Raw genomic sequence first — 57,671 nt, forward strand, 5'->3', positions numbered from 1 at the left:
GGTCTTCATAAGTTTTACCAGCTCTCACTTCCCACATAGAGCGGGTATTTATCACAGAGCTTATTCACGCGCTCGCGCAAGGCGGCGATATCGTGCTGCGGCAACAGTACCGAAGCGATAATATCGGCGACCTCGGTAAAGCCTTCGGCATCGAAACCGCGGGTCGCCAGCGCCGAGGTACCGATGCGCAGCCCGGAAGTCACCATTGGCGGGCGAGGGTCGTTCGGCACCGCGTTGCGGTTAACGGTAATACCCGCGTCGTGCAGCAGATCTTCAGCCTCTTTACCGGTGAGCTCGTGGTGGCGCAGATCGACCAGTACCAGGTGAACGTCGGTACCGTCGGTGGCGATGGAAACGCCCGCATCGCGCATATCCTGGTGGGTCAGGCGCTCTGCTAGGATGCGCGCCCCCTCAATCGTGCGTTTCTGGCGGTCTTTGAACTCTTCGGTCGCGGCAACCTTGAACGCGGTCGCTTTCGCGGCAATCACATGCATGAGCGGTCCGCCCTGCTGCCCGGGGAATACCGCCGAGTCGATCTTTTTCTTGAGCTCTTCGGTGCACAGGATAAACCCGGAGCGGGGTCCACCTAAGGTCTTGTGCACGGTTGACGAAACCACGTGGGCGTGCGGCACCGGGTTGGGGTGCAGACCCGCCGCCACCAGACCGGCAAAATGGGCCATATCAACCCACAGGTAGGCACCAACTTCATCGGCAATCTCACGGAATTTCGCGAAATCCAGCTGACGGGGGTACGCCGACCATCCGGCAATAATAACCTTGGGACGCTCAGCGAGTGCGAGCTGCCGAACCTGTTCCATATCGATCCGACCGTCTTCGCCTACCTCGTAGGCAACAACCTCGTAGAGCTTACCCGAGACGTTCAGCTTCATACCGTGCGAAAGGTGCCCACCGTGAGCCAGTGAAAGACCCATGATCTTCTCACCGGGGGTCAGCAGGGCGTGCATGACGGCGTTATTCGCCTGAGCACCGGAGTGAGGCTGTACGTTGGCGTGTTCGGCGCCGAAGAGCTCCTTAACCCGTTTAATAGCCAGGTCTTCGACAATATCGACGAATTCGCAGCCACCATAATAGCGGCGACCCGGGTAGCCTTCCGCATATTTATTGGTCAGCACTGACCCCTGCCCCTGGAGTACGGCACGCGGCACGAAGTTTTCGGAAGCGATCATTTCCAGGGTGTTTTGCTGGCGCTTACGTTCCAGATCGAGTGCTTCGGCGACCTCGGGATCAAGCTCCGCGAGGGGAGCCTCAAGCACGGTTCGAGTCTGCTCAGTCATACCACTCCTCAAAGTGTGAATCTGCATAAAATGTGATGAGAGCTTATGATGTGACTCTCATCTTACCGTATAGGTTAGCGCCTGCACAGATATGACGCCCACCGTATGAGACGCCATAGCAAGGGCTCTTTGGCATATTCGCAGCAGTCCTTGCGAGCGAGTTTTCCATGCCGAACCGTGAGTATTGCCCCGAAAGATGCAGGCGCGCGCAGGCGGCGCATCTACACCGGGTTATTCCTGGGTCAAAATAGCGGCTGCATACGCAAAATAGGCTTCACGGTTTTCTTTTCCGAGAAGCTGAGTCTGCACCACATAACCGCTAAGCACCGAAAGCACCGCCGCACCCATGACATTAAGCCACTGCTCAAGCTCTTCAGCGGTTACATCGAGTTCGCGTTCGCCCCAGGCACGGTAACGTTCCATTGCCATGGCGCGCAGTTGATGCATTTGCTCCCCCACTACGGCGTTGATAGCGGGCATTGAGACGGCCTCGCCCCAGGTGGCGAGCAGAAAGCGACGGGTTTTCGCCGTGTCAAGAATCTTCAAGAACCCCAGAACATAATCCCACGGAGAATCCGCACGCACTTTCTCGAAGGGAGCCATGTCAAGGCGTGCGGCCTCTACCATGATCTCTTCTTTCGAGGAAAAGTGGTTGTAGATAGCTCCTGCAGAGAGCCCGGTGGCGGCAATAATCTCGTTCATCGAGGTCTTTTGATACCCGCCTTTAATAAAGCACTCACGGGCGACATCGACAATCTGTATACGCCTGTTCTTTTTGTATTCTTCACTGACTTTAGGCACGTCTTAATCCTATCGAATATTTACCCCGTATGCGTGCCAACCCAACCCGTGCACACCATAAGTTTTGCAGTCGGATTGGGTTGGCAATATTCACCGTGCATCAGCCTACCTGGCTGGCGCATTCGATTGTTGAGACAATGCCGGAATTTAGTGGAAGAAGTGGCGGGTTCCGGTCAGGTACATGGTGACGCCCGCATCCTTCGCGACCTGAATAACTTCGTCATCACGGATCGAGCCGCCGGGGTGCACGACCGCGCGGATACCGGCATCGAGAAGAACCTGCAGGCCGTCCGCGAAGGGGAAGAAAGCGTCGGATGCAGCAACCGCACCGCGGGCACGCTCCTGGCCTTCTCCGCCGAGTGTATTGGCGCGTTCAACCGAGAGTTTGCACGAATCTACACGGTTAACCTGCCCCATGCCGATCCCCACGGCGGCACCGTTATCGGCGAGCATAATCGCATTGGACTTGGGAGCGCGCAGGGCACGCCACGCGAATTCAAGGTCACGCAGAGTGGCTTCGTCGGCAGGTTCACCGGCGACCAGCTGCCAATTCTTCGGGTTATCACCCTCGGCGTTAAGACGGTCGGCTTCCTGGAAGAGCGCACCGCCGGAAATCGAACGGTACTCGATAGTCTCACGCCCGAATCCTTCGGGAAGCACCAGCAGGCGCAGGTTTTTCTTGGTTTCCAGAATTTCGAGGGCTTCCGGCTCGTATCCGGGTGCCACAATAACCTCAGTGAAAATATCTTTAACAGCCTGCGCCATACCCTTGGTAACCGGGCGGTTCGCGGCAATCACGCCACCATAGGCGGACAGCGGATCGCAAGCATGAGCCTTAGCGTACGCATCGGCAATCGGGTCTGCGGCGTCAGGACTTGCAATTGCAATACCGCAGGGGTTGTTGTGCTTGATGATGGCGACCGCAGGCTCATCAAAATCGTAGGCGGCACGCAGGGCGGCATCGGCATCCACATAGTTGTTGTAGCTCATCGCCTTGCCGTGAATCTGATCAGCCTGGGCGATACCGGGGACTGCTGCGGGGTCTACATACAGAGCCGCACGCTGATGCGGATTCTCGCCGTAGCGCAGGGTCTCGCTGCGTTCAAAGCCCAAACCGGCATACGGGGGCCAGAAGTTAGCGTCTTCGTCCTGCTGGAACTGCGCGGCGGTCCAGGTAGCGACGGCGGTATCGTAGGCGGCAGTATGGGCGAAGGCGCCGGCGGCCAGGCGGCGGCGTTCCTCCAGGGAAAACCCGCCATCCCGAGCGGCGTTTACGGTACGTTCGTAGTCTTTGGGGTCTACCACGACGGCAACCGCATCGTGATTCTTCGCGGCGGCACGCACCATGGAGGGGCCGCCGATATCGATTTTCTCGATAATAGCGTCTTGGTCGGCGCCGGATGCCACAGTCTCTGCGAAGGGGTACAGGTTCACGACCACCAGGTCAAAGGGCTCAACGTCGAGTTCGTTAAGGGTGTCGATATGCTCCTGCTTGCGGCGGTCGGCCAAAATACCGGCGTGGATGCGCGGGTGCAGGGTCTTCACACGCCCTTCTAGGCACTCGGGGAACTCGGTAACCTCGGTAACTTCGGTGACGGGCACACCGGCGGCGGCGATCGTGGATGCGGTCGAACCGGTAGACACCAGCTTCACGCCTGCCTCGTGCAGACCGCGGGCGAACTCCGCCAGATTAGTCTTGTCGTACACGGAAATGAGGGCGCGGCGCAGGGGCAGACGATCGAGCTTCTTCATAGACACTAATTACTCCGTTGCTTCTTGCTCGGTGAATGGGTGGTACCCCGTGGCGGGGTATTAATACTGCCCGCATGCACCGGGATGCGGCGCCGTGCGGGCAGGAAGTTCTAGGGGTTTTGAGTTTTGGGGAGGGCAGCAAATTCTTCGAGGGTCCGCACCAAGAGCTGACGTTCTTGCACCTTGATGCGCTCATGCAGGCTTTCTTCGGTGTCACCAGCTTCGACGGGCACCGCGGCCTGGGCGATAATCGTGCCGGTATCGACCCCGGAATCCACGAAATGAACCGTCAACCCGGTGATTTTAACGCCGTGGGCGAGCGCATCCCGCACACCGTGTGCCCCGGGGAATGAGGGCAGCAACGCGGGATGAGTGTTGATAATCCGGTTCTCGAAGCGGGCGACCAGCTGCGCATCCACAATGCGCATGAACCCGGCGAATACAACGTAATCGGGGGTGTAGGAAGCGATTTTCTCTTCGAGAGCACGGTTCCATTGCTCGCGGTCAGCATAGTCTGTCGGTTCGATCAGAAAGGTTTCAACCCCGGCTGCGGCAGCTCGGTCAAGGCCGGTGCAGGGCTTATCTGCGCCTACGGCGGCGATCTCTGCGTTTAGCTCGCCAGCCTTTACGGCGTCGAGAATAGCTTGCAGGTTAGTACCGGACCCGGAGACCATTATCACAATTCGCACAGCAATAGTTTAGCGCATCACATAGCGGCTGGGTAGCACCTATGCCACGGGCACCGCACCAGAAATTCTTGTAGTTAAGCCAATTCCGAAACGATAAGCTGGCGGCCCTCGCCCAGTCTAGATTTTCAGGGTTTCACGGTGATTCTCATGCCCGCAGACCGCCGCAGGGAGGTACCCTTAACCTATGTCAAATATGCCCCCGTCTTACCCCCAAGTGCCGCCGCAGCAGCCGATACCGCCTGCGCCGAAGCGTCCGCAGCTCACCCCTAAGGAGCGCCGCCGCAAGCTGATGCGCAGTTTATGGCTGTTGCTTGCAGGTTCTATGCTGACCCTATCGGGAACCCCCTTCTTGCTGAGCCCCTTCCCCCTGTTTCTTCTGCTTTTTGTCTTGGTATTTTTGGGGATCGGGCTGACCATTATGGCAATAGTGCGCAATGCCCAAGGGCGGGGGCCGTGGATTCTCTACGTTGCCGCGGGGCTGAGCCTTCTTTTTGCGGGATGGACGCTTCTTTCGGGGCTTGTCATGGCATTGAACCCGGATGCGCAAAACTATCGGCAATGCTACTCCCATGCCCTGACGGATACCGATATGAAGCAATGTCAAGAATCCTTCAACCATGCAGTGCGCGCCAATACTTCTGTTTCGATCGGTCAGCCTGCTCCATAAGCCCTTCTTGGGGGAGATTTTCAAATAATTGTGCCGAGTGAATCTTAAGGATTCACTCGGCACAATTGCTATATTCCGCTATACTTCTAGCCCTCTAGGTGTTCCCTATATATCGCCATATCGGGCGCGAAAGTTATTTTTTCCTCTTCTTCTGCGAGGATTTCTGACCCGTGGCGGGTTCTTCCTCCGAAGATTCATCCTCGGTCGACTCAGGGGTTCCGAAGATAACAGCCATCGCCTGAGTAGGCGTGAGCTGACGCTTCTCCTGAACGGTAGTCTCGTGCGACTGCTCCGAACCTTCCGTACTCTCCTGATCGGATGCGGATGATGCGGCAACCGGGCGCGGCACGGCAAAACGCTTATACCCGGGCTCGTGGAACTCCGCTGACGAGGAGGCCTTCTGCGACCCAGACTCCCCTGTACGAACGCTCTGCTCCCGTGTCTCCCGATCGCCCTTAGTATCACCGCCATTACCGGAGGTTTCGGGGCGCGGAACACGGTTAAAGACCGGCTTCCCAGGGGCTTTCTCACGCTTGCCGGGCTTGACCGTGCGCGGCGCGTCCTCGGTACCCCCACCGGATTTCTCAGAGGTATCAAGTTCCACGGTGGGTTCATCCGCTCCCGACAGCTCGATGGTTTGTTCGTCAGATGCCGCATCCTTCGAGTCCGCAGCTTCAGCGGAACCGTCTTCACGCAAGGATTCTTGCTCCGTTTTGATACCTAAACCATGCGCTCGCTGTGCTTCTTCCTGTTCGGCAAATTTATTGAGTTCTGCACGGCGGGCGTGCACCTGTTTGACGCGTTCGCGCCGCTGCTGAGCCCGCTCACGCGCCTGCTCTTCACGTTCTTGTGTCTCGCGTTCCTGCTCATCGTTCCTGAGCTGTTCACGCTCCGCCCGCGCCGCACGGCGCTGCTGCAGCATCTCGCTCATGCGACTGCCCAGGTTGGGACGTTCATCGGCAAAACGCGGCAGCTCACGACTGCTATCAGGCAGAAGCACATGGCACAGCAGGTTACCCAACGCGGTACCCGCGCCCAAGGTTATTGCGGTCGCCACGGCGAAAGCTGCGGGCGATGCGCCTACCTCGGTAAAACGCCCCACACCCAACGATCCGCTGGAAATCCAACCCAAAATATAAGCCCATACACCGCAGAGCACACCCACCAGCGAACCCAACACGAGCGAAGAAAGCGGCAGCGCAATCACCCGGTAACGTACCTTCATGGTGATCCACTCGTCCACGTGGTCTTCGCCTTCACGCAAGAACCACCAACCGGCAACGGCCCCGGCGCCCAGCGAAACCGCCAGACCCGCATACCCGATCCAGCCCAGGCTCTCAGGGATAGCACCCAGCACCGGGAAAAGTGGAAGATCGCCCATCGTCGTCTGCGACCAACCCACATGCGTATCCACGCCGAAGGAGAACCCGGCGCCGGTAGTCCACGACATCGCATAGATCACCAAGTTCGGGAGGTAACCCAGCTGCAGCAGGGTCACCGCGAGCGCGCCCACCGGCCCAGCGTGAAGTTCCTGGTAGATCGTTGCAATCTGCGACCAGCGCATCATCATGGCAACCACCAGCACCAGGGCACCGCCCATGATCAACGAAAAAATCGCCACCATGGAGGCACGCACGATCGACCACACATAGGAACTCGCCCACCGCGAGTACTGGCTCATCTGCGAAATCTGTTCAGCGGTGTTCACGCCCACCATACGGGCGAGCGAACGCGATTCATAGTAGCCGCCCCAGATCAACCCGACCAGTACCACGATCTGCGGAATCAACGCCGCACCAACAATACCCAGCAGGTGCCGTTCGGTGCTCGCCCAAGCAAAAGCGACGGCAGCAAAAATACCGTAGGCAGCGCACCCTAAGAGTACGGGTTTGAAGAATTCCCCCTCATAGGATGCGCGCGCCAGTTTTCGCCCAGACCTAAAGCATAAGAGCACCGGAATAATACTCAGCCCCATGGGCACCAGTGTGAGCATGCCGTGCGGCAGAATAATGCCGAAAGCATTCGGAATATTCAGCGGCACACCGTGCATGAGCAGCCACAGGTGGGAGGCAAGAGTTGCGAGTGCGGGAAAATCCATGCGGTTAAAACCGTTGGTAAACCACACCGCCATGAGCAGAACGAGCACAAGCCCGAAAGAAAGCGCGGCGGTAAAAACTAATTCAACGATGCCCTGCAGCCAGAGTGGCATAGGGGCAGAATACCGGGATGTAGAAGAGCTACTTTTCATCGTTCTTCCATCATGCCATGAAACCTGCCAGCGCGTGTGAGCCTGCTGGGCTTTCGGGGAAATAGTTCCGGTTAAATGGCGGCTAACCTTCGTTAACCGCTCACCGTGAACATAGGGGTTACACGAACGTTACTGATGCGCTCTCACCGCCGCGACAGCGCATACAGCTAACTGTGCCGAGCATTTCTCACGGCTTTCTCGAACACGCAGGTACTCCCCCGGCGCTTACGGTGAAAATACTGTGCGGAAGATTAGTCTTCAATCCACGGATTCACCGCGGGCACGCCCCAGGACCGGTACACCTCAGCCTTTGAAGAAACGATTTCGAGGTCGTGAGCTTGGGCGCTCGCCGCCATCAGACCTTCGAGGGCGGCGGTGGGCAGGGGCTCGGCATCTTTACGTCCGTGACTGTGGGTACCGCGCGGAGCGCTGCGTCCCGCCCATTCGAGGCTTACACGGGCATCCACGTTAATAATGTGGTCAGCGAATCTGTCGAGAAGTTCGGCAATCCAGCGGTCGGTTTCCGGGTAGGGGTAGAGTCCTTTGAGCTCGCCCACGCTCAGCACCGAAATGTAGAGGTGTTTATAGGCGCGGCGGCGCAGAAAGGCAACAACTTTGGGATCTGGTGTGGCTTTGCGGATCTCGGCGAGAACATCCGAGTCGAGAAGCAGTCCTGAGGCGCTCATACCCCTATGCTACGCGCAGACCGGCATATTCGACGGCGGGAATACCCTCGGGGTTGGGAAGAAGCAGAAAATTGAGGAATTCGTCGCGCTTAGAAGAAATACGTGCGTAGTCCTGAATGCTTACTGCCTGGTAACCGCCGCGTGCGGGCACGGATGCGGCACGCAGATTTTCCTGATAAGAGCGTGCAGGAGTAAGGGGGGATGCTGGAGATGAAGAGCTGTTGTACATTGACAACCATGCGCCGAATGCGCGTTCCTTTCGCGTTGCTCTTGCCTGTACCAAGTGCCACCTGAGGCGGCGAATACAAACCACTTCGTCATCCGAGCCACCCGTGAACATGGGGTTGGCGTTCGACCATAGTCGGAGCTTATCAGTCGAAACTCTTGAAGCTGAATCCAGATTACAACAGCTTTCAGGAATCTGTAAACGCCCGAACCTGTCAAATCCTTGTGATTTACATAACGCGATTATGAATGCATACCTGTATATAGCTGCCTCATGGCGGCGTAGTGTGAAGTTTTGGGCCTTCAGAGCAGGTCTACACATTCGAGAAAAATCACGGCACACTGGGTAATGTACAGAAATTTATCTTGCCTCTGATATATCACCATGTCACGCCCACTTTACGCTTCCGGAAAGAAAGAGTGATAACTGTGAAAAAGACTGTACAGATCATGGGGATAGTGGCCGCAATTTTTCTGATCATTGGGTTTGGCTTGTTCATCCTGGCCGGTTGGGGCTCACTCGTAGAGTATCATGCCCTCGAATGGAGGGGCGTGCAGCATAAAGGAGCAAGTCCCCTAACGCGAGCAACCGGCAACCTCAGCTACTGGTTCTTAGGCACCGGCTTTCTTACTGGCTTTATCGCCTTGATTCCGTTCTTCACCACGGCGATCAGGAACTCCCGCAAGACGCACAAAAAGTATCCTAAACAGGCTCAAGACCTCCTGAAAGATGGTCAGAACCAGATTAATTCATAGAGTCAGTATCTAAGGAGCGCCCATGAAAAAAGCTATCTACATAGTTGGAGCAACAACTGCGGTGGTCTTCTTTTGTGGCATAGTCCTGTTTATTTTAGGAGAATGGGGCGCTCTCGTGGAGTATCACGCCTCTGAATGGAGGGGTATTCAATTCGAGGGAGCTAGTCCGCTCACACGCGCAACTTTAAATATAAGTTTCCGACTCTTAGGTATCGGTTTCCTCACCGGCATTATCACCTTAATTCTGCTCTTCACAACGGCGACCAGGAATGCACGCAAGGCACAAAACAAGCATGCTGAGCAGAATAAAACACCCTTGGCAGAAGGTCAGAACCAGATCGATTTATAGAGCCAGTATCTAAGGAGCGCCCATGAAAAAAGCTATATACACCGTTGGAGCAGTAGCCGCAGTACTTCTGGTTATCGGGTTTGGATTGCTCATCCTAGCCGGCTGGGGCTCACTCGTGGAATACCACGCCTTCGAGTGGAGGGGCATCGATCCCGCAGGAGCAAGTCCCCTCGTCATGGCGACTAATAATCTGAGCCTATGGTTTCTAGGTATTGGCTTCCTCACCGGCATTATCACCTTAATTCTGCTCTTCACAACGGCGACCAGGAATACACGTAAAAAACGCTCAGCGCATCTTGGACAGACATCATAACGAATTACCGCGCGCTTTCTTTAACACCCTTGAGATAATGGAACGGTGAGCACGCCAAACCCTTTCCCTGATATCCCCGTCACCGTTGCGCAGATTATTCGGCAGGCGGGGCATAAGGCATACCAGCGCGGGCTTGCTTATGCCCGTCAGCGTGAAGTGGTGCGTTACACCTACGACGAAGACGAAAACACGCTGGAAGGCCTGGTGAATGGGAGCACCCCTATTCCTTATGAGGTAGATATTCGCTTCTTCCCGGGTTCTGACGCCGATTCCAATCTTTTCAACGCACGATGCACATGCCCGGTCACCGCCGACTGCAAGCACGCCGTCGCCCTCATGCTCACCGCACTCGACCGCGCCAAGACCGCGCGGAAAGCCCTCGACAATGCGCCCGGTGGTCGCATCCGCCAGTCTATGAACCCGGAGAACCCAGAGGATACCGTGCGACAGGTGGCGGAGGCAGCCGACGATCCCCTGGCGGCGTTACGCGCATCCGGGGCGATTCGTTCAGCAAGCTCGCTCACCACCGATCCCAAACCTCTCTCCCTGAACGACCACGAGAATATGCATTCTTCGCCCTCGAAAATTTCGGTGTGGCGGCGCGATATGGCACAGGTTCTCGCTGCCCGGGGCGAAGCATCCGGTATTGATTCTGCACGGGTTCCGGGGGCGCTCGACCTTTCCTTCAGCATTTCGGGTTCGTATGCGCGCGGGCGCAATATTCCCGGTGCAACCCCGCCTATCAATTTGCTGGCGCGACCGCTCATGCAGTCCAAAACCGGGCGCTGGATCAAGGGCGGGCTCAGCTGGGAGACCTTCGCGTCCAGCGTTGGTGGGCCGGTCGGTCGTCACGAAGTGTACCCTGAGCACGAACGGTTCTTCGCTGAAATATACGCTATCGCGCGCCCGTGGCAGAATATGTATTCTTCGCATCGGGACTGGATTTCGCTCACCGCCACGAACTCCACGCTACTGTGGGATGTTCTGGCTCGTGCAGAGCAGATCGGCCTGCCGATTCTTCTCGAAGGGTTTGAGGTAACCACGGCAGTTCTACCACCCGCCCAGGTGAGGGTACATGCCGGAGCTGTTGAGGCCGAGTCCCGACAGAACGCAGAGGCTGCCGTGAGCGAAGATTCCACCCCCGACTTGGCTCTTCATGCCGCCTTGGGGTGGGAAACCCGCGAAGATAACCGGGTGCGGCAGCTCTGGTTTGATGCCGCACACTGCCACCCCATCGGCTCGCCACGCTCAGGATTTTTCGCGCTCGGCGGTCTTGTGCAGCGTATTTACGAGGAGCAGGCGCAGCGGATGCATTGGAAAAGCACGCGCAAGGGCGCCTTAGACGCGCCGCATCGCGATGTTTTTCAGGCTCAATCTTCGCAGCAGGCGGAGGAGAGCTCGGACGAGAGCGAAAATTCTGAAACGCAGACGGTCGGGCTCATTCCCGAGCTATCGCCCGAAAATGCTGCGACGCCTACTATTCCGGACCTGCCGGAGGGTCTTAACCTGGCGTTTATTCCGCTTGCCGAGCCCTTGGGCGCAACCGCAGAATCCTTGGTATCTCGCGGCGAAATGCGTATTCCGGCAGACGAGCGCGAGGCTTTTCACCGCGAGTTCTTGCCCACCCTCACGCGGGCCGTCCCGTTCCTTACCCCAGATCCGGCTTTGGCTCTGCCGAAAGTTCGTTCACCCTATTTGGTGTTTGAGGCGCATTTTGATGATGAGATTTCGCACGATGCGCTCCTGAATTGGTATTGGGAGTACCCGAAGAACCCACTCGATGAAGAAGGCACAGACTCAGGGGTTCGCCGCCTACCGGCGCTGGGTTTGGGCACAGAACGCGACGAACGTTTTGAGGCGCGGGTGCTGCGCGCAGTACGGTCGGCGACCGCATCTAACCCGGTGTTGGCAGGCGGGTTTGGGGAACGCCGCTCTCAAGGGTGGGAAACCCGCGATATTCTCGCTCATGTGCTACCCGCCCTGCGACGTATTCCCGGGGTTCGCGTGCGGCTGCTCGGTTCCGTACCCGAGTTTACAGAGGCGACCGACGCCATGATTGAGGTCAAGGTGACCGAGGGTAATTCGCGTGACTGGTTCGGGCTGGGTATCGCTATTAAGGTCAATAACTGGACTGTGCCTTTCGCCCAGGTTTTTGAGGCGCTCGATCGAAATCAAGACCGTATTCTGCTGGGTAACGGCACCTATTTTTCACTCAATCGCCCGGAGTTTTCGGCGTTGAGAACCCTCATTGAGGAGGCCCGCACGCTCAACGAGACCGGCGGTGAGCTGCGTATTAACCGGCATCAGGCGGGATTATTCTCTGAGCTGGAATCGCTCGCTTCGAGTGTGGAAACCGTGGCTTCTTGGGATGCCCAGGTTAAGAGTCTGCTTGCCCTCGTGGAGGCCGCCGACCGTGCGGGTGAGGCTACCGGTTCCGAAGAAGTTTTAGAGAACGAACATTCCGATTCTTTACCTGTTTCTTCCGGCGTATTTTCAGCGAATCACCTGCCCTCTCCCCCGGGTCTTACCGCAGTTCTGCGACCTTATCAGCTTGAGGGTTTCCGCTGGCTCGCGTTCTTGAGGCAGCACCGGCTGGGCGGGATTCTTGCCGACGATATGGGCTTGGGCAAAACCGTGCAGGTGCTCGCTCTGCTTGCCCAGGCGATCGCCGAGCATGAGCAACGCGCCGATCACACCGAGTTTGAGCCTTTCCTCGTGGTTGCACCAACATCCGTGGTGGGTAACTGGGCGCAAGAGGCCGCGCGATTCGTACCGGGTGCGAAGGTGGTGATTATCACCGAGTCTACGAGCAAAAGCGGCAAGAGCATCGCCGAGCTAGTGCAGGGCGCGCATCTGGTGCTCACGAGCTATGCGCTGTTCCGCCTCGACGAGGACGGATACACAGAATTCGGTAACTATGTTCCCGAAAACACAGAGAACGGTGCTTCCCCGCGCGCAGGGTGGGGTGCGTTGATTTTAGACGAAGCGCAGTTCGTGAAGAACACGAAGACTCGCGCGTGGAAGGTGGCGCGTGCCCTGAATGCGCAGGTGAAACTCGCCATCACGGGAACCCCAATGGAGAACAACCTCATGGAGCTTTGGGCGCTCTTGGCGATTGTGGCGGATGGCTTGTTCCCCTCGGCGCGCATGTTCCGCGACCTATATGCGCGCCCTGCCGAGTCCGGTGAAGACCCGCAGGTTATTGAGAAGCTACGCCGCCGGGTTCGTCCTCTGATGCTGCGCCGCACGAAGGATGTGGTCGCCGCCGATCTCCCCGAAAAGAACGATGTGCGGGTAAATGTGCCGCTCACGACGGCGCATCGGCATATTTACGATATGCATCTGCAGCGTGAGCGGCAGAAGGTGCTCGGGCTTTTAGAAGATATGGATAAGAATCGGTTCACGATTTTTCAGTCGCTCACGCTTCTGAGGCGGCTGGCGCTTGACGCCACGCTTATCGACCCGGACGAATACGCCGGGGTGGCTTCCGCCAAGCTCGAATATTTGGTGGAGCATCTGCCCTCGCTCTTAGGCGACGGGCACCGGGTGCTGGTGTTCAGCCAGTTCACGGGGTATCTGCGCACGATTGCCGAGCGGCTGCAGACTGAAGGCATCGACTACCTGTACTTGGACGGCACAACCCGCAACCGCCCACAGGTTTTGAAAGATTTCGCCGAGGGTACGGCGCCAGTGTTCCTGATTTCGCTCAAGGCGGGCGGGTTCGGGCTGAACCTGACGGAGGCAGATCACTGTTTCATCATGGATCCGTGGTGGAACCCGGCGGCTGAACAGCAGGCGGTGGACCGCATCCACAGGCTGGGGCAGGAACGCGATGTGCACGTGTACCGACTGGTGGCTGAGGGCACCATTGAAGAGAAGGTCATGGATTTGAAGGCATCGAAAGCGGCGCTGTTTGATGCGGTCGTCAACGACGGCTCCTTCGCCTCGTCCCGGGTGGATGCGGAACAGATTCGTGAGCTTTTCACCCCGACTGATTCCTAACTCCCCTGCTAAGAAGGCTCTTTATACGCCCATCGCCGCCTTATACGTCAGGTCAAATCCAGCCGTTAGTACGCGCCGTATGAGCAGCCTCTACACGTGAAGTACAGTGAAGAAGTTGAATGGCTTCAGATAGGTAATTCTTCACAGTACCGTGAGAAAGGTATAGTTCCCGTGCAATTTGATTGACGGTTTTTCCTTCCATAGTCAGTTTCAGAACATCCTGATGTCTGGGTTTGAGTGGATTAGCTGGCAGCGTAGCACCACTAAGAAGCAGTGCAGAATCAACCACTACCTTCCCAGAATGTATATCCCGAATAATGTTTGATACTTCTTCAGCATCTTGATCTTTTGTTATAAAAGCACAAGCACCGCTTTCAAGAGCACGACGAACGTAACCAGGAGATTGAAAAGTCGTCAGAATAGCTATTTTCGTGTTTATGCCTTGCTTCTGAACCTCATCAAGAACATCTAGACCGTTAAGTTTTGGCATTTCAATATCAAGAAGCGCTACATTTGGAATATATGTGACAATACTATCCAGAGCTTCCTGTCCATCTCGACAAACACACACAATTTCCAAATCTTCTTCTTCATCAATGAGACTGGCGAGCGCGCTACCAAACATCGTCTGATCATCAGCTATAAGAACAGTAATCATAGTTTTATGCCCCTCCAGTAATGATGTTAGAAGCTGGGATCCTAGCTTTGACTTGGGTTCCGCCCTCAGGTGCGGCACCAAGAGTTGTCTCTCCGCCTATATGTTGAATGCGGGTATTCATATCTGCTAAACCGGCACCGGTATTCCGCGTAGAACTTTCTTTCAGCCCTATGCCATCATCCGCGATAATAAGCATATAGTCGCCCGAAGAATGTTGTTTTAAACTCACCCAGCAATTTTTTGCGCCGCTATGTTTAAGAACATTGGTGATAGCTTCAAGAAGTACCCAATACAGTGCTGTGAGGGTACTTGGGTTAAGGACCTTGAGAACATTCTGCTGAATATCCATGTGGGCTTGAATACCACGATATGACAGTAATGACGGTACAGCATTGAGTTGATGCGAGAAATCAACTGTGTTAAAGCCTTCTACAACGTCGCGTAAATGGGCTATAGAAGAACGTGTCATTTTCTGTATCTCACGTGCTTCATGTGCCACATCTGAATCAAGAGGTTTTAAGGTACGTACCAACTGTTGCAAACGAATATTAATAACTGTTAAATCATGCCCAATAAGATCATGAAGGTTCGCCGCAATCTGGGTCCTAAACTCTGCCTGTAGGTTCTGTTCACGTAACTCTTGGTTCTGTTCAGCAATATAAAGTTCTTCTTGAAGCCGCCGGTGTGATACTCGGCTAATCCGAAGATTCATGAAGAGAAACCCCACGATGGCAACAATAGCTGGATCATGGGAACTGGTATTGATCTCCCCGCTAGGTTCTAAAGTCTGCAAATAGTTAAGAGCCACAACAACTGCCAGGGTTGTAATAGCCGCTATTTTTGTATTCCTTACTCCGGTAACTGCTATAGCACAACATAAAATCCCCACTGGGAGCATAGATTGCTTAATGCCTAGAATACCTACTAAGGAAAAGATAATAATAATGATAGAAACAATACTATAGATCTTCCCTACGGTAGGACGCTGGATTCTGAGGTACCCAATCCAGATCACAGCAAGCACAAGAGCACACCAAGCCAGAGCGGTCCATATACCGTAAGTATCAAACATGGGTGTAAAACCTTACCGTAGAAGCTAGGAACTCACGAGAATCTCGCCCACAGGAACCAGTCTATCGGATGAAATGCCTGTGAGCGTTTCAAACGCGCGGGCATCGCCACCGCCTAAAGGGCATACGTTGAGTGGTATTTCTTCCGCAAGCAGGCAGGCCGTTTGCATCCATGCTCCTACGTGTTTGAGGGTAAGAGAATATGCGACTCCTTCATACGTTGAAGTCACAAGGTCAAAATCAGCAGCTAATAAAACAAGCCCCTGTACATCTTCAGTCTTTAGCCTTGCCGAACTTGCATAGGTACGCAATAGACGCATGTACGCGCTCTGAGTTTTCTCCTCAACAGCCGCAACCTGTTCATACTGACGAGTATGCAGGTTTGCATACCATAGCCCTTGTTCCAGCCCTTCGATATTCTGAGCAATGATGAAGGGGTAAAGCTCGTGAAGAGCGCCACCGCTGGGAAAAGGCAGCCGTGTTATATTTTCACTCTTATGGGAAGTTTCACGCAGGCTTTCTTCCAACAGTGTTGTCAGAGATTCAAGACTTAACGAAGGTTTTTGCGGTATGCGCCGGGATGTTCGTTGTAGAAGCGCCTGATCCAGAAGAAGTTGGTGGCGGCGAGAATCAACTTTGGGGAAGGGAAATTGTCGAAGAGAAGCCAAGCCTTTGAGCAAGGTTGTGTTGTGCTCACGTGTTCGAGTAGCGCCATACCCTCCGGTTGCCGTATCAAACCTGGAACGTCGGTACATAAAATAGTCATGAGGTTCCCAACAGTCCCAAGGACCATATTTATGATGCTGTTCTTCAGGCGCAAAAATCCCTATAAATTCCAGAATTTGGTGGGTTACGCCACCCGTCATAGCATCTAACCAGGCTTGGGCATTGAGAGTTACTCGTAAAGGCCGATGCGCTATTTCAAAGCGAGTATTTCCATTCATCCCGTAAATAACAACGCCCGGCGTAAGAGTGCAGTCAGTATGACCAAGCGGATAATTTGCCTCGTCAAGAACAGGTTCCAGCGCGTCTTCAGTCAGCAGGAGCTCAAAGCCAGAAATCTCTATGCTTGCTCCGGTTTCAGGGTTGATAAGACGTTGTATAAGGTTTCTTGACGAGCTCTGTCGAGTCAATATCAGAGCGACCTGCTGTGCAGATACGTCTAAGTTCTGAGCCCAGTCTTCTAAAGTTCCGAACTTTTCATTGTTTTGAGGATGCATCTGTTTCAGCTGATATTCACAATGAATCAAAGGTATTTTGTGTGGATTCAGGTGGGTCTTTGTCACGGGGTAACTCCCTCTAGAAGAACATGGAGATCGGATTGAGGTCAGTTTCTTGGGTGGGCTGGGTAAGCCATCCGCATTGAACCGGAACATCGTAGAGTCGTCCCGCCGCTAAGCGCCTCCACCACGGACGCAGCCCCGGGACTAGAGCACGTACTACAGGAAGCCCAATATACGGACGTGTAAGCTCTTGAAGGTACACAGGTAAACCGACATCTTCCAGACGCGCAATAATACGTTGGGGGTCGGCTTGCTTCCACGGTACATGCTCTACGTTAAGTGCCTGTGGATCAGGTACAAGATGAGGATTATCGGCTAGTTTAGCGTTTTGAAGCCAATGACTAGCAGCATCATCTACCGAAATTTTAAGGAGGTCTAGATCCATACCTTCTGCGGTCCTAAATTGCGTTGGCAGGGCGCACATAAACTGCAGAGCCTCTGTTACTGCACGGGTTGCGGCAATTTCAGGGTTAGGATGCGCGCCGAACCCCAGAATGATCTGATCGGACACACCCCCAGGTTTAGGGGCTACAGCGGCAGCTACAGGAATACCTATGTCTGTTGTGATATCTAGAATCTCTAGGTTACGGCCGATACTTTGCAGCCATTCTCGGGTACGCTGAATAAAAGGGGTATCCGTAAACTCGGGTGCCATTATCTGGCGGGGAATTTTGTTGTACCACCAAATAGCAACGGCATCGCGCTCAATAAGTTCAAGCAGAGCCTGCGCGGCGGCATCGCCTGGGGTAGAACCGCTTGCGAGACCGTTTGAATCTGAGCGCATCATTTTCTGTCCAAGCGGGCATTTTGCACCTGGCAGCATCGCTCCGTGATCAAACATGAATAACGAGTACGCTGCAGGAATCCAGGCAGTTTCATCACATGCGGGTCGCCAAACAGGCATCCAATCAATCTCTGCTGTGGGATCGAATTTTTCTGGAACCCAGTGATATGGATCCTTCACTTGGTTGAGAACATCCCGTTGCTCGTATTGATCCTGAGAGAACTGTGTCAGGGTTCGAGGGTCTAGAGCGCGCTCCCTCAAGTCTTTATAGCTGGTGTGTAAACGGGCTTCAGTGCCGTCAGAGATCGCACTATGACGTTCAATAGCTTCTGCCAAACCGGATACTCGGGCACCTAAATCGGTGGTTCCTTTACCCGAAGAACGACCGCGTAAGCTACGTGTGAATTCTTCAGAGCTACCGTGATTGAGTGCCCAGTTATGTCCCGCCCCATAAACGTGTACCAAGAGTTCTTCGTCCTCAGGTACCAAACGTTTAAGGCTTGACACGACTCCTGTTACATCAGATACAAGATGTCGATAGGTTTCCCAGGTCTCTCGGGTAGATTTTGCGCGTCCAGCGTCGTTGACGGGATTGAAGCTCAGGTCAATTTTTTTAGCCTGCGCGTCAAGGTTCAACGGTTGAGCTTTAGTAGTCTTGGCACCCGTCATGACGTAGTGCGCCCCTTCAAAGAGACCGTTTTTAAAACGTAAGACTGTATGCTCTGCGGGCTCTGATGTCTTCATTCGCTGAATTGCCAACCAGATAAGCGAGCGCACCACGGAACGCGGAGTCACTGAGGCCGCCCCCATAACATTGTCCAGAAGTTTACCGCCCGAAAGAGCATACTGTGCGTTAACTTGAAGACTATGCTTGAGCTGATCATAAGGTACGCTCGATGAAATCCCCAGCACTGGGCTTATGAGAGCATCCGCTCCCTGTAATTGCACTAGGCAGTACAGATGCCCCGCCGCCTCATACTTCCTAGACAGCTTTTCGACAGCGGGAGAAATCATATCTTCGCAGACAATCACCGTTGGCAAACCCGAATTCACGCTAGGAGCCGTGTGCCCATCAATAACCCGTATGCCGTCTTGAGGCGAGGCAGAGAAAGACTTAAGAACTCGGGCATGAGTAACGTCAATAATCTCAATATTTCCCTGCGTAGTATGGTCTGAAAGTTGAGTCTCAGTCATAATAAGCCCGCGATACTGCAGCTGAGCCGCAAGAGCAAACATGAGTGGAAGATCCGCTGCCCAGCGGGGTAAACGCATCATATCTTCCAAGGTTTTCCCGTCAACTTCAGCGATGAATTCAGCCTCAGGTCCTTCAAGCAGCACTGTTGTTTCGGGCGAAGAAGCAACAACTGTCGTGCGATTTTCCCGGGTCTGCTGAGTAAAGTGGAATTGTGGGTTCCTTACATATCGTTCAGTTCCTTGGGGATATAGCTCAGCGGTCTCAGATTGGTTATCTAACGATGCGGTTATCATAGTTCTCTCCTAGTGTTGTCGGGGATCCCACCGGAATTTAGTAATCGCAAAAATAAGTGAAACTGCACACCATAAACCGATAACAAGCATCCCTTGAGTACTGATGAACTGGGTTCCTGAAGGGATGGTTAATCCAGTGTCACTTACCTGCGCGTGTGCTACATCGAGCCCGAACCACGCGGAACGTAATGCATCCGTTAAGTGCACAAGGGGAAACCATCCTGCGAAGTCTCGTAGCCCAGCTGGGATAGTCCATACAGGTTGGAAGATACCTGAGAGGAACATCAAAACTAGAGCGGGCGGCAGCAGCATAATCTGAGTTGCTTCTGCACTGGGAATAAACGATGCGTACGCAGCACCGATGAGCGAGAGCACCACCGTAGTCAGCAGAATAACCAATACTGTCAATGGAATATTTTTAGGCATAGGCAGGTGATACACCGCCATACCAAAGACAATAAGGATTAAAGTACACGCTAGGGCAATGATGGATGCAGTCACAATGTAACCAGCGATTACTGCGGCGTCCGATGTGCTCCGAAGTCGCAGGCGTTTCAGGAGAGAGGTCGAGCGCTGCGCCGCCATATCACCTGCTACACGCACAAATGTACCCATCAAGAGCGTGTAGCAGCATAAGCCCACGATAGTCCAGCTTGCCATTGTTACGTTAATTCCCTGCTGAGCGGGAATATTAGCCTGTCCTGAAGATCCACTGGCGAAGAGCACGATCATCATAATGGGGAAGGCTAAGGTGAAAAAAACACTCCGCATATTGCGGATAAAGACGGTCAGCTGCATGGCTATTTGCGCATACAGACTTCGTGTGAAGTTTGAGATTGTGGCACTCACGTAAGTGGCCTTCCTAGTCTGTGCGGGTACTACCTATACCCTGCGGGGCATCCGTAGATCGCACAATGCTGCCGTACGCGTTTTCAAGTGAATAGTCGCTGAGCGCAAAATCAAGGACAGCATCACGATATGCGGATGTTGCAAATAAGTTTTGTAACCCTGTTGGGGACTCTACATCGAATGAAACCGTGGCATCATGAACACGTATATTCTTGTACCCGCTCTGCGAAGAAAGTTCTCCACCAAGGGCTTGGGCGTTCTGGTAGTCTGAGAGTTCTACCCAGCCTTGCCGTGTGTGACTGTATTCTTTAGCAATCTGCGCTGGGGTTCCGCTCGCAACAATCTGCCCGTTAAGGAGGATAGAAAGTTGCTGACAGAGAGCCGAAACTTCATCAAGATAGTGGGAAGTAAGCAATATGGTAGTACCTGTTTCGGCAAGGTTCTGTATAACCTCCCACACATCTCTACGTGCTAATGGATCAAGTCCAGTTGTGGGTTCGTCAAGAATAAGCAGAGAAGGGTTGCCCATCATAGCCAGATACAGGTCAAGTTTGCGCCTTTCGCCACCGGAAAGCTCATGGATTCTGCGATCCGCTAGTTTCTCAAGATCGAAAAACTCAGGCACTGTGTATTCTGTTGCAGACATATAACGCTGCCAGCAGGTGACAGCATCTTTGACTTTGAGCCCAGTCGGGAATGCCGCTTCCTGCATCACAATACCCATATGTGAACGCACAAGGGCAGAGTTACGATGCGGATCAACGCCGAGGACCTGCATCGTACCGCTTGTAGGTTTAGAAGATCCGGTGCACAAATCTACAAAGGTGCTTTTCCCTGCGCCGTTAGGCCCGAGAATACCGTGAACTGCTCCCCTTTCGACCGCGAGGTTGACGCCTTTAAGCACCTTCACATCACTATAATTTTGGTGAATGTTCTCAGCGATAACACTGTATTGCTCATATCCCTGCATAAAGATTCTCCCCAGAGATTGAAGGTATAAGGTGTACTGGCATTTGGATCCACGTAGAGTTGATCATCTCCGGTAGTGGTTCGGGATTTTCACCAAGCCGTAAAGTACACGCAGATTCTGCGATTTTATGGGTAACTGCCCCCATGAGAGGACGGGCGATGGGGAATCCGAGGCATGCGTGAGGTCCCATCCCAAAGGTTACTTCTGACGCATGCGGCCTGCCGGGCGTAAACTCATCGTGGTTTGGGAACATTCTGGAATCGTGTTGTGCGGCATGAAGTAAACACACGATTAATTCCCCCGCATGAATAGACGTTCCACCTATTTTGGTATCGACAGTAGCGAGGCGTCCTAACGCTGCGGTAGGCGTGTATAGGCGCAGTGCCTCATCAACCATAGCGATAGAGTTCTCGTAATTTAATGTTTCCCAAAGGTTACGCTGTGTCAGTACGGTCAAAACGTTAGTCATAGCCCATTGCAGGCTCTCATGGGTGATTGAGGCGAGCATACTGACAATTTCGACTGCTGCATCGTGGGGCATACCGTCGTGACGATACTGATGGTAGAACCCTCCTGTACCCATAACGTCTTCGGCGAAGAGCTGATGCGCGTCTGGAGCAGAGAGTTTCCCCTCTCGTTTGCTCGGGACAGTACCCCGTTTTCGGCACCATCGAGAAAGCTCGATAATATCTCCTTCATACCCGATGAGAACACTAATCAGGGATACCGCGAGATCATCACACCACCCTGCAAGATCTAGCTTTTTCGACTGCGTGAGCATCGTGACGGACTGCTCGATAGCATCTCGACAACGTTCGACCGCTTTCTTAGAATTCGCAGCGGTAAAAGGAGTACGTAGCCTTTTGCGCATCTGGCGAAGAGGGGATCCATCCATATGCGCTAAGAACCTTTGCTGAGTTTGAGGAATCTGAAAATCTGCAGGTTCAGGTTTCGTGTAGTGTGCCTGGGACTGCATTTGACTCAAATATTTTTGTCCTACAGCAGAGAACCTTTGGTCATCATGCAAAACCGTTTTGACACTCTCAAACCGAGTGGCCAACAAAACGCCAGAAATATCTGATGCCCCAATACCCTCAGGAGCGTGGCTCTGCCAGGCTAGAGCACTCGAAATGGGAGATTCGTACCAAGCGGATGTAAAAAGATGCGGGGGTTCAGGCATCTGAACTAATCCGTTGTCATATGTAAAAGTCATAGGAACGGCCACCAATGATTGGCTGAAGCGTTAATAAGCAAAAATCCGACGAGTAACGCTCCACGAAAAACCCAACGACCTGTTGAACGCTTTTTCATGATTTTCCTTCACTGTGTATCCGGGGTGGGAACCAGGCTAGTACTCAAGCTTTAATAGCCTGGTTCCCGTCGTTGTTTATAGCCCTTCAGAACTTAGCAAGGGCAGCAGCAGCACCAGCAAATACCGTCTTCAGGGGATTCGGTGGTATCAAGATCTTCTTCGACTGCGGGAGCGATTGCGATGACGAGTTCTTCCCCGTCATTAACAACCTTGTGGTGCCCCAGAGTTAGGGTTTCATCTTCTACCAGGCGGACCTGAGTTCCTGCGGGAACAACGCCTGCTTCAGCCAAAACCTCGCTGGGATTTGCCACAAGTGCACGGCGGTGAGCGGGGCTACCCGCTGCCGTCCCGAAAGTACGTGCCGCTGCAAGAGCATTGACTTTAGTGGTGACTAGTGCAGTCATCATATTCTCCTTAGAACACCGATTGGATAGAAGCCTTTTCTATCCCGGCTATTCCAGTCTCTCGAAGAAGACTCTCTACAGGCAGTGCCGTAACGTCAGTAAGAATGTATGACTATAGTCATGTGACTTGCTGCTCGACAGGAATCAAATCCTGTTTATCTCTACAGCTCATACTTTTTGTACTTTCTGAATCTAAAAAGGCTCTTGATAGCGAATAAATCGGGATTTTTCACGCTTTATATAAATTACGGGCTCTTTTTCCGCGCCTGGGAGGGGCTTACCGGTTTCGCGCTGGGCTGGATGCGCCCGTCACCCTAGCGTGCGAGCGCATCCAGGGGTACCGTTGAAAACGTCAGTCCCCATCAAATTTCAGGAGAAGTAATGGTCAAAAACATCACGTTCAACGACGGCAACAGCATCCCTCAGCTCGGGTATGGCGTGTGGCAGATTGAGGATAATGGTGCCGCCGATGCTGTCGGTACGGCTCTCGAAACGGGATACCGCCACATCGATACCGCATCTATCTATGGGAACGAGGTTGGGGTAGGTCGCGGTATTGCCGCCAGCTCCGTGCCGCGCGAGGATATTTTTCTCACCACCAAGCTGTGGAACTCGGATCAGGGTTTTGAGAAGGCTATTGCCGCGCTTGATGCGTCGCTAGAGCGGCTCGGCACCGATTACGTGGATTTGTATCTGATTCACTGGGCTATGCCGCAGCAGGGCACCTATCTCGATTCGTGGCGGGCGCTCATCGAACTGAAAAAGCAGGGTAAGGTGCGTTCGATTGGTGTCTCTAACTTTCCGCAGGCTCAGCTGCGCGAAATTATCGCCGATACCAGCGTGACCCCGGCGATTCACCAGATTGAGCTTCACCCGTATTTCTCGCAGGAAGATATGCGCGCGGTGCATAGTGAGTTTGGTATTGTGACCGAGGCTTGGTCGCCGCTCGGTCAGGGTGGCGAGATTCTGAAGGACCCGGTGATCGTTGAGATTGCGGGTAAGCACGGTATCTCTCCGGCGCAGGTTGTGCTCGCCTGGCATCTGGCGAAGGGGATTGTGGCGATTCCGAAGTCGGTTACTCCTGCGCGCATTGCCGAGAACTTTGCGGCCGCTAATGTCACCCTGGATACGGCAGATATTGCGGCGATTGATGGGCTTACGCGGAAGGATGGTCGCATAGGCCCCGACCCTGAGAATCCTAAATTCTAGGCGCAACGTACCGCGAAGCTTTGCCGTAAGTTGTTGCGGCTCGATGCCGGAAAATTTTTAACCATATTTCGTGCGGAGGCGGATATACGATAGCGGCGCAGTTCTGACAGCATGACTGGCAAGACCGCCCACGGTCGCAGACATAATGCTGTCAGTTGTTTGAGCACGCATCGTTGTATCCGCCTCCGCCCGGTGAAGCATGCTGCCACCCCTATCAAGAACGTTTATTCGTTTTCTTATGCCCCGCATCCGAGCGCTCCGAGCCACCCTCATCTACCAGTAGCGAGAGCGAAATACGGCGGCGAGACGCATCCACCTCAACAACTCTCACGGTCACGATATCGCCGCTTCGCACAATATCGTGCGGGTTCGCAACATACTCGCGGCTCATCTGCGAGATATGAATCAGCCCGTCTTGGTGCACCCCGATATCGACGAAGGCACCGAAGGCGGCCACATTCGAGACGGTTCCCTCAAGCACCATCCCAACGGTTACGTCCTCAAAGCGAGAAATATCCTCAGAGAAGTGTGCGGTACGAAATTCGGGGCGCGGGTCACGCCCGGGGCGGCGCAATTCCTCAAAAATATCGCGCACGGTGTATTCGCCGATGCTCCCGTTCACGTAGTCGGCGGGGTCGAGCGCGGTGAGCGGATCTTCCCCGTTACGACCGATAAGCCGCCCAGATTGCCAGAGTGCCCCATGTTTCCGCTGTGCATCGGCGATAATACGCCGCGCCACAGGGTACGATTCGGGGTGCACGGCAGAGGCATCCAGCGGTTCGGTACCGTGCAGGATCCGCACGAATCCCGCCGCCTGTTCATAGGCTTTAGCCCCTAACCGAGGCACGTTCAGAAGCTCTTCCCAGGTGGTGAAAGCCCCGTGTTCGCCCCGGTACGCCACGATATTTTCAGCAATCGTGCGGTTAAAACCAGCAACACGCGCAAGCAGTGCGGCGGATGCACTGTTCAGGTGAACCCCCACCGCGTTTACGCAGTCCTCAACCGTATTATCGAGGGCGCGTCTTAAAGCGGTCACGCTGACGTCATGCTGGTACTGCCCCACGCCTAAAGACTGGGGATCAATTTTGACGAGTTCGGCAAGCGGGTCTTGCAGCCGCCGGGCGATCGAGACCGCCCCGCGTACCGTTACGTCAAGATCGGGCAGCTCTTCGCTGGCGAGTTCGGAGGCTGAATATACGGATGCCCCCGCCTCTGAGACGGTAACCTTCTGCGCCGCCTTATACCCCTGAGAACGCAGCTTCGCCAGCAGTTCGGCGGCGAGTTTATCGGTCTCACGTGAGGCGGTGCCGTTGCCAATGGCGATAAGCTCCACGCCGTGGGTGAGCACCGCATCTTCAAGGGCAGCGAGCGCACCGGCACGGTCGTATCGAGGCGCGTGCGGGTACACCGTGAAAGTTTTCAGCACGTGCCCGGTGCCGTCAATAACCGCGCATTTCACGCCATTACGCAGCCCCGGATCAAGCCCGAGGGTGACTTTTTGCCCGGCGGGCGCGGCAAGCAGAAGGTCGCGCAGGTTCGAGGCGAAAACGGTGATGGCTTCGCGTTCTGCCATCTCGAAGAGGGCGTTGCGTATGCGGTCTGCCAGGCGGGGGTGCAGCCGTTTACGCCATGCGGTGCGCACGGTTGCGGCGAGCCAGCCGAGCACGCGGTCTTCACTGTCGACGGTGTTGAGAACCTGCACGGGTATGCGCAGCGCGGAGGCGACTTCACGCTCGTATCCCGAACGAACGTTCTCGTAGTTTTCGGCAAGGGCAAGCGCAGCAGCACGTGCCTCACCACGGAGTTTGCTCAGGGGCGGGGCTGGTGTGGCACCGTCAATACTGAGCCGCACGATTCCGGCTTCTTTGGCGCGAAGCAGGGCGAGAACCCGGTGCGGGCGAATACGCCTAATGCTATCGGAGAAGTCGAAATAGTCGGCAAATTTTGCCCCTTCGGCTTCCCGCCCAGCGATAACTCGACTAGAGATCGTTCCGGTGGCAACCATTCTTTCGTGAAGGCGTTCGGCGAGCGTTGGGTCGGTGAGTGCCCGGTCGATCAGGATAGCGCGGGCGCCGTCAAGGGCTTCTTCCACCGTTGTAATTCCGGCGTCTTCGGATTTTCCGGCATCGGCCGCCTGTTTATCGTCGGTTTCATTCGGTTCATCCACATAGGCTGCGGCAATATCGTAGACCTCGGCAAGGGGAACTTCGAGCAGGTCTTCAACGAGCGCCTCCAGGCCTGCCTCCCGGGCACGCTGCGCCTTGGTAATGCGCTCACTCCGGTAGGGTGTGTAGAGCGCTTCGAGGTCTTGTTTACTGGATGCCGCCCCCACCCCCGTGATGAGCTGTTCGTAGGTGAGCGGATCGATCAGCCCGTCTTCGCGGCGTTGGGCGAGCGAGCTGAGAATATTCTCGCGGCGAGTTTCGAGCGCGCGCAGGGCATCGAGCCGGGTGCTAATAGCACGCAGGTGGGTGTCGGTGAGCGCGCCCGTAGCTTCTTTGCGGTAGCGAGCGATAAACGGAACCGAAGCCCCGGAGTCGAGCAGGTTTACGGCGGCACGAACACGCGTGGGTTTGAGGTCTAGTTCCTTAGCGAGCATCGTTAGGATGCTGGTGTTCGTAGCTTCGGTGCGCTCGTGTTTTTCGCTCATTCTCTCAGTTTCGCATTCTCGGGTCTGCTGTGCCAGTCTTGCGGGGCGTGGGGCGCAGGGTATGTTGCGCATCGGAGCGTAATAAATTTTACAGCTATGGTCCCGCATCTAGAATAGGTAATAACATCACATCGCTATTTTTCAGATAGTCCGGCGATTGTGCAGAAGTTATGCGCCGGGGCATAGAAGATGACATGACGGTAGCCGGTTCACGGTGAACTGGCTGAAATAGCCGCCTGAAAGAAGGTTTCGCATGTATGGTCGTGCTGACGATCGCGCACAGGCGCCTTCACGTTCGTCTTTGCCGCCGGGGTACGCCGAATTTCATCAGCAATTTGGCACACTGATTACCGCCTTGGCTGCGCAGGGCTGGACTCCGAGCGAAACGCACCGGCGTATTCGTGTTCTTTTTCCGCAGGTTAACCGGGAACATCTTGATTTTGCTTTAGATTCTGGCATGTGGGAGTTTGGTTCGCATGGCGAGCAGACTCCCACCCATGTTTTGCTGGCGACCGCCGTCTGGTATGCGGTGGCAGAGGCTTACGGTCTGGCGCCGGATGGTTCCTACGCCGCAACAACTCTGGATGCAACGGTCATGGCGGATATGCTGCGCTTATTGGAGAGCGCACGGGTTTCACCGCAGAATATCGCCCTGATTCTAGGGAAGGTGGGCGCTGGGCTCAAGTACCTGGCGCTGCATCCGTATACGCAGCTTGATGAGCTTACCTACCGCGATGTGTGCCAGCATCTTCCGGCTGAGTCCCAAGACGTGGCACACGGTTCGTTTGTATGGCCGCCCTCCTGCGAGAGCATTCGTGATCAGCTGGGTGATGGCGGATGGTCAACCGCCATGCTGCGCACCGGTGTGTGCCCGCCCGATTATGCGGAGTACAACTGGCAGCTGAGCGGCACTTCGCTCACGGATATGGAGTTCCGCAACCAACTGGGCAGTTTCATGAGTTACTGTATTCGGTATGATCGGCAGCCGACGGTGCTTGCCTACGGAACCTGGTCTACTATGCGCAGTAATCTGGGCCGGGTGCCGTTTCTGGCGGCGGTGCGCGCGAAGTACGGGTCGTGGCATACCGCCTTGCAGGTGGGCCGCACAATGGTGACCGATGCCCTGCAGATGACGAAAAGTGAGGTCGCGCCGGTGCGGGTGCCGCCGCATCCGCCCAGTATTTCGCCCGAGCAGCTTGCGGTGCAGGGCATTGGGGTTGTGAAGTCTGAGCAGACGGTTTCTGCCCGCGACCGTTGGGACGAGGTGACGAACTCACTCGGTCAGCGTTTGGCGAGCCTGCCCTGGAGCAGGCATCTGCGCACCTACTATGTGCTCACGGGTGCCGCGCATGCTAACGCGATGCCGCTTGTGTGTATCTACCGCTCCCCCGCCGGGTTTCTGTGCGAAATTGCGATGGAGGCTGAGGTTCTGCCCAAGTTCAGCACCGACTACCTGCGTTCGCACGGGTGGGCGGCGCCGACCCCCATGCAGCCTATGTGGAACCGGAATGTTTTTGACCCTCATGAGGCCGCGCAGGATGTGGTGCAGGCAATGCGCTGGGGTATGGGCTGTTCCCGTTGGGACTACTACCGCACGGATGACCTGGTGTTGGATGCCGAGGATACCTCGGGTACCGAGGCCGGTTAATCCGGGGCGCGGATTCTTCCGTTTCTCCTCCCCTATCACGCTAAAAGGCTCTTGATGTGAAAAAGCGCTAGTAACGCCGCCCTATTCACATCAAGAGCCTTTTTATACCGGAAGTAATGCGGAACAGATATCCGCCGAAGTGTCCTTACTTGTTGTTCTTCGGTGCCTTCATATCCACCACCGGATGCGACTGCGTAATACTGGTCTCCGGGATTTCGGGGTTGATGCTGTTCTTCACAAACCACCCGATAGTCAGCAGGATAAACCAGATGGGCATGAGCATCAGACCGGTGAGAGTGTCTTTATCGGTAGCAAGAATCCCGATGATGAAAGCAAAGAACGCCAACACGATCCAGCATGCCACCACGCCGCCGGGCATGGGATAGGTGGTTTCCCGGTGCAGGTTGGGGCGCTTCGCGCGGTAGCACAGGTAGCTGACGAGGATCATCGACCATACGAAGATCACAAGTACCGCCGCCATCGTGGTGACCAGCGTGAACGCCTCAATAATCGAGTCGCCAGCATAGAGCAGGGCGATGCTGGAGAGTAGCAGAATCGAGGTGAGGAACAGCGCGTTGCGGGGCACGCCGCTCCCGGAAAGGTTACCGAGGAACTTCGGGGCGTAGCCTTCCTGCGAAAGACCGTACACCATGCGCGAAGTCGAGAAAATACCCGAGTTCGCCGATGATGTTGCCGAGGTCAGCACCACAATGTTCACGATATGCGCGGCAATAGCAATACCGGCGAGGGTAAACATGGTCACGAAGGGGCTCTTGGCCGGATCAATTTCACGCCAGGGGTTTACCATCAGAATAACGATCAGGGCGCCCACATAGAAGATGAGAATACGAACCGGCACGGAGTTGATAGCCTTCGGCAGGGTCACCGTAGGGTTCTGGGTTTCGGCGGCGGTAGTACCTACCAGCTCGGACCCCATAAAGGCGAAGACCGCGATCTGGAAGGCGCCTAAGAATCCGGTGGCACCGTTGGGGAAGAATCCGCCATCGTTCCACAGGTTGGCTACCTGAGCATGAGCACCGCTGGGCGTCGTGAAGCTCGTAGCAACCATAATGGCACCCACGATAATGAGGGCGCAGATGGCAACAATCTTAATCATGGCGAACCAGAACTCGATCTCACCGAAGTTCTTCACCGAGGGCAGGTTCAGCGCCAGCAGCGCAATAATCACGACGAGTGCTGGAACCGCTTTCGGTAAATCGGGCCACCACAGCTCGGTATAGCCCACGATCGCGATAATATCTGCGACCGCAGTGACCACCCACATAAACCAGTACGACCATCCGAGGAAAAACCCTGCGGGGCGCCCGATCAGGTCGGTAGCAAAGTCTGAGAATGACTTATATTTCAGGTTTGATAGAAGGATCTCACCCATCGCACGCAGCACCAAGAAGATTGCGGCGCCGATAACCATGTAGACCAAGAGGATAGATGGACCAGCTTTAGAAATTGCCTTACCGGAGCCCATGAAGAGCCCGGTACCAATAGCACCGCCGATAGCAATGAGCTGGATGTGTCGGTTGCTCAGCCCGCGGTGCAGTTCTTCAGCATTATCTGTCGTGTCTGCCGCCGATGCGGCATTATCGTGAGGTTGCTGCATGACAGTTCCTCTTTCGTGGTTGGGTCCCGCAGCCGAGCGGGACAGCCCCGGCTTTCGGGGCGGCAAGTGCAGCACTCAGCCCGTAAAATACGGTGAGCTATCACAACTTTTGAATATATATTCTACATAACAGGGGCGGTATTGTGTAATTATCTCCAGGAAGTGTGTCGCACATCTATAGCATGCATCACGAATAATAAATTCTTTATGTCGAAGTGCAAAAAAATTTCGGAAGAAATCTACGAAAAACCCTTGACAATAAGCCTTACTTTCAGAAAACACGGCACGCGTGAGGTACGTCCCTTTGCTGCCCAACTCGCCACATCCTCAAAAGAAAAATTCTCATCATATATGATTTCTATACAAATTTAAGAATATCTATACATATTAGGGCCTGTTCTGGTACATGCCGTATGTCATCGCCCCATAAGACACAGCGGGCGGGATGCCGCACGTTTTCTCTACGCGCCGCATCCCGCCCGCTCATGAGGAAGAAATAAACTCGCTACTCAGATTCCACCCGTGCCGACTCCGCAAGAAGGCGCTTACGCGCGTGACGGCGCACCATAATCTCGTACCCAAGCTCAACCCCGATAAACCAGATAGGGCTGAGCGCCAGAGCCAACCCGGTTTCTGGCTGCAAACTCAGGGCGTAGATCATCAAAGCGAAGAACACTAAACCAACCCAGCTCATCGTGCGACCGAACGGCATCTTATACTGCGAGGCTTCATGCCGTTTAGGGAACTTCTTGCGGTATACCAGGTACGACACCAGAATCATCGACCACGTGAAAATACCCATAATTGAGGCCACCGAAGTCACGACAGTAAACGCTTCCAGAAGCTCACGCCCAAACGCCAGCATCACCAGACTGAAAAGCAGAAGAACCGTCGTTAGGTACAGGGCGTTCGTGGGCACGCCGTTCTTCGAGAGCTTCTTCAGGAAGGAAGGCGCATTCCCATCCTCCGCCAGCCCATACACCATGCGCGAGGTCGAAAAAATACCTGAGTTCGCCGAAGACGTTGCCGAGGTCAGCACCACAAAGTTAATGAGCGAGGCGGCAATTGACACACCCGCCAGTGAGAACATCCCCACGAAAGGACTCATATTAAGGTCGAGTTTATCCCAGGGAGTCACCGCAAGAATCGCCGACAGCGGCAGCACATAGAACAGCACCATGCGCAGCGGCACGGCGTTAATTGCGCGCGGCAGGGTGCGTTCGGGGTTCTTTGTCTCTGCCACGGCGGTACCCACCAGCTCAGCGCCCACGAACGCGAACAACGCAATCTGGAACGAACCTAAGAACCCCGTCAGACCGTGAATAAACACCCCGTTGCCCGATGGTCCCGGACGATCCCACAGGTGCGTGATGGAGGCGACCGTTCCATCCGGGCTCGTAAACCCGAACACGACCATCACGGCACCCACGGCAATAAGCGCCAGAATCGACACGATCTTAACCATGGAGAACCAGAACTCGATCTCACCGAAGTTTTTCACCGACGGCAGGTTCAGTGCCAACAGCGCCCCGATTACGATAAGCGCGGGAATAAATGAGGGCAGCTCGGGGAACCAGTAATGCGTGTAATCCGTAATCGCCAGCACATCCGCAATACCCGTGGTCACCCAGAAGAACCAGTACGACCAACCGACGAAAAAGCCCGCGCGAGTACCCAAAATATCCGACACAAAATCGGTGAATGACTTGTACTTCGGGTTCGATAGCAGAATCTCGCCCATCGCACGCAGCACAAAATAGATAATGATGCCAATAATCGCATAGACAAATACGATGGAAGGTCCCGTGAGCGAAATAGTCTTCGCCGATCCTAAAAATAACCCCGTACCAATTGCACCGCCGATAGCGATGAGCTGGATATGCCTGTAACTTAATCCACGCTTCAGGCTCTCTTCACCCGTGGAACTCTCATTCTCGGTAACTGTATGCTTGGAAGGCCGCTGTGTCACTATTCCTCTTTTCTGTGTGTGCTCTGCCCTGCGGGCTACAACCTCAACAGGAAGCCCCGACCTTCGGGGCATCACGATGCAGTTCAGATTTTCGCACGAGCACGGCTCACGGAAAATCGCATCGTTACGCCATGACTACACAGAATTCTACCCGCAAAAGATGCATACCTCGCATGAACCTTGGCTAAGCCTATGCTATCTGGGGGTGGCGACACGCCGACGATGCTTCTCTCAGCCAGCACTCTCCCCCGCTAAAACGCTGAAAATAATGCTTACCGCAAAAATTATGTTAAAACTTTACGATTAAATAAACTTTCCTGAAGTTTGCCGCTACAATTGCAATGCCCGGTGCGGAAACACCGCATCACTCATCTCATCACAAAACATCAGGAGGACACTCACTCATGGGTAAACTATCAAATGCTGCACTGCGTCTCACCACGGGCGCACTCATTCTTGATGCAGGCGTCAAGAAACTCGGCGCCGACGAAGGTACCTACGCATATCTGCAGCAGATGGCGGCATCCGGCGTTCCCGCCGTCGCCAAGCTCGATCCCAAAACCTTCGGTAAGCTTATTTCCTACTCAGAAACCGCACTCGGCGCTACCCTGCTGACCCCCTTTATTCCTTCCCGCCTCGCGGGTGCTGGGCTGACCGCTTTCAGCGCAAACCTCATGACAATGTACTTCCGCAACCCTGATATGCATGATGGCGCATTCCGCCCCACCCAGGACGGGCAGCAGCTCGCCAACAACATCGTGATGCTCGGCGCGGGTCTGGCGTTGCTGTTCTCCGGCAAGAAGAAGTAGCCTGCACGGCGAATTTGCGGTCGCAAAGGCCAAACGGGGGCAGTTTCTTCATCCGTATGAAGAAACTGCCCCCGAAATTTTTAACAGTGCCTCCCTCCACGCGCCGCTACGTTATCCTGATAGGTATGTCATCTAACGAGCAGAACGCGCAGACCACCGCATCGGCCAACGCCGATGCACCCCAGACGCCCGAGAAGAAAACGGTACCGCCCGAGTTCTTCCGCCAGCCCTACTCCTTCGTGCGCCGCGGCGACCGCCTGACCTCGCGCCGCCAAAAAGCGTGGGACACCTACTCCCAAACCCACGTGCTCGACATACCTCGGCTGCGGGCAGATACCTCTGTAGCCCCTGAAGCCACCTTCGACCCGGTCACAATCTACGGGCGCGAAGCCTACCAGGTTGTCGAGATCGGTTCCGGGCTGGGCGAAGCAATCGTGCACCGCGCCTCCGAAATGCCCGAGGCGAACTTCCTTGCCGTTGAGGTCTATACCCCCGGCATTGCGGATCTGCTGCTCAAGATGGGGCAGGCCGGGGTTGAGAATGTACGCGTCGCTCAGGCTAACGCCCCCGAACTGCTCGATAACATGCTGGAAGAAAATTCGGTTGATGAACTCTGGGTTTTCTTCCCCGACCCTTGGCACAAGTCACGCCACCACAAACGCCGCCTGGTCTCCCCTGCTTTTGCCGACAAGGTTGCGCGCGTGCTCAAACCGGGCGGGATCTGGCGCCTTGCTACCGACTGGGAAGAATACGCTCACGTGATGCGCGATGTTATGGAGGCGCACCCGGATTTCGAGAATCTGCATGCCGGTGAAGGCGCTACCGAGGACGACCCCGTGGGCAGTTGGGCGCCGCGCTGGGAGGGGCGCATCCTGACTAGCTTTGAGAGGAAGGCTCGTGAGGCGGGCCGCCGTGCCCACGATCTGACGTACAGGCGTAAATAAGTTATCTGCTTGGGAAGGGGTAACGATACCACTTTGCCCTTGCTCAAACAGTCGGAGGCGCATTCGCTTCGCTGCGTTGCCTCCGACACTCGCATGTAGGCAAAGGATATCGTTGCTCCGAAAAGGCTTACACCGTAGTCAGGTCAGGCACGCCGCCCGCCTAACACTCGTAAAGGGTGAAGTAAGCACGTGGCTAAGCTGGCATGTCACGTTACGTTGTCGTTGATTGAGAACCACCCACGGCAAAAACTATTTCTGCCGGTACAGTACCACTGCCGAGGAGCGTTTGCGCGGTGCCGGGCGCTGACCCCGCTGGATGTTCACCACATCCCCGCGGGTGCTGGCTGCGAAAACTCGTTCCGCCAGCCCCAGCTTGGCGTGCGCATCCTCAAGCTGAGCCTGCAAGCGGGCAATATGATTCCGGTGTTCCTCAACCATCTCTTCAAGCTCAATAATCCGGCGGATTCCCTCAAGCGAAACGCCTTCCTGCGAGAGCTGCTGAATACGCTGAAGTAAATCCACATCGCGCTGCGAATAGCGCCTGGCCTTGCCCGGCGCACGCGAAGGCTGCACCAGCCCTAGGCGGTCGTATTGGCGGAGCGTCTGCGGGTGCATACCCGCCAGCTCCGCCGCCACCGAAATCACAAAAACCGGCCGGTCGGCGCTGTAGGCAGACGCCGATGACTGCTTATTATGGGCACTCATAAGCTACCTAACTTTCTTCAAAAGGTCCTCACGGAGGTTCTCCTGCGGCGCCAGGGCAATGAATTTCTCGAAGGCTTCCTTCGCTTCATCGCTCAGGTTCTGCGGCAGGTGCACCTCAGGGATCACCAGCAGGTCACCGGTGCCCGACTTGGTTTTGAACCCGCGTCCTTTCGCACGCAGTTTACGACCCACGCTGCCGGGAGTCAGCCGCAATTTGACGGTTTTACCGCCGGGTACAGGTACTTCCAGCACACCGCCGTTGACGGCTTCATCCAGGGTCACGGGGGCGCGCAGCACCAGGTTGTTTCCCTCGCGGCTGTAGTGAGGGTCATCCGAAACGCGCACGGTCACCATCAGATCGCCGCCGGTGCCGGGGCGACCCTTGCCACGCACACGCACCTTCTGCCCGTCCTTCACACCCGCCGGGATGCGAGCCTCAGTACTCGTGCCGTCCGGAAGGAACACGGTCGCCTTGGTGCCCGTGTACGACTGCGGCAGGGTGATGCGCGTGCTGGTGGAAAGGTTGTTGTCCTGCGGGGCATGCTGGCGCCCGCCGCCGAAGCCTTGAGCTCCCCCGAACCCGGTGGCATCGCCAAAATCGGCACTCGTGAACCCGGCGGTACGGCGTGAACCGCCCGCTCCTCCAGCACCGCCGCCGAAGAGTCCGCCGAGTAGGTCTTCAATGTTGATACCTTCGGCACCGCCGCTGGTTGTGAAGTGCACGTTTTGGCCGTTAAATCCGCCGAACCCACCGGCACCACCAAATCCGCCAGCGCCGCCTCCGAAACCGCCGTTGGCGAACCCTGCGGCACCGTATTTACGAATCTGGTCGTATTCTTCGCGCTGCTTCTTATCCGAGAGTACATCGTAGGCTTCGGAGACTTCCTTGAATTTCTTCTCCGCTGCCTCGTTCCCGGGGTTCAGGTCCGGGTGATATTTGCGTGAGAGCTTACGGTACGCCTTTTTAATATCAGATTCAGAGGCGTCTTCTTTCACGCCGAGCGTTTTGTAAAAGTCTTCTGACAGCCAGTTTTCGCTTGCCATGTAAGTTCTCCTTCCCCGTCGTACGGGATTCTTGTAACGCCCTACAGTGGGCACAACCTTAGTTTTTTATCCTATATAAAGTTTAGTCTACTAGACTCAATTTTGGAAGAGAAATCCCGCAGAAAACCGCGGAAATATACGGCAAACGGGCGGGTTCTCATTTTCTCAAGAACCCGCCCGTTGTGTGCTCTACGGAGCGTTTACTCGGCGACAGCCACCGCAACCTGGGCGGTGCGCACCACGCGATCATTCACGCGGTACCCGTATCGCAGAACCATCGAAATGTGGTCCGGCTCTACCTCGCTAGTTGGCTGCTGGAGCACCGCCTCGTGAATATTCGGATCGAAGGGCTCGCCCACCTCGCCGAAACGTTCCACGCCTTCCTTCTTGAGAGAATCCTCAAGTTTAGCGGCGATTGCAGCGAAGGGACCTTCCTGCAGGTCGCCGTGCTTGCGTGCGGCGTCAATATCGTCGAGTACCGGCAGAAGCAGCTTCACAATATCGCTCGTCACGAAGGACCGCAGCTGTTCCTTCTCGCGGGCGGCACGGTTCTTGAAGTTCGTGAACTCCGCCTGCAAGCGAAGCAGGCTGTCCAGGCGTTCTGCCGCGAGTTTCGCATCCTCTGAGGGTGCTTCCTCACTCGGCTCGGGGGTTTCCCCCGCCGCAGCCTGATCGGTTGCGGCAGGGGCTTCCTCGGCCTCGGGGTGACCTTCGGCGGCGGGGGCGTTGAATGCCTCCTCCAGCGGGTCGCCCGCAGTGTTCTCGTGTTCAGCCATGATTACTTCTTCTCGTCTTCGTCCTCGTCGATAACCTCGGCATCTACCACATCTTCGTCATCTTCCTTGGAGGAAGAAGCGGAGTCTGCGTTAGCCTCTGCCTGTGCGGAAGCGTACAGAGCCTCACCCAGTTTGGTCTGGGATGCCTGCAGCTTCTCAAGAGCGGACTTCACGGCATCGTCGTCATCGCCTTCAAGAGCCTTCTTGAGCTCATCGACATCGCCCTGAACCTCAGTCTTGACGTCTTCGGGCAGCTTCTCGCCGTTCTCCTTCAGCAGCTTATCAACGGAGTATGCCACAGACTCGGCAGCGTTGCGGGTGTCGGCTGCCTCGCGGCGTGCCTTATCCTGCTCTGCGTGAGCCTCAGCATCCTTGACCATGCGGTCAATGTCTTCCTTCGAGAGGGAGGTACCGCCGGTGATGGTCATGGATTGCTCAGCACCGGTGCCTTTGTCCTTTGCGGAGACGTGCACAATGCCGTTGGCGTCAATATCGAAGGTGACCTCAATCTGGGGTACGCCGCGCGGTGCGGGGGCGATACCGGTCAGCTCGAAGGTACCCAGGTTCTTGTTGTCGCGGGTGAATTCGCGCTCACCCTGGAACACCTGAATCGACACGGAAGGCTGGTTGTCTTCAGCGGTCGTGAAGGTCTCAGAACGCTTGGTCGGAATAGCGGTGTTGCGCTCGATCAGCTTGGTCATCACGCCACCCTTGGTTTCGATACCGAGGGACAGCGGGGTCACGTCGATCAGCAGAACGTCCTTGCGGTCACCCTTGAGCACGCCAGCTTGCAGGGCTGCACCCATTGCCACAACCTCATCGGGGTTAACACCCTTGTTGGGTTCACGGCCGGTGAGTTCCTTCACCAGGTTAGCCACGGCGGGCATACGGGTGGAACCACCCACGAGCACGACCTCGGAAATATCCGAAACCTTGATGCCTGCTTCCTTAATAACGTCTTGGAAGGGCTTCTTGGTGCGTTCGAGCAGGTCGCTGGTGAGGTCCTCAAACTTTGCGCGAGAGAGCTTCTCGTCCAGGTGAATCGGGCCTTCGGGGGTTACCGAGAGGTACTGCAGCGAAATGTTGGTGCTGGATGCGCTGGAGAGCTCCTTCTTAGCCTGCTCAGCTGCCTCCTGCAGACGCTGCAGAGCGATCTTGTCTTTGGAGAGGTCTGCGCCGGTCTTGGACTTGACCTGCTCAAGCAGCCAATTCACAATGCGCTGATCCCAGTCGTCGCCACCCAGGCGGTTGTCGCCGCTGGTTGCGCGCACCTGAATGGTGGAGAAGCCGTCTTCGTCCTTGCCAACTTCAAGCAGGGAGACGTCGAAGGTACCGCCACCAAGGTCGAAGACCAGAATCAGTTCGTCTTCTTTACCCTTGTCCAGACCGTATGCCAGTGCAGCTGCGGTCGGCTCGTTCACAATGCGCAGAACGTTCAGACCTGCGATCTCGCCGGCTTCCTTAGTAGCCTGGCGCTCGGCGTCGTTGAAGTATGCGGGAACGGTGATAACCGCATCGGTCACCTTGTCGTTCAGGTATGCTTCAGCATCGTTCTTGAGCTTCTGCAGAATACGTGCGGAAATTTCCTGCGGGGTGTATTTCTTGCCGTCAATTTCCGTCGTCCAGTCGGTGCCCATGTGGCGCTTGACGGACGAGATGGTGCGATCAACGTTAGTGACCGCCTGGCGCTTTGCTACGCTGCCCACCAGAACGTCGCCATCCTTGGAGAATGCGACCACGGAGGGGGTGGTGCGGGCGCCTTCAGCGTTAGGGATAACTTCCGGTTCGCCACCTTCAAGGGTGGATACGACCGAGTTAGTGGTGCCGAGGTCAATACCAACTGCACGTGCCATGTTTTGTACTCCTTAGTGTTATGCCCCGCTTCTTGGCGAGGCGGGTTCCTTGGTTAAATCTTCGGGGCGTAAGGGGTTTTTAGACCGAGCGCATGCACGGTGAAGATGTGCTGGGATGCTGCCCGGTGAGTGACCCCTTGAGCCTCATGTACTCAAGTTTTACACATGGCTGGACGAATGTCAACAGACTTGAGTGAAAAAGACTCAACTTTTTGAAGTCTATGCATATTAGGATTGAGGCATGGAGGACCAACGACCTAGTCAATCCACCTATTCACAGAGGACAAGCCCCTCTTCAAATACCGTTTTATGCAAGCCTTTGCTTCCGGTACCATTAGATGAATACAGGGTGTATTACTCTAATTCACCCATACAGTAGAGGAATTTTGAGGTTTCCAACCCGAGAACATCGGAAAATCTCAAGACACAGAGGGTACTGAAATATGATCAAGAATATTCGCGAACGGAACGAGTCGGTCAAGCCACACGATTTTGAGCTCAAGAAGCTACGAGCCGCGCTACCTGGGTATTTCGATAAAAACGGAAATTTTAAGTTTGATCGTCTTCAGGACACTCTACAAGGTAACGACGTAAACCCTACCAAAGAAGGCTACGAGCTCAAGTTTCTTGGAAAATCCTACGCGAAATATCTAACTTCCACAGAAACCGAAACAGTTATTGTTCCCGATCTCAAGCATAACGCTGAGCCCGAGAATAGGGACTCCGAAAACCTCTACATTGTGGGCGACAACCTTGACGCGCTCAAACATCTATTAGGATCCTACGCAGGCAAGGTAAAGTGTATCTATATTGATCCACCCTACAACACGGGGTCGGACGGCTTTGTTTACAATGACGATTTCGGCTTCACCCCTTCCCAACTCGTCAACAAGATCGGCATTTCCGAGGAGGAGGCACAACGAGTCCACGACTTACAAGGAAAATCTTCCCATTCTGCATGGCTAACCTTTATGTACCCTCGCCTATATCTGGCAAAAGAATTACTTAGTGACAACGGTGTTATTTTTATTAGCATTGATGATAATGAACAGTCAAACCTAAAAATGCTCTGTGATGAAATTTTTGGTGAACAAAACTTTTTAGCAAATATTGTATGGGAAAAACGATTTACCCGAAGCAATAATGCAAAACTATTTGCATCAGTGACTGAATATATCATAACAATTAGAAAAAGTGAATCTGTAAAGTTTCTCCGAGCTTCACGAACAGAAAAGTCAGATAGTTTATATTCAAACCCTGATAATGATCCCCGAGGACCTTGGACAAGCGTCTCATACGTCAATCCCGCTTCAAAGGAAGAACGCCCAAATCTTGCATACATAATAAATAACCCATTTACTAAAAAAGATATAGTGCATCCAACAAACGCATGGAAATATGAACTATCTACCTATCAAAAACATGTAAATGAAGATCGGCTATGGTGGGGAACAGATGGCAGGAACACATATCCGAGGCTTAAGAGGTTCCTTTCAGATGTTTCTGATGGCATGGTTCCTGTAAATCTACTACATTATAAAGATGTGGGTACAACTGATAAGGCTAGTTCTAATCTAAACACCTTAATGGAAGGCAAAGTATTTTCCTTTCCTAAGCCAGTAGATTTACTCCGAACGTTACTCAATATTGGTGCCCCCGAATCACAAGATATTGTCCTTGATTTTTTCTCTGGATCTGGAACGACTGCGGAGGCAGTTTTAAAACTCAATTCTGAAGATAATGGAAATCGTAAATATATTATGGTGCAAATTCCTGAAGAAATTGATTCTTCAAAACCTGCCTATAAGGCAGGGTATCGTACTATTGATGAAATTGGGTGCGAACGCATCAAACGCGCCGCTGAAAAAATCAAATCTGAGACCAACGCAGACATTGACTATGGGTTCCGCCTATTCCGACTTGAAGAACCATACGGCCAAGTTTTAGACGACCTTGAAGCTTTCAATCCAGAGCAGGGAGATGCGCTGTTCTCTGGTGACTATGTCTCGAAGTTCGATAATTTAGATCAGCAGGGAACACCAGGACGCGATACAATCCTTGCTACTTGGCTCGTCCAGGACGGTTACGGTTTGACAGCCGACACTCGCCAAGTAGAGTTGGCTGGATATTCTCTCGATGTTTGCGGGGATTCTGCCTATATTATCGAGCCGGGTCTAACAAGCGACGATGTCAAGTCAATGGTCACTATGATCGAAAATGGCAGCCTCAATATCTCCCGAGTAGTTGTTTTCGGTTACTCCATAGAATTCTCTGTGATGCACGAGTTGAAGAAAAATCTTTCAGTCCTCAAATCAGGAAAATCCATGACCGTAATTGAGAGGTTCTAGAGATTATGCAGATCAGGCTTCAAACTCTCGATCACCAACGGCGTGCGCTCGCGGCATTAACACACGTCTTTCACGGTGTAGATATAGACCGTAAGTCCATCTTAGAAGCGAACCCTGTTTTCGACCCTTCAGACCCGCAGATAATTCATAATATCCATGAACTGCAAAATGGCGCGGTTAAGGATCTAGCATCTATCCCTTCTTCCTGGAGGCAAAGGGCCACTGACAACACTCACATATTGGGTGTTGATACCAAAATGGAAACAGGTACCGGTAAAACCCTGGTCTATACCCAGTTTATGTATGAGTTAAATAGGCTCTACGGATTCACCAAATTCATTATCTTGGTACCTTCAACCCCTATCAAGGAAGGCACCCGATCCTTCATAACATCAGATTACGCCCGCCAGTACTTCGATGATATTTACGAGGGTCGTGTTAATCTTCGCCTAGACGTATTGGAATCCCAAAAACGTTCCAAGGGACGCAAAATGTTCCCCAGCGCAATCACTGATTTTGTGCAGACATCGCGCCTCACAGAAGGACATATCTCCGCACTCTTAATGACCGATAAAATGTTGCAATCCAAGGCGACAATGGGCGCAATATACGATCAGACCGTCTTGGGAATGTCTTGCAATCCCTATGAGGCACTACGCGAAACCCGTCCCATTGTTATTATTGATGAGCCGCACCGGTTCCGCCAGGAAAATAAAGCTTATCAGACAATCGTAAATGAGCTACAGCCTCAAGCGATCTTTCGTTTCGGGGCAACTTTTCCTGAGAAAGATCCTAAAGCCAAAAGCAAATCCACAGATTATAACAATCTTGTTTTTAACCTTGGCGCTGTCGAAGCTTTTAACGAACAACTCGTTAAGGGCGTTGCTGTTCAATATCCAGAGGATACGGGTCAAAAATCCACACGCTTACGTTTAACAAATATTTCCAAATCCAAGCCAAAAACCGCTAACTTCGAGAATATTGATACCAAGAAGACCCTAACCTTACATGTTGGTGATTCCCTCGCAGAAGCCAGTGGAGATTTTTCTGGAATCACTATAGAAGATATAGGCAAAACCGAAAATGCCGCCATCAAATCAGGCGTTACCCTGTCTAACGGACAGATATTAGCCGCGCGAGATACCATTACTGCGCAGGTTTACTCAGACACCTACCAGGGGGTGATGATGAAACGTGCAATAGATAATCACTTTGAAACCGAATGGGAAAATTTTCAGCGTCATGTCAAAGTCAAGACTCTCACTCTGTTTTTTATTGATTCCATTACTTCCTATCGAGGTGAAGGTGGACCCGGACACCTACGTCTACGGTTTGAAGAGCTACTCAAGGACAAACTCAAGCAAGAGATTGAGCGTCACAACCAAAAGTCTTCTGATTCAGCGGTAAGGCGGCAATATGTAGAGTACTTACAAGCTTCACTAACGAATCTACAAGCCACTAATGGCGGATATTTCTCAAATGATAATTCTTCACGTGATGAAGATATTAAAAATGAAGTAGATAAAATTCTTCGCGATAAACAATCCTTGTTATCATTTACCAACCCGGATGGAACTCCTAATACCATGCGTTTTATTTTCTCTAAGTGGACTCTGCGTGAAGGCTGGGATAATCCGAACGTTTTCCAGATCGTTAAACTGCGCTCCTCAGGCTCCGAGATCTCTAAACTCCAGGAAGTAGGGCGCGGTCTACGACTACCAATCGATGTTAATGGAACCCGTCTTTTCAATGAACAGTTCTATCTCACGTACCTAGTTGATTATACAGAGAAATCCTTTGCAGATTCACTTATTTCTGAAATTAATAATGACGTAGGTACTCCAAACCTATCCATCATAGAAAGCATTCCTGAAATCGCAAAGAACATAGGTATGACAGAAGATGAATTAGCTAAAAAAATACAAAACAGTGGATTTGTAGACTGGAAATTTAATTTACTTGAAGATAAAGAGAATGAGTTCTATAAAACGTTCCCAGAATTTGCTATCGGTAAGGTTAAGTCTGATAAAGTATTGTCTAAAGATGAAAAGGTCAAGGTAGGCATCCGCAAAGATCGTTATTATGAGCTAAAAGAGCTTTGGGAGACAGTAAATGCCAAGTGCTATCTAAGCTTGAAAAACCTCACAACAAAAGAAATTGACAAGTGTCTTGATGATATATTAATTAAAGATATTTACCGTGGCCAAAAAGGACGTATTACCCAAGAAAAGCTTACTACCGGTGAAAATGGAGCTATAACTGCATTATCTTCAACGAAAGGTATCTTCGATGTATATGATACCCTACCCTATAGTGAATGGCTCAAACAGGCACATAAACAGACGTACCTTCCTCTCGACCGGATTCATGCAGCTCTTGTACGATATAACGCCACAAAGAAACTACATGATTTTTTCTTCAATAAGAGCACTCTGAACGAGTTTGTCACACAGTTTAATGACTGGATGCAGAAGTATTTCATCAACAAATTCTCTTATACTAGTATTGGCGGACCTTTGGGGAAAACTGCTCTTACTGACGTGAATGGTAAACCGCTTGAACATATTGTCCAAGGTAACATTGGTATCTACCGTGATCAGAATGCTGAGGTACCTGAGAAGTTTCTCTATGATGCTTTTGTTTACGATTCGCACAAAGAGCAAGAAAATATTCGTGACTCCATCATGGATGAGATTGTAGTCTACGGGAAAATACCACGCCGTTCCATTAGGATACCGCTTTATTTTGGAGGAACGACTAGCCCCGATTTCATGTATGTCCTCAAAACTAAGGACGGCAAACTATCGCTAAACTTTATTATCGAAACTAAAGATTATAATTCCATGAAAGAAGTTAGCGATATAGAAGAATTACGATTTAAATCCGCTCAGGAGTTTTTTAATTCCATTAGAGAAGATAACCAAAATATTCAGATAACATTCTCTCCACAGCTCAAACGTGATGGTATTCAGGAGATGCTTGAAAATATACTTAGGACACCCCAGCAGAATAGTCAGAATAATTTAGACCAATGATGCAGCTTGGTGAGGATTACCTAGCCCTGGAGGGTGGGTGCTACACCCCAAGCTGCGTTATTCGCGGATGCCGATATTTTCCGCGCGTGGGCTCGCCGCTGGCATACACTTAAAACCATGTACCGCATCATGACTGTCTGCACCGGAAATATTTGCCGCTCCCCTGTGGGCGAGTACCTGATTCGTGAGCACGCGCGCCAGGCGGGGCTTGAGGTTGAGGTCGCGTCCTCCGCTATCACGGACTACGAGATCGGCAACCCCATCGACACCCGCGCCGGGCGCATACTCACCGCGCGCGGCATCGACCCCAGCGGGCACCGCGCATCCAGATTCGTTGCCGAAGACTTCGACCGCTACGACCTGATTCTGGCGATGGACACCCCGCACTACCTGCACCTCAAACAGCTTGCGCGCACCGAAGACGACAAAGCCAAAATCCGCATGATGCGCTCCTTCGACCCCGCAATGGCGGGCAAAAACCTGGACGAGCTGGGCATCTACGACCCCTGGTACGGGCAGATGCGCGACTTCGAGTACACGACCGAGCTTATCGACACTGCGGCGCGGGCGCTGATCGCCAAGCTGAGCGCGACCCCGCAGGAAAACTAGCGCATGGGTGTGTGGAGTATAGGTTTCGGCAACGGCTACGAGACCAACGACGTTGAAGAAATCTTGGAATTCTGCCTGAAAACATACCGCGGACTCGCCCTGCCGCCCACCGACGAAGACGGGATACCGCTCGATACCAACGCCCGCAACGACGCCGCATTACCGCTTATCATCGGTATCGACGGGCGCAGCGGAAGCGGCAAAACAAGGCTCTCTGAGCTCCTAGAGCAGTCCTTATCCGCCGAAGGAATCGGTGTGCGCGTGCTCAACCTCGATTCCATCTACCCCGGCTGGGACGGGCTGGCTGAAGGAACCAAAACCTGGCGAAAAATCTCGCGGAACCTGCGTGAAGGCAAGCCCGCCAACTACCGAGAATGGGATTGGCATGCGGATGCGCCCGGCTCCGAGCACACGATCAACCCCGTCCAGGAAACCGTCATCATCTGTGAGGGCGTGGGGGCGATCGCCGGTACCTGCAATGTGCGCATCGTGGTGAAGGCACCCGACGAGCTGCGGTACAGGCGGGCAATAGACCGCGACGGCGATATGTACCGCCCGCACTGGGAACGCTGGGCGGCGCAGGAAGAAGCCCTCCTCGCCGCATACTCCGCCACGTATACGCAGGCGGACCTCATCTACCGCACGGCGTAGCCCTCTGCCCTGCCGTTTGCTGTGCCCGTGCTTACCCTCCCCCGATATAAAGAACCTTGTTCGTGAATGAAGAGTTATAAATCCCGCTTTACGAACAAGGCTCTTTTTATGTGCCCGGCGGCGACGAAAAAGTTTAGCGCGCACGCCACTTACGCCGGATGCGCGCATCCGCTAGACTAGAAAAGTTGCGTTTCCAGCCGGGTATATTCGGCGCCGTTACGCGTTCATAAACCTAGAAAGCACTCTACCCGTGTCTTCGTCACAGACTACCTCTCAGCAGGGCCATGAGCACCCTGATCACGTTAAAGTTTCCTTCGGTATTCCTGCCCCCGTTATCGTCACCCTTGCCGCGCTGACCGCTATCGCTCCACTGGGTATCGACATGTACCTGGCTTCGCTGCCTACGGTTGCCCGCGACCTCAACACCACCGATGCCGCCGCATCTATGACCCTCAGCGCCTTCATGATAGGCATGGCGCTCGGGCAGCTTATGATCGGCCCGCTCTCCGATAAAACCGGCCGCCGCAAACCGCTTCTGATCGGTTCTGTAGTCTGCTTTATTGCGACCGCACTGTGCGGATTCTCGCCCAGCATTGAGGTCTTCATTGCGGCGCGTTTTCTGATGGGCTTCAGCGGTGCTATCGGCGCAGTACTCGCCCGCTCCATCGTTGCAGACACCACGAAGGGGCTGGCAACCGCCAAGCTCATGGGCGTCATGATGATGATTAACGGGTTTGCCCCCGTGCTGGCGCCACTCTTTGGCGGGTGGGTGCTGTCGTGGGGCACGTGGCGCAATATTTTCCATGTGCTCACTGTAGTGACTGCGCTGCTCATGCTCGCCGTGATTTTCATTCTGCGCGAGACTCTTCCCGTTGAAAAACGGTACAAAGGTACCGCGCTGAGTGTCTACTCCGAGATTCCGAAAGTGTTCAAAATCCGCCGTTACATGGGTTTTTCCCTCACCATGTGCTTTGCCTTCGGCGCAATGTTCTCGTATATTTCGGGTTCCACCTTCGTGCTCCAGAACATTTTGGGTCTCAATGCCGGGCAGTTTACCCTCGCCTTCGGGGTGAACTCCCTCGGCATTGTGGCAATGAGCTCGCTGGCAACCGCGCTGGTTGGCCGTATCGGTCAGCGCGTGATCGTCAATATCGGCGTGATTTCTCTCCTAACGGTCTCAACTCTGCTGACTATCTCATTCGCACTAGGTATTTCGCTGTGGCCCACCCTGATTCTGCTGTTCTGCCTCACCTGCTCAGTGGGCCTGATTTTCGGTAACTCCTCGGCACTGGCGCTAAACGAGGCACGCCATATGGCGGGCAGCGCATCCGCCGTCATGGGCACCATTCAGGCGCTTCTGGGCGGACTTGCCGCGCCCTTGGTTTCGCTGGGCGGCGAGGGTTCCTATATGCCGATGGCGTTCTCAATTCTGGGCTTCGCACTGATGACCGCGCTTGTGCTCTTCACAACCCCGCGTAAGGACGCCGACTATGCGGCAGACGGCGGCGAAGGTGGGCGCTAGAGCTTCGCATCGAGCGTATTAAGACATTGATACCCAAGAAGCGGGTTTTTGCCGAAAAGATGAAAAATATCATCACTTTCGAGCAAAAACCCGCTTCTCCTCGTAATCGCCCTAGCTGCTGGTATTCTGATAAATCCTAAGATTTTAAGGAGGCTGACCGTGAGCCCCAACGAAAACCTCACAAGTGCAGAGATCATCGAACGGTTCAACCACTTCTACGACTGCTGGCTGGATTCAATCACCGTAACCTATGCAAATGGAACAGCTGTTCGTCTGCGATTCTGCGCGGTGGACTGGAACCATGTAGACGGCGGCTGGGAGAAAGCCGCTAACGACGACGTCTGGCGGCATGTCACCGTAACCCTGAAAAATATTTCGGACTACCGGGTACAAGGCCCGTTCATCAGCATATGCAGCGGAGTTCATACTCTCGAACGGGACGGCAAAATCGGGCTCGACATCGAAGGATATAACGACAACCCCGAAACCTTCGAGGACATCGCCGAGGCAGACATATACTTTATCGCCGAAAGCGCCACCTGGGAGCTGGGCCCGCTCGGCGTGCACTGCTGTGAGGGCACGTGAGCCACTACACTGGAAACATGACTAATTCCGTGATGCTCCTAAATTCAGAGAACCCGCAAGGCGTTGCCGTAGACCCCACCCAACCGCTTATCGGCGTGGAAGACCAAGGATTTACCCGTGGCGACGGCGTTTTTGAGACCATGCTCGCCGTCGATCGGCGGGTGCGAAAACTTGATATGCACCTCGCCCGACTCGAATCTTCTGCGCGTATGCTCGACCTGCCCGAACCCGACCTGCACCAGCTTCGGGATGCGCTGGCAAACCTTCTCGCCCAGGCCGTATTCGGTGCCCACACGGAACTTGGCGAAGAGCATATCGTCAAAATCATTATCTCGCGCGGGCTGCCGAATGCCTCTGCGGGAATGCCCGCCGGACCATACACCCTGCTCATCGCATCCCCGGTACCCGAAACTACCGTGAACCAGCGGCAGAACGGTGTGAAGGCCATGCTGCTGCCGCGCGGGCACGACCCCGCCGACAACACCGCATACCCGTGGCTATTGGCGGGCGCGAAAACACTATCGTATGCGGTCAATATGGCGGTTTTGCGGTATGTGCACAGCCGGGGCGCGGATGATGCGATTTTTATGACCGACAACCGCCGCATTCTGGAGGGGGCAACCTCGTCGGTGCTGATGGCGCGTATCGAAAATGGTGTAAAGACGCTGTATACCCCCGAACCGAACCACGGAATCCTGCCCGGCACTACACAGGGCGCTATTTTTGAGGCGGCGCGGCGCGACGGCTGGGAACTGGGTTACGGTCCGCTGTACCCGCAGGATCTTTTCGAGTCAGATGGGGTATGGCTCGCCTCCTCGGTGCGTCTGCTCGCCCCGGTCACGCATCTGAACGGTACAGCGTTAGCGCACGATGCGCAGCTCACACACCGGTTCTTGGAATACCTGGCACAGGGCTAAGGTACAGGGAGCGGCGCAAGGCTGATACTTGCGCCGCGCCTTTACCCCGGTTTTCAGGCCCGGAGTACCTAGCGGCAACTTCAGTGCGGCTACTGCCACAAGAAACGCAAGGTTCCTAGTCCCAGCGAAACCCCGTAGGCGCACGCCACGATCACGGCGGCGGCAACCGCAACATACGCATCACGCCGGGAATAGGCGGGCACGCGGGCCCAGGAACGTTTGCCGGTACCGAAACCACGCGCCTCCATTGTGACCGCAAGGCGCGAACCGCGGCGAATTGCCTGTACCATGAGCGCGAAGGCCTGCCCTGCACCGGTTTTGATGCGCCCGAGCGGGCCCTGACCCGCACCCAGCCCGCGTGCACGCCGTGCCTGCCCCAGCGTATTCCACTCCCCAAATAGGATGCCGACAAGGCGTAACGCCGCCAACGCGGCAAGCACAAAACGGGCGGGCAGACGGAAAGTTTGGGCGAGCGAATCGCCCAGGTCGGTTGGGTCTGTTGAGAGCACAAACGCGAAGGTCGGCAGAATCATTGCCAGGGAACGAATCATCATCGAAAACGCCGCCGCGAGCGACCCTTCCGTGATGGTGTTCAGCCCAAAATCGAGTAGTACGGCACCGGTTTTATTGACCAGAATCGCCACACTCCAGCCGGTGGTCAGCACCGCGATCAGGATAGGCCAGCTGCGCGCCAGCAGATTCACAGGCCGAAACCCGACCGCAATGAACCCCAGCAACTCCAGTCCAAAGATGATAGCCGCGGTTACCTGGTCTTGAATGAGGATTGCCGCAAGAACCAGCACGCCCGCAACCACTAATTTGACACCCGCGTTAAGCCCGCCAAACCAGCTGTTGCGCTCGGCACTCGGCCCGAAAAAATCGGTATTCATGCGCTACTTCCCTTCCTGAAGACTCCGGTCTGCGGGCTCATGCGGCAAGCTTTCAAGCGTGATGCTCCGCCCGCCCAAAGCCGCCGTAAATTCGAGATCGTGAGTCACCGAGATCACCGCAACCCCCTCAGTAAGAAGCCCGCGAATCAAGCGCACCAGTTCGCCCCAGGTGCTCGCATCCTGACCGAAAGTCGGTTCGTCAAGAATCAGCACGCGCGGCGCCGTCGCCAAAGCGGATGCAACCGACAGCCGGCGTTTTTGCCCGCCCGAAAGCGTGAACGGGTTGGCATCTAAAAGCCCTTCTAAACGCAAGCGTTCGGCGAGGGATGCGGTGGCGGCGGCGAGCGCATCCTCATCAATTTTTTCGCGGCGCAGGGCGGCGAGGCGGCGTGGCCCGAGTTCGAGTTCTTCGCGCACGCTGCCGCGCACGAATTGGTATTCGGGTTCTTGGAAAACGTAGCCGATGCGCCCCAGCAACTGGGCGGGACTCCAGGAGGGAATATCCCAGCTGGCGGCTGTTTTCTCGCGGGTGAGGGAGCTTTCTGCCGTTGGGTTTTGGTCGAACTCGCGCAATGCTTCGTGGGCGTGCAGGGTTCCGTTGGGGGCGTAGAGAAGCCCGGCGAGAGTGAGTGCGAGGGTTGATTTTCCGGCGCCGTTGGGGCCGAGAATGCTCAGGTGCTCGCCTTCTCGAATGCTCAGGTTAATGCCCCCGCGCAGGGCGGGAATATCCAGGGGTACGGATGCGGGTTCCGGCATGGTTTTGAGCTGTCGTCGGCGTGCCCTTAACTGTTTCTTGCTCGGGAATTCCCGCGTAATCGCAAGGTTTTCGGCGCTTAGGAGTATTTGCCCGCTCGGTGCCGCAGCGGCGGCGGGTTCGGGAACATACCCGGGCACCCACACGCCGTTGGCGATGAGGGTTTCGCGGGCTTGGGCGAGCACGGTTTCGGGTGCACCGTCGTGGGTGATGCCTCCGTCGGCACCGAGCACGATAACGCGGTCCATATGCTGCGCCCACACGCCTACCCGGTGTTCGACGACGATCAGGGTGGCACCGGTTGCTGTGACCGCCTGCACCACGGCATCGCGCACCTGTTGAACGCCCTCGGGGTCGAGGTTCGCGGTGGGTTCGTCAAGCAGAATGGCGCGCGGGTGCATCGCCAGGATTCCGGCGAGCCCCAGGCGTTGTTTCTGCCCACCCGAAAGCGCATTCGTGGGATGCTCATGCGGCAGGTAGTCGAGCCCGACGGCGGCGAGCGCATCATCAACGCGCGCCCAGATTTCTTCGCGTGCGACCGCAAGATTTTCGGGGCCGAAGGCTACGTCATCGCCCACGCGGGCGAGCACGACCGATGATTCTGGGTCTTGCTGCATGAGCCCGATGAGTCCGCGTGCGTCTTCGGGGTCTACGCCGTCGATGCGCGCGCTACCGCTTTGGCTCTGCCCGTCGTGATCGTGCAGCACCCCGGCGATAGCGTGCAGGAGCGTTGATTTTCCTGCGCCGGAGGGCCCCAGCAGCAGTACTTTCTGCCCGGGTTCGATGCGCAGGTTCACGTTCGAGAACGCGGGTTTTTCGCGCCCGGGGTGGTGCCAACCGAAGTTGTGAAGGTCGATTGCGGCACCGCGGGCGGGCGCATCGGGGGCGGTACTGTGGGGTTCGGTCATGGTTGCACCCTGGGTTGCGGATGGTTCAGGATGTTCCGCATTGAGGGTTTGAGCGTTGAGATAGGCTGTGACATACGCCTGCCTGTCTATTATCCGCGTGCGGTACGTGCCTGCACGCCGGAGGCCAGTGAGGCGAGTACCCCGGTTTTAGCGAGTGCTTTCGTGAGTCCCCAGGAGAGTACCCCGGCGAGCACAATTCCTGAGACGACCGCACATACCACGTAGGTGACGGCTTTGAAGATTTCCATGTCTGGGTAGTAGATGATGATTTCGTTGACACCCATGAAGAGCCCGCTCAGTGCGCCCGCGAAGGCTGCCGAGCTGAGGTTCCAGATGCGGTATCCGAACACGGCGAAGGCGATTTCCGCGCCGATTCCCTGGAAGAATCCGGCGATGAGGATTGATTGGCTCCAGGCGCCTCCGGTGAGGAATACGGAGATGACGGCGGCAACGATTTCGCAGTAGAGCGCGGCGCCGGGCTTGCGGATAAGGTACCCGCCGAGCACACCGGCGAGCAACCACATACCGGCGACGATGGGGCGGTATTCGGGAACCGCCGCGAAGAGCGTTTTAGTGGCGGGGTCTACGGCAATATCCCAGATCCAGAAGATTACCGCGCAGGCGGCGGCGACCACAGAGACGATGACGATTTCATTGACCCGCCAGCTGAGGCGAGATTTTTGAGACATATTTTCCTCCCATGATTGGAAGGGGAACATCCACACCCGTTGCGGGTGGGGTGTTGAGAAAACATATTTCGACTCCCTACGCCGGTACTAACCGGATCAGGTTCGAGGGTCTGCGTTGCACTCTCAGCGCCCGTCTGCGGCGCTCCCCTGTCGTGTTGCTTCGAGAGTTCGAAGCCTATAAACGTTTACATTCTATGCTGTATGAGTCGTTTTCTGTGAGTTCGTTGAGTTTTTGAATCGGTTTATGACAAGAACGTGCGGCAGGTCGGTAATATGATTCCTTGATTTGCCGCTGGTATACGCCTTTCAGACCGGCAATACTGTGCTTTTTCTCACGTTCTAGAGTTTTTACCCCGATTTTTCGTGTATACGCGCGTTAAAACAGGTCATGTTCTCTGCATCTGAGCCGCAAAGCCGATAGGCTAGGGATAGTCACTTCTGATTTTTGAGGAGAAGATATGAATCCCGTAGCAAAGATTGCTATTACCGGTGCCAATATGGCCGCCGCCGCCCTGACAAGCAAAGGTCTTGGCGCAGCGTGGAAACGTGTGACCGGTAACGAACCTCCTACCATCGGCCCCGAGTCCGAAGACACCCTGCGCAATGTTATTGTGTGGACCGTCATCACCTCCGTGGTGGGTGCCCTGGTAAGCGTCGGTATTGCCCGCGCACAGCGCCGTTTCTTCTCATAATTTCACGGTGTAATTTGGGTGGATGCGCCACCCCCGCAGCCTTCACGCTGCAGCGGTGTGCGCATCCTTTCGATGTGCTGAATAATCTGCCCGTTCAGAAGAGAATAAGGCGCTCGGCACGCTGGAAGGCGATGCCTACGGCAGTGTCGCCGGGGTAAGCTACGAAACCAGCACCAGATTGAGGGCGCATAGCTGCGTCTTACACGAAAGTGAACACATCCGTTATGACTAGACGCATTCCCGACCACAGTACCAGCCGCCGCTCAGTTGCATCCTGGGTGCTGTGGGATGTCGGCTCGTCGAGCTTCGACACCATCATGATGACCTTCATTTTTACGGTCTACCTCACCAGCTCTTACTTTGGCTCAACCGAGGACGCTTCGGCGGCACTGTCACTGGGATTGACCATTGCCGGGTTCTGTATTGCCTTTTTCGCTCCGGTTTCGGGCCAGCGCGCCGATAAATCCGGTAAAGGTATTTTCTGGTTAGGTGTTAATACGCTTTCTCTGGTGGCGTTCTCTGGACTGTGTTTTTTCGTATTTCCCGATGAAGCGCATCTGTGGCTGGGCGTGATTCTCGTATCTGCGGCGAGTGTATTCAGCGAATTTGCGGTTGTGAATTACAACGCTATACTTCCGCGCATTTCAACCCCGAATAATATCGGTAAAATCTCTGGGATCGGTTGGTCGGCGGGGTATGTAGGCGGCCTAGTGGCCCTAATTATCGTGTTGTGGGGCTTCGTACTTGAGCCTAACGGACTGCATCTGAGCACCGACAACGCCTTCAATATTCGCGCAGTGGCACTGTTCTCCGCCCTGTGGTGCCTGATCTTCTGCACGCCTTTGCTAATTCGGATGCGCCGCCGCGAACGGGTGCTCCCGGAGGTCCTTCCCACAGGTGAACTCAGGTTCTTAGAACGCGGCCTAGCCAGGCTTTCTCCGGCACGCCAAGGCGGTCTTTTTGCAGCCTACAAGGAGCTGTGGCGCACCATTATGCGGCTGCGCACCACGGCACCGCAAACCCTTTATTTCCTGTGTGCCAGCGCTATCTTCCGCGATGGTTTAGCCGGTATCTTCACCTTCGGCGGTGTGCTGGCGGCTGGTTCCTTCGGGTTCAGCACCTCGGATGTCATTATTTTCGGTGTTGCCGCCAACGGTGTTGCCGCCGTAGGCGCGGTGCTGGGCGGGTACCTGGATGACTATCTGGGGCCCAAAAAGATTATTATTTTCTCGCTGGTGGCCATCCTAATCGCCGCCGTACCCCTGCTCTTGTTCCCCTACCCCATGACCTTCTGGATTTGCGCACTCATTCTCGCCCTCTTCGTGGGGCCCGCGCAGTCCTCGTCGCGTACCTTCTTGGCGCGCATCGCCGATCCCGGTACGGAAGGCGAGCTCTTCGGGCTGTATTCGACAACCGGGCGTGCAACCAGCTTCTTGGCGCCCATGCTGTTCGGGCTGTTTGTCACGATTTTCAACGCCCAGGTGTGGGGTATTGTCGGCATTATGATCGTGGTGTTGGCGGGTCTGCTCATGACCCTGCCGCTAGAATCGCCACAAGCGCTGCACCTGCGCAAGGCACGCCGCGCCGAAAAGAAAGCGGCCAAGGCGGCGCAGCGGTAGTTCTTTACTCGTCCCCCCCCCAGACCTGCAAGTCTTAACCCACGAGCAGATAATATTTTGACGGGCAGATAACAATCCGTTATCTGCCCGTCAAAATATTATCTGCTCTCGTACTGGGTTTGTTTAGTTCGAGTCTTCTTCGGTATACAGCGGATCATCTACGGTGCGCATTGTGAGTATGCCGCTATCGGAGAGCTGCTCAACGACCTGGCGATGCGCGTCCTCGGGTAGCCCTTCAAACAACTCACGCATGACTTCGTAGTGTTCCCGCACCGTCAGTTCGTGAGCGGCGTTAATCCAACACTCCGCCGCGAATGCAGAAAGCTCATCCAGTGAATCTCCGTGATGCAGTAGGAATCTTTCTCCATCCACCAGGTACCCGGTGGTGCCGAACATGCGCTGAAGAACCTGCGTGCCGTTAGGGTATACGTTCGGCAGACGGTCGGGTACCTCAAAGGTCTCGTAGTCGTCCACTCTATCGGAGTTCGGGAGCACAGCATCTTCGGCGAGAAGTTCACGCACGAGCGGCTCAATATCTTCAACCTCGGAATACACCAGCCGCCATACGCCGCCGCACTGCTCAAACAGGCGAATAATCGAGAGCACCCCCTCGGGGTTGAGCGCCACGCCGGAGGTCTGCTCGGCAATCGACATGAGCGCATCCCCCAGGCTCACACGCTCAAGATAGGGCTTCGTGGGCTCGTCAGTGCGCCCCACTATGACGACGCGAGCGGCTGTATAACTCGTATCCTCACAGTTCGCCGCGTTCAGACCCAGCTCCACAGGGTTACGCTGTTCCTTTGGCTCGTCGTCAGAGACCACCAGCGACAGCGGCTTCGGGTAGGGGTAAATCTCACGGTCGGCACCCACGATCGTGGTTTCGTCCGTCAGATAGGTGAACTTCTTCCCCAAATACTGTGCGGCGGTCGTCTTCCCTCGCCCCGAAGCACCCACCAGCACCAGCGCGCGCTTCGTGGCGGGATCGCCAATGGCGGCGGCGTGCAGCATGGTGCGCTTACCCGCCAACTGCTGAATCATAGCAACCGTCAGATTAGACGTCAGAGTCTCCAACGCCTGCTTCTCGTTCTGAATATTAAGAATCTGCAGAATCCCAAACGGGTTCACCAGGTCGGGATGCTCATCAAACAGATTCACGCTCCCATCCGTGAGCACAATAGCGTGCGCCACAGACTGGGTTGCCTCAAGGGCATCGTGCACACTATCGAAGAGGCGCGGGGATAGGCTCCCCCAGGTCTGTACGATCTGCTCGCGCAGCGCATCGGGAACACCGGGACCAAAAATAACCTTCAGATCGGCACCGGCAGGGTTTAAAGCCATTGTCTTGAACGACAAGGTATCTCCTTGAAAAAATCATGCGGACGGCGACTAGTCGCCAGATTTCTCAACGGGGATCTCTGTACGGTGAAAGTTCAGGTAACTGCGCGATGCGGTCGGCCCGCGCTGCCCCTGGTAGCGGTTTCCGTATGCGCCGGAACCATACGGATGCTCAGTCTCGCTTGTGAGCCGGAAGAAACACAGCTGACCGACCTTAGACCCGGGCCACAGCATAACCGGCAGGGTCGCCATATTAGACAGTTCCAGGGTCACGTGCCCTGAAAATCCGGGGTCAATGAACCCTGCGGTTGAATGGGTCAAAAGCCCCAAACGCCCGAGTGAAGACTTACCTTCCAGGCGAGCCGCCACATCCGCAGGCAGGGTCACCTGTTCGTAGGTGGAACCGAGCACAAACTCGCCCGGATGCAGAATAAAAGGCTCGTCGGGGGCAACTTCCACCAGGCGAGTCAGTTCTTCCTGCTCCTGCGACGGGTCAATATGCGGGTACTTATGGTTGTCAAACAGACGGAAAAAGCGGTCGATGCGCACATCGACGCTCGCCGGCTGAATCATCGAATCGTCAAACGGCTCAAGTACGATACGGCCGTCAGCAATTTCTCGTCGAATATCGCGGTCTGAAATAAGCACACTCTAAGGATACCGACTCCAGACTCCATACTTCACCATTGCTCAAAAAGAACAGCCAACAAATCAAAAATAAAAATCTGCGGCAAAGTGTGCGAACCGAGGCAGCACACGCTACACTAGGTTAAGTCCGATCACGGATGCGCGGCTGTAGCTCAATGGTAGAGCGCACGCTTCCCAAGCCTGATACGCGGGTTCGATTCCCGTCAGCCGCTCCACTTGTGTCTCCAGCCTAACGGCTGGGGACCTCTTTTTTAGGCTTCCAGGAATCGCTTCCAGGCGCGGATTTGGTACCTCGCCCGCTCGGAGTCCGCACCCTCCAGCCCGTCAGCCGCTCTTAAAAGCTCTGCTATTTACCAGGGCTTTTCATTTTCCTCAGCTAGCCCCGCGAGCAGGTAGTTTTTGACCCTAGCAGGTAGTATTTTCCTACCTTTTCGGTCAAAAACTACCTGCTCGCGGATTCAGGCAGCATGTCAAAGCAATAAAAACGCCGCCAAGAACCACGACGAAGGTTCTGTGCTAGCCTGAATGAGAAATATCTGCGTGTGCCGCATCGTCGCAAAATCACCGCAACGCCCGCGTGAGCACGCAGGAAGTACTACTTTCACAGTCGAATCGTGGTCCTATGACAACCAACAGCACCGCCGAAACCGCCACCCCCTTAGACCTTTCGCTGTACCTGGTCACCGGCGAAAACCCCGTCGAAACGGTGCGGCGGGCACGGCACGCCACCTGCATACAGGTGCGTTCCAAACCCATCAGCGCCCGCGACCTGTATGCCCTTGCCGAAGAGATTGCGCGCATCGCGCTCCCCCACCAGAAGATACTCATTGATGACCGGGTGGATGTTGCCCTTGCCCTGCGCGCTCGCGGGGTGCGCATCGACGGGGTACATATAGGTCAAGACGATCTGCCCGTCGCCGATGCCCGCCGTCTGCTGGGCGAGCACGCCATTATTGGTCTCACCACCGGTACCCGTGAGCTTGTTGAGCGCGCCAACACCGTTGCGCACCTGATCGACTACATTGGTGCCGGGCCGTTCCGCCCTTCCCCGACCAAAGCCTCGAACCGCCCGCCGCTGGGTATTGAAGGGCTGCGTGAACTTGCCGAGCTCTCGAAGGTTCCGGTAGTCGCCATCGGCGATATTTGGCCACAAGACTGCCCGAGCATCCGCGAAACAGGAGTTGCCGGGGTTGCAATGGCACGAGCCTTCGTGGAAAACCCGGAGTTGCAGGCATAATCATGGCAGAGGCTATTACCGTGGTGGGCGGCGGAATTATTGGGCTGATAACCGCCTTTGAGCTGACCGAACGCGGTCAGCAGGTGCGCGTCTATGACCCAACCCCCGGCGAGTGCGGCACGGGTGCCAGCTATTTTGCGGGTGGAATGCTCGCGCCTATTGCCGAAGTGCAGTTTCAGCAGGATGCGCTTTTCCCGCTCATGGTTGCCAGTGCGGATGCGTACCCTTCGCTCATGCGCAGGCTCGCCGCAGTGACGGATGCACCCACCGGCTACGATACGACCGGCACGTTGGTGGTGGCGAGTGACCGTGCGGATGCGGCGCATCTACGCGATGTTTCTGACTATTACCGTTCGCTCAACCGCAGTGCTGAGGCGATTCCCGTGAGCCGGGCGCGTGTCCTAGAACCTGCACTTGCCCCGGATTTGGCGGGTGCGGCGTTGATTGAGGGCGATCATCAGCTGGCGCCTCGGCTGTTTATGCAGGCTCTCGTGAAGGCGTTGAGGGCGCGCGGGGTCGAGTTTGTGCGTGAGCGTGTGACTGATCCGGATTTTGGGGATATTGTGTGCACCGGTTTGGGTGCGGCGGGGCAGTATCCGCTGCGGCCGGTCTACGGTGATATTCTACGTTTGCAGACACCGCATCCGCTGGTGGAGCATGTGGTGCGCGGGTTCGTGAACGGGCGACCCGTTTATGTGATTCCACGGCCTGGCGGTGAGGTGTGTATCGGTGCGACAAGCCGCGAGGACACGCGTACCCGCCCCGGTGTGGACGGCGTGTATCAGCTGCTCAAAGATGCGATTCGGGTGGTTCCTGCGGTGGAGGAATGCGAGCTCATTGAGGCGAATGTGGGGGTGCGCCCCGGGACCCCGGATGATCTGCCGATCTTTGGCTATCGCATCACGGCGACCGGGCGGCGGCAGCTGATCTCAAACGGGTACTTTCGGCACGGAATTTTACTGGCGGCACTCGCTGGGAAAGCCGGTGCGGAGGTGTTTTTGGGCGAGGATATTCCGCCGGAGTTCGCGCCCTGCTCGCCGAAGAGGTTTGAGCGCTAATACGCGATTTGCTACAACATACCACCAGTTTGTGCACCAGAAACGAGAGGAATAACCCATGAAAATAACCTATAACGGCACATTATTAGACATTTCGACCACGAATCTTGAGGCGCTGATTCTTCAGCAGGCGGGCACCGATCAGGGGGTCGCCGTCGCACTCGATGGTGCTGTGGTGCCGCGTTCACGGTGGGCGAGTACCGAAGTGCCCGAGGGCGCTAGGGTCGATGCGCTGACCGCAGTTCAGGGCGGGTAGAGACCATGATTATTGCTGAGAAAGAGTTCTCATCCCGGCTCATTATGGGTTCTGGGGGCGCCACCAGCATGGACCTGCTCGAAAAAGCGCTG

At 54.9% G+C, this 57,671-nt stretch carries 49 protein-coding genes, 1 tRNA gene and 2 riboswitches (1 of these 52 running past the window's edge); of the genes, 23 read left to right on the forward strand and 27 right to left on the reverse strand.

Annotation, left to right across the window (positions count from 1 at the left end; genetic code table 11):
- Positions 1 to 14: 14 nt before the first annotated feature.
- From glyA to purN, 4 genes are all read right to left on the reverse strand, one after another.
- Positions 15 to 1,295, reverse strand: a complete 1,281-nt coding sequence (gene glyA / locus HMPREF3016_RS02035; RefSeq protein ID WP_048754446.1) for a serine hydroxymethyltransferase — start codon at positions 1,293 to 1,295, stop codon at positions 15 to 17.
- Positions 1,296 to 1,526: 231 nt separating this feature from the next.
- A complete protein-coding gene (locus tag HMPREF3016_RS02040) occupies positions 1,527 to 2,096 on the reverse strand; it encodes a TetR/AcrR family transcriptional regulator (RefSeq protein ID WP_004006049.1) in 570 nt (189 codons plus the stop codon).
- A gap of 147 nt (positions 2,097 to 2,243) precedes the next feature.
- Entirely contained in the window at positions 2,244 to 3,848 is a 1,605-nt protein-coding gene (purH, locus tag HMPREF3016_RS02045; RefSeq protein ID WP_070739888.1) for a bifunctional phosphoribosylaminoimidazolecarboxamide formyltransferase/IMP cyclohydrolase, read from the reverse strand.
- A gap of 110 nt (positions 3,849 to 3,958) precedes the next feature.
- Positions 3,959 to 4,522: a phosphoribosylglycinamide formyltransferase gene (gene purN, locus HMPREF3016_RS02050; protein ID WP_070695808.1), complete on the reverse strand. Its 564-nt coding sequence runs from the start codon at positions 4,520 to 4,522 to the stop codon at positions 3,959 to 3,961.
- Positions 4,523 to 4,721: 199 nt separating this feature from the next.
- Between purN and HMPREF3016_RS02055 the strand changes: the two genes are divergently transcribed.
- Positions 4,722 to 5,204, forward strand: coding sequence for a hypothetical protein (locus HMPREF3016_RS02055; RefSeq protein WP_246827962.1), 483 nt, complete (start codon positions 4,722 to 4,724; stop codon positions 5,202 to 5,204).
- Positions 5,205 to 5,337: 133 nt separating this feature from the next.
- On the opposite strand, the gene HMPREF3016_RS02060 is transcribed toward HMPREF3016_RS02055, so the two are convergent.
- The 3 genes from HMPREF3016_RS02060 to HMPREF3016_RS02070 all read right to left on the reverse strand — a co-directional run bounded on the left by HMPREF3016_RS02060 (position 5,338) and on the right by HMPREF3016_RS02070 (position 8,421).
- Positions 5,338 to 7,413 carry a cell division protein PerM gene (locus tag HMPREF3016_RS02060; RefSeq protein WP_246828420.1) on the reverse strand — a complete coding sequence of 692 codons (2,076 nt, stop codon included), beginning with the start codon at positions 7,411 to 7,413 and terminating at the stop codon, positions 5,338 to 5,340.
- Positions 7,414 to 7,703: 290 nt separating this feature from the next.
- Positions 7,704 to 8,138, reverse strand: coding sequence for a PIN domain-containing protein (locus HMPREF3016_RS02065; protein ID WP_013398546.1), 435 nt, complete (start codon positions 8,136 to 8,138; stop codon positions 7,704 to 7,706).
- Between the two features lie 4 nt (positions 8,139 to 8,142).
- Positions 8,143 to 8,421 carry a nuclease PIN gene (locus HMPREF3016_RS02070; RefSeq protein WP_238382392.1) on the reverse strand — a complete coding sequence of 93 codons (279 nt, stop codon included), beginning with the start codon at positions 8,419 to 8,421 and terminating at the stop codon, positions 8,143 to 8,145.
- A riboswitch (SAM riboswitch) is annotated at positions 8,400 to 8,528 on the reverse strand. It overlaps the preceding gene by 22 nt.
- 264 nt (positions 8,529 to 8,792) lie before the next feature.
- Between HMPREF3016_RS02070 and HMPREF3016_RS02075 the strand changes: the two genes are divergently transcribed.
- The 4 genes from HMPREF3016_RS02075 to HMPREF3016_RS02090 are packed head-to-tail and all read left to right on the forward strand — an operon-like array spanning position 8,793 to position 13,783.
- Positions 8,793 to 9,119 carry a hypothetical protein gene (locus HMPREF3016_RS02075; protein WP_070695860.1) on the forward strand — a complete coding sequence of 109 codons (327 nt, stop codon included), beginning with the start codon at positions 8,793 to 8,795 and terminating at the stop codon, positions 9,117 to 9,119.
- Positions 9,120 to 9,141: 22 nt separating this feature from the next.
- Complete coding sequence (locus HMPREF3016_RS02080; RefSeq protein ID WP_070695810.1) at positions 9,142 to 9,468, forward strand: hypothetical protein; 327 nt, start codon at positions 9,142 to 9,144, stop codon at positions 9,466 to 9,468.
- Between the two features lie 22 nt (positions 9,469 to 9,490).
- A complete protein-coding gene (locus HMPREF3016_RS02085; RefSeq protein ID WP_070695811.1) occupies positions 9,491 to 9,781 on the forward strand; it encodes a hypothetical protein in 291 nt (96 codons plus the stop codon).
- Between the two features lie 45 nt (positions 9,782 to 9,826).
- Complete coding sequence (locus tag HMPREF3016_RS02090; RefSeq protein ID WP_070739763.1) at positions 9,827 to 13,783, forward strand: DEAD/DEAH box helicase; 3,957 nt, start codon at positions 9,827 to 9,829, stop codon at positions 13,781 to 13,783.
- 52 nt (positions 13,784 to 13,835) lie between these two features.
- Here the strand turns inward: HMPREF3016_RS02090 and HMPREF3016_RS02095 are convergent, their stop codons facing one another.
- The 8 genes from HMPREF3016_RS02095 to HMPREF3016_RS02130 form a co-directional block, all read right to left on the reverse strand.
- Positions 13,836 to 14,441 (reverse strand): response regulator transcription factor, encoded by a 606-nt coding sequence (locus tag HMPREF3016_RS02095; RefSeq protein ID WP_004006035.1) that lies wholly within the window; start codon positions 14,439 to 14,441, stop codon positions 13,836 to 13,838.
- 4 nt (positions 14,442 to 14,445) lie between these two features.
- Positions 14,446 to 15,513, reverse strand: a complete 1,068-nt coding sequence (locus HMPREF3016_RS02100; protein ID WP_070739765.1) for a sensor histidine kinase — start codon at positions 15,511 to 15,513, stop codon at positions 14,446 to 14,448.
- A gap of 24 nt (positions 15,514 to 15,537) precedes the next feature.
- Positions 15,538 to 16,797, reverse strand: a complete 1,260-nt coding sequence (locus tag HMPREF3016_RS02105) for a SagB family peptide dehydrogenase (protein WP_070739768.1) — start codon at positions 16,795 to 16,797, stop codon at positions 15,538 to 15,540.
- 13 nt (positions 16,798 to 16,810) lie between these two features.
- Positions 16,811 to 19,066, reverse strand: a complete 2,256-nt coding sequence (locus tag HMPREF3016_RS02110) for a YcaO-like family protein (RefSeq protein ID WP_070739770.1) — start codon at positions 19,064 to 19,066, stop codon at positions 16,811 to 16,813.
- A gap of 9 nt (positions 19,067 to 19,075) precedes the next feature.
- Positions 19,076 to 19,915, reverse strand: a complete 840-nt coding sequence (locus HMPREF3016_RS02115) for an ABC transporter permease (RefSeq protein WP_070739773.1) — start codon at positions 19,913 to 19,915, stop codon at positions 19,076 to 19,078.
- A 13-nt stretch (positions 19,916 to 19,928) separates the two neighbouring features.
- Complete coding sequence (locus tag HMPREF3016_RS02120; protein ID WP_070739776.1) at positions 19,929 to 20,885, reverse strand: ABC transporter ATP-binding protein; 957 nt, start codon at positions 20,883 to 20,885, stop codon at positions 19,929 to 19,931.
- The gene (locus tag HMPREF3016_RS02125) at positions 20,872 to 22,098 is read right to left on the reverse strand and encodes a cytochrome P450 (RefSeq protein WP_083315861.1); all 1,227 of its coding nucleotides are present in this window, start codon (positions 22,096 to 22,098) and stop codon (positions 20,872 to 20,874) included. Before HMPREF3016_RS02125 ends, HMPREF3016_RS02120 begins: the two co-directional genes overlap by 14 nt.
- 191 nt (positions 22,099 to 22,289) lie before the next feature.
- Positions 22,290 to 22,604 (reverse strand): hypothetical protein, encoded by a 315-nt coding sequence (locus HMPREF3016_RS02130; RefSeq protein WP_141757690.1) that lies wholly within the window; start codon positions 22,602 to 22,604, stop codon positions 22,290 to 22,292.
- 378 nt (positions 22,605 to 22,982) lie between these two features.
- On the opposite strand from HMPREF3016_RS02130, the gene HMPREF3016_RS02135 reads away from it, so the two are divergent.
- Positions 22,983 to 23,810 carry an aldo/keto reductase gene (locus HMPREF3016_RS02135; protein WP_070739787.1) on the forward strand — a complete coding sequence of 276 codons (828 nt, stop codon included), beginning with the start codon at positions 22,983 to 22,985 and terminating at the stop codon, positions 23,808 to 23,810.
- A gap of 214 nt (positions 23,811 to 24,024) precedes the next feature.
- On the opposite strand, the gene HMPREF3016_RS02140 is transcribed toward HMPREF3016_RS02135, so the two are convergent.
- Positions 24,025 to 26,460, reverse strand: a complete 2,436-nt coding sequence (locus tag HMPREF3016_RS02140; RefSeq protein ID WP_070739790.1) for a Tex family protein — start codon at positions 26,458 to 26,460, stop codon at positions 24,025 to 24,027.
- Positions 26,461 to 26,713: 253 nt separating this feature from the next.
- Between HMPREF3016_RS02140 and HMPREF3016_RS02145 the strand changes: the two genes are divergently transcribed.
- Positions 26,714 to 28,108 (forward strand): TY-Chap domain-containing protein, encoded by a 1,395-nt coding sequence (locus HMPREF3016_RS02145; RefSeq protein WP_246828421.1) that lies wholly within the window; start codon positions 26,714 to 26,716, stop codon positions 28,106 to 28,108.
- A 145-nt stretch (positions 28,109 to 28,253) separates the two neighbouring features.
- Here HMPREF3016_RS02145 and HMPREF3016_RS02150 read toward each other — a convergent pair whose 3' ends face one another.
- Both HMPREF3016_RS02150 and HMPREF3016_RS02155 read right to left on the reverse strand, forming a co-directional pair.
- Positions 28,254 to 29,726, reverse strand: coding sequence for an amino acid permease (locus HMPREF3016_RS02150; protein WP_048753228.1), 1,473 nt, complete (start codon positions 29,724 to 29,726; stop codon positions 28,254 to 28,256).
- A gap of 505 nt (positions 29,727 to 30,231) precedes the next feature.
- On the reverse strand, positions 30,232 to 31,695 hold the full coding sequence (locus HMPREF3016_RS02155) for an amino acid permease (RefSeq protein ID WP_070739793.1): 1,464 nt from the start codon (positions 31,693 to 31,695) through the stop codon (positions 30,232 to 30,234).
- 404 nt (positions 31,696 to 32,099) lie between these two features.
- On the opposite strand from HMPREF3016_RS02155, the gene HMPREF3016_RS02160 reads away from it, so the two are divergent.
- Both HMPREF3016_RS02160 and trmB read left to right on the forward strand, forming a co-directional pair.
- Positions 32,100 to 32,504: a hypothetical protein gene (locus tag HMPREF3016_RS02160; RefSeq protein WP_070739796.1), complete on the forward strand. Its 405-nt coding sequence runs from the start codon at positions 32,100 to 32,102 to the stop codon at positions 32,502 to 32,504.
- Between the two features lie 125 nt (positions 32,505 to 32,629).
- The gene (gene trmB / locus HMPREF3016_RS02165; RefSeq protein WP_070739894.1) at positions 32,630 to 33,448 is read left to right on the forward strand and encodes a tRNA (guanosine(46)-N7)-methyltransferase TrmB; all 819 of its coding nucleotides are present in this window, start codon (positions 32,630 to 32,632) and stop codon (positions 33,446 to 33,448) included.
- Positions 33,449 to 33,697: 249 nt separating this feature from the next.
- Here trmB and HMPREF3016_RS02170 read toward each other — a convergent pair whose 3' ends face one another.
- The 4 genes from HMPREF3016_RS02170 to dnaK form a co-directional block, all read right to left on the reverse strand.
- Positions 33,698 to 34,153, reverse strand: coding sequence for a heat shock protein transcriptional repressor HspR (locus tag HMPREF3016_RS02170; RefSeq protein WP_070739799.1), 456 nt, complete (start codon positions 34,151 to 34,153; stop codon positions 33,698 to 33,700).
- Between the two features lie 3 nt (positions 34,154 to 34,156).
- Positions 34,157 to 35,197 (reverse strand): DnaJ C-terminal domain-containing protein, encoded by a 1,041-nt coding sequence (locus HMPREF3016_RS02175; protein WP_070739802.1) that lies wholly within the window; start codon positions 35,195 to 35,197, stop codon positions 34,157 to 34,159.
- A 200-nt stretch (positions 35,198 to 35,397) separates the two neighbouring features.
- The gene (locus HMPREF3016_RS02180; RefSeq protein ID WP_070739805.1) at positions 35,398 to 35,973 is read right to left on the reverse strand and encodes a nucleotide exchange factor GrpE; all 576 of its coding nucleotides are present in this window, start codon (positions 35,971 to 35,973) and stop codon (positions 35,398 to 35,400) included.
- Positions 35,974 to 35,975: 2 nt separating this feature from the next.
- Entirely contained in the window at positions 35,976 to 37,826 is a 1,851-nt protein-coding gene (gene dnaK, locus HMPREF3016_RS02185) for a molecular chaperone DnaK (RefSeq protein WP_004006017.1), read from the reverse strand.
- A 443-nt stretch (positions 37,827 to 38,269) separates the two neighbouring features.
- Here dnaK and HMPREF3016_RS02190 point away from each other — a divergent pair, with 443 nt between their 5' ends.
- The 7 genes from HMPREF3016_RS02190 to HMPREF3016_RS02220 all read left to right on the forward strand — a co-directional run bounded on the left by HMPREF3016_RS02190 (position 38,270) and on the right by HMPREF3016_RS02220 (position 47,493).
- Complete coding sequence (locus HMPREF3016_RS02190) at positions 38,270 to 40,174, forward strand: site-specific DNA-methyltransferase (RefSeq protein ID WP_070739807.1); 1,905 nt, start codon at positions 38,270 to 38,272, stop codon at positions 40,172 to 40,174.
- A 5-nt stretch (positions 40,175 to 40,179) separates the two neighbouring features.
- Entirely contained in the window at positions 40,180 to 43,209 is a 3,030-nt protein-coding gene (locus tag HMPREF3016_RS02195) for a type III restriction-modification system endonuclease (protein WP_070739810.1), read from the forward strand.
- Positions 43,210 to 43,242: 33 nt separating this feature from the next.
- Positions 43,243 to 43,818, forward strand: a complete 576-nt coding sequence (locus tag HMPREF3016_RS02200) for a low molecular weight protein-tyrosine-phosphatase (RefSeq protein WP_246828422.1) — start codon at positions 43,243 to 43,245, stop codon at positions 43,816 to 43,818.
- 3 nt (positions 43,819 to 43,821) lie between these two features.
- The gene (locus HMPREF3016_RS02205; RefSeq protein WP_083315862.1) at positions 43,822 to 44,469 is read left to right on the forward strand and encodes a nucleoside/nucleotide kinase family protein; all 648 of its coding nucleotides are present in this window, start codon (positions 43,822 to 43,824) and stop codon (positions 44,467 to 44,469) included.
- A 250-nt stretch (positions 44,470 to 44,719) separates the two neighbouring features.
- Positions 44,720 to 45,991 carry a multidrug effflux MFS transporter gene (locus HMPREF3016_RS02210; RefSeq protein WP_083315863.1) on the forward strand — a complete coding sequence of 424 codons (1,272 nt, stop codon included), beginning with the start codon at positions 44,720 to 44,722 and terminating at the stop codon, positions 45,989 to 45,991.
- A 159-nt stretch (positions 45,992 to 46,150) separates the two neighbouring features.
- Positions 46,151 to 46,576: a regucalcin gene (locus HMPREF3016_RS02215; RefSeq protein WP_070739813.1), complete on the forward strand. Its 426-nt coding sequence runs from the start codon at positions 46,151 to 46,153 to the stop codon at positions 46,574 to 46,576.
- 17 nt (positions 46,577 to 46,593) lie between these two features.
- Positions 46,594 to 47,493, forward strand: a complete 900-nt coding sequence (locus tag HMPREF3016_RS02220; protein WP_070739815.1) for an aminotransferase class IV — start codon at positions 46,594 to 46,596, stop codon at positions 47,491 to 47,493.
- An 89-nt stretch (positions 47,494 to 47,582) separates the two neighbouring features.
- Here the strand turns inward: HMPREF3016_RS02220 and HMPREF3016_RS02225 are convergent, their stop codons facing one another.
- The 3 genes from HMPREF3016_RS02225 to HMPREF3016_RS02235 all read right to left on the reverse strand — a co-directional run bounded on the left by HMPREF3016_RS02225 (position 47,583) and on the right by HMPREF3016_RS02235 (position 50,734).
- The gene (locus tag HMPREF3016_RS02225; protein ID WP_004006004.1) at positions 47,583 to 48,383 is read right to left on the reverse strand and encodes an energy-coupling factor transporter transmembrane component T family protein; all 801 of its coding nucleotides are present in this window, start codon (positions 48,381 to 48,383) and stop codon (positions 47,583 to 47,585) included.
- A 3-nt stretch (positions 48,384 to 48,386) separates the two neighbouring features.
- Positions 48,387 to 50,045, reverse strand: a complete 1,659-nt coding sequence (locus HMPREF3016_RS02230; protein ID WP_070739818.1) for an ABC transporter ATP-binding protein — start codon at positions 50,043 to 50,045, stop codon at positions 48,387 to 48,389.
- 89 nt (positions 50,046 to 50,134) lie between these two features.
- Positions 50,135 to 50,734 carry an ECF transporter S component gene (locus tag HMPREF3016_RS02235; protein ID WP_141757691.1) on the reverse strand — a complete coding sequence of 200 codons (600 nt, stop codon included), beginning with the start codon at positions 50,732 to 50,734 and terminating at the stop codon, positions 50,135 to 50,137.
- A 56-nt stretch (positions 50,735 to 50,790) separates the two neighbouring features.
- Positions 50,791 to 50,893: riboswitch (TPP riboswitch) on the reverse strand.
- 299 nt (positions 50,894 to 51,192) lie between these two features.
- Here HMPREF3016_RS02235 and HMPREF3016_RS02240 point away from each other — a divergent pair.
- On the forward strand, positions 51,193 to 51,426 hold the full coding sequence (locus HMPREF3016_RS02240) for a DUF4235 domain-containing protein (protein ID WP_004006001.1): 234 nt from the start codon (positions 51,193 to 51,195) through the stop codon (positions 51,424 to 51,426).
- A gap of 224 nt (positions 51,427 to 51,650) precedes the next feature.
- Positions 51,651 to 53,045, forward strand: a complete 1,395-nt coding sequence (locus HMPREF3016_RS02245) for an MFS transporter (protein ID WP_013398519.1) — start codon at positions 51,651 to 51,653, stop codon at positions 53,043 to 53,045.
- A 123-nt stretch (positions 53,046 to 53,168) separates the two neighbouring features.
- On the opposite strand, the gene HMPREF3016_RS02250 is transcribed toward HMPREF3016_RS02245, so the two are convergent.
- Both HMPREF3016_RS02250 and dcd read right to left on the reverse strand, forming a co-directional pair.
- On the reverse strand, positions 53,169 to 54,398 hold the full coding sequence (locus HMPREF3016_RS02250; protein WP_246828423.1) for a hypothetical protein: 1,230 nt from the start codon (positions 54,396 to 54,398) through the stop codon (positions 53,169 to 53,171).
- A 33-nt stretch (positions 54,399 to 54,431) separates the two neighbouring features.
- Positions 54,432 to 55,028, reverse strand: a complete 597-nt coding sequence (gene dcd / locus HMPREF3016_RS02255) for a dCTP deaminase (RefSeq protein WP_004005998.1) — start codon at positions 55,026 to 55,028, stop codon at positions 54,432 to 54,434.
- Positions 55,029 to 55,169: 141 nt separating this feature from the next.
- Between dcd and HMPREF3016_RS02260 the strand changes: the two genes are divergently transcribed.
- The 5 genes from HMPREF3016_RS02260 to HMPREF3016_RS02280 form a co-directional block, all read left to right on the forward strand.
- Positions 55,170 to 55,243, forward strand: a tRNA-Gly gene (locus HMPREF3016_RS02260).
- 407 nt (positions 55,244 to 55,650) lie between these two features.
- Entirely contained in the window at positions 55,651 to 56,265 is a 615-nt protein-coding gene (locus HMPREF3016_RS02265) for a thiamine phosphate synthase (protein WP_070739823.1), read from the forward strand.
- A 2-nt stretch (positions 56,266 to 56,267) separates the two neighbouring features.
- Positions 56,268 to 57,323, forward strand: coding sequence for a glycine oxidase ThiO (thiO, locus tag HMPREF3016_RS02270; protein ID WP_070739826.1), 1,056 nt, complete (start codon positions 56,268 to 56,270; stop codon positions 57,321 to 57,323).
- 58 nt (positions 57,324 to 57,381) lie between these two features.
- Positions 57,382 to 57,579, forward strand: a complete 198-nt coding sequence (gene thiS, locus HMPREF3016_RS02275) for a sulfur carrier protein ThiS (protein WP_048778432.1) — start codon at positions 57,382 to 57,384, stop codon at positions 57,577 to 57,579.
- A gap of 5 nt (positions 57,580 to 57,584) precedes the next feature.
- Positions 57,585 to 57,671: the 5' end (the start) of a thiazole synthase gene (locus HMPREF3016_RS02280; RefSeq protein WP_070739829.1), read on the forward strand. The gene runs 669 nt beyond the window's last position; the window shows 87 of its 756 coding nt (coding positions 1-87); it begins with the start codon at positions 57,585 to 57,587; its stop codon lies off the right edge, out of view.

It is taken from the genome of Rothia sp. HMSC065D02, from assembly GCF_001815285.1.
GTDB classification, from domain to species: Bacteria; Actinomycetota; Actinomycetes; order Actinomycetales; family Micrococcaceae; genus Rothia; species Rothia dentocariosa.

Coding starts and splice junctions, on each gene's coding strand:
- glyA (WP_048754446.1), bottom strand. CDS start 1,295: ATGACTGAGCAGACTCGAACCGTGCTTGAGGCTCCCCTCGCGGAGCTT.
- purH (WP_070739888.1), bottom strand. CDS start 3,848: ATGAAGAAGCTCGATCGTCTGCCCCTGCGCCGCGCCCTCATTTCCGTG.
- purN (WP_070695808.1), bottom strand. CDS start 4,522: ATGGTCTCCGGGTCCGGTACTAACCTGCAAGCTATTCTCGACGCCGTA.
- HMPREF3016_RS02055 (WP_246827962.1), top strand. CDS start 4,722: ATGTCAAATATGCCCCCGTCTTACCCCCAAGTGCCGCCGCAGCAGCCG.
- HMPREF3016_RS02060 (WP_246828420.1), bottom strand. CDS start 7,413: ATGCCACTCTGGCTGCAGGGCATCGTTGAATTAGTTTTTACCGCCGCG.
- HMPREF3016_RS02065 (WP_013398546.1), bottom strand. CDS start 8,138: ATGAGCGCCTCAGGACTGCTTCTCGACTCGGATGTTCTCGCCGAGATC.
- HMPREF3016_RS02080 (WP_070695810.1), top strand. CDS start 9,142: ATGAAAAAAGCTATCTACATAGTTGGAGCAACAACTGCGGTGGTCTTC.
- HMPREF3016_RS02085 (WP_070695811.1), top strand. CDS start 9,491: ATGAAAAAAGCTATATACACCGTTGGAGCAGTAGCCGCAGTACTTCTG.
- HMPREF3016_RS02095 (WP_004006035.1), bottom strand. CDS start 14,441: ATGATTACTGTTCTTATAGCTGATGATCAGACGATGTTTGGTAGCGCG.
- HMPREF3016_RS02100 (WP_070739765.1), bottom strand. CDS start 15,513: ATGTTTGATACTTACGGTATATGGACCGCTCTGGCTTGGTGTGCTCTT.
- HMPREF3016_RS02110 (WP_070739770.1), bottom strand. CDS start 19,066: ATGATAACCGCATCGTTAGATAACCAATCTGAGACCGCTGAGCTATAT.
- HMPREF3016_RS02120 (WP_070739776.1), bottom strand. CDS start 20,885: ATGCAGGGATATGAGCAATACAGTGTTATCGCTGAGAACATTCACCAA.
- HMPREF3016_RS02125 (WP_083315861.1), bottom strand. CDS start 22,098: ATGACTTTTACATATGACAACGGATTAGTTCAGATGCCTGAACCCCCG.
- HMPREF3016_RS02130 (WP_141757690.1), bottom strand. CDS start 22,604: ATGATGACTGCACTAGTCACCACTAAAGTCAATGCTCTTGCAGCGGCA.
- HMPREF3016_RS02135 (WP_070739787.1), top strand. CDS start 22,983: ATGGTCAAAAACATCACGTTCAACGACGGCAACAGCATCCCTCAGCTC.
- HMPREF3016_RS02140 (WP_070739790.1), bottom strand. CDS start 26,460: ATGAGCGAAAAACACGAGCGCACCGAAGCTACGAACACCAGCATCCTA.
- HMPREF3016_RS02145 (WP_246828421.1), top strand. CDS start 26,714: ATGTATGGTCGTGCTGACGATCGCGCACAGGCGCCTTCACGTTCGTCT.
- HMPREF3016_RS02150 (WP_048753228.1), bottom strand. CDS start 29,726: ATGCAGCAACCTCACGATAATGCCGCATCGGCGGCAGACACGACAGAT.
- HMPREF3016_RS02160 (WP_070739796.1), top strand. CDS start 32,100: ATGGGTAAACTATCAAATGCTGCACTGCGTCTCACCACGGGCGCACTC.
- trmB (WP_070739894.1), top strand. CDS start 32,630: ATGTCATCTAACGAGCAGAACGCGCAGACCACCGCATCGGCCAACGCC.
- HMPREF3016_RS02170 (WP_070739799.1), bottom strand. CDS start 34,153: ATGAGTGCCCATAATAAGCAGTCATCGGCGTCTGCCTACAGCGCCGAC.
- HMPREF3016_RS02175 (WP_070739802.1), bottom strand. CDS start 35,197: ATGGCAAGCGAAAACTGGCTGTCAGAAGACTTTTACAAAACGCTCGGC.
- HMPREF3016_RS02180 (WP_070739805.1), bottom strand. CDS start 35,973: ATGGCTGAACACGAGAACACTGCGGGCGACCCGCTGGAGGAGGCATTC.
- dnaK (WP_004006017.1), bottom strand. CDS start 37,826: ATGGCACGTGCAGTTGGTATTGACCTCGGCACCACTAACTCGGTCGTA.
- HMPREF3016_RS02190 (WP_070739807.1), top strand. CDS start 38,270: ATGATCAAGAATATTCGCGAACGGAACGAGTCGGTCAAGCCACACGAT.
- HMPREF3016_RS02195 (WP_070739810.1), top strand. CDS start 40,180: ATGCAGATCAGGCTTCAAACTCTCGATCACCAACGGCGTGCGCTCGCG.
- HMPREF3016_RS02205 (WP_083315862.1), top strand. CDS start 43,822: ATGGGTGTGTGGAGTATAGGTTTCGGCAACGGCTACGAGACCAACGAC.
- HMPREF3016_RS02220 (WP_070739815.1), top strand. CDS start 46,594: ATGACTAATTCCGTGATGCTCCTAAATTCAGAGAACCCGCAAGGCGTT.
- HMPREF3016_RS02225 (WP_004006004.1), bottom strand. CDS start 48,383: ATGAATACCGATTTTTTCGGGCCGAGTGCCGAGCGCAACAGCTGGTTT.
- HMPREF3016_RS02230 (WP_070739818.1), bottom strand. CDS start 50,045: ATGACCGAACCCCACAGTACCGCCCCCGATGCGCCCGCCCGCGGTGCC.
- HMPREF3016_RS02235 (WP_141757691.1), bottom strand. CDS start 50,734: ATGTCTCAAAAATCTCGCCTCAGCTGGCGGGTCAATGAAATCGTCATC.
- HMPREF3016_RS02240 (WP_004006001.1), top strand. CDS start 51,193: ATGAATCCCGTAGCAAAGATTGCTATTACCGGTGCCAATATGGCCGCC.
- HMPREF3016_RS02245 (WP_013398519.1), top strand. CDS start 51,651: ATGACTAGACGCATTCCCGACCACAGTACCAGCCGCCGCTCAGTTGCA.
- HMPREF3016_RS02265 (WP_070739823.1), top strand. CDS start 55,651: ATGACAACCAACAGCACCGCCGAAACCGCCACCCCCTTAGACCTTTCG.
- thiO (WP_070739826.1), top strand. CDS start 56,268: ATGGCAGAGGCTATTACCGTGGTGGGCGGCGGAATTATTGGGCTGATA.
- thiS (WP_048778432.1), top strand. CDS start 57,382: ATGAAAATAACCTATAACGGCACATTATTAGACATTTCGACCACGAAT.